Annotated in this window: 46 protein-coding genes; 18 read left to right on the top strand and 28 right to left on the bottom strand. The window is 66.9% G+C overall.

Features of this window, described 5'->3' with window-relative positions:
* Positions 1-1046, bottom strand: a 1046-nt coding sequence (locus tag M3C25_RS06360) for an aldehyde dehydrogenase family protein (RefSeq protein ID WP_259855382.1), incomplete at its 3' end; no start/stop codon positions are given.
* A gap of 68 nt (positions 1047-1114) precedes the next feature.
* Positions 1115-1594 carry an Lrp/AsnC family transcriptional regulator gene (locus tag M3C25_RS06355; protein WP_102162096.1) on the bottom strand — a complete coding sequence of 160 codons (480 nt, stop codon included), beginning with the start codon at positions 1592-1594 and terminating at the stop codon, positions 1115-1117.
* 148 nt (positions 1595-1742) lie between these two features.
* Between M3C25_RS06355 and M3C25_RS06350 the strand changes: the two genes are divergently transcribed.
* The 3 genes from M3C25_RS06350 to M3C25_RS06340 all read left to right on the top strand — a co-directional run bounded on the left by M3C25_RS06350 (position 1743) and on the right by M3C25_RS06340 (position 4326).
* Positions 1743-2939 (top strand): trans-sulfuration enzyme family protein, encoded by a 1197-nt coding sequence (locus tag M3C25_RS06350; RefSeq protein ID WP_259855381.1) that lies wholly within the window; start codon positions 1743-1745, stop codon positions 2937-2939.
* Positions 2940-3019: 80 nt separating this feature from the next.
* Positions 3020-3475, top strand: coding sequence for a hypothetical protein (locus M3C25_RS06345; RefSeq protein ID WP_259855380.1), 456 nt, complete (start codon positions 3020-3022; stop codon positions 3473-3475).
* Complete coding sequence (locus tag M3C25_RS06340) at positions 3475-4326, top strand: HTTM domain-containing protein (RefSeq protein ID WP_259794605.1); 852 nt, start codon at positions 3475-3477, stop codon at positions 4324-4326. The genes M3C25_RS06345 and M3C25_RS06340 overlap by 1 nt, the downstream gene beginning before the upstream one ends.
* A gap of 4 nt (positions 4327-4330) precedes the next feature.
* On the opposite strand, the gene M3C25_RS06335 is transcribed toward M3C25_RS06340, so the two are convergent.
* The 3 genes from M3C25_RS06335 to M3C25_RS06325 are packed head-to-tail and all read right to left on the bottom strand — an operon-like array spanning position 4331 to position 7288.
* Positions 4331-5851 (bottom strand): phytoene desaturase family protein, encoded by a 1521-nt coding sequence (locus tag M3C25_RS06335; protein WP_259855379.1) that lies wholly within the window; start codon positions 5849-5851, stop codon positions 4331-4333.
* 4 nt (positions 5852-5855) lie between these two features.
* Positions 5856-6254: a sterol carrier family protein gene (locus M3C25_RS06330; protein ID WP_259855378.1), complete on the bottom strand. Its 399-nt coding sequence runs from the start codon at positions 6252-6254 to the stop codon at positions 5856-5858.
* Entirely contained in the window at positions 6251-7288 is a 1038-nt protein-coding gene (locus M3C25_RS06325) for an asparaginase (protein ID WP_259855377.1), read from the bottom strand. Before M3C25_RS06325 ends, M3C25_RS06330 begins: the two co-directional genes overlap by 4 nt.
* 57 nt (positions 7289-7345) lie before the next feature.
* Between M3C25_RS06325 and purD the strand changes: the two genes are divergently transcribed.
* Together purD and M3C25_RS06315 are read left to right on the top strand one after the other, a co-directional pair.
* Complete coding sequence (gene purD, locus M3C25_RS06320; protein WP_259855376.1) at positions 7346-8635, top strand: phosphoribosylamine--glycine ligase; 1290 nt, start codon at positions 7346-7348, stop codon at positions 8633-8635.
* 24 nt (positions 8636-8659) lie between these two features.
* Positions 8660-9565, top strand: a complete 906-nt coding sequence (locus M3C25_RS06315; RefSeq protein ID WP_259855375.1) for a phosphoribosylaminoimidazolesuccinocarboxamide synthase — start codon at positions 8660-8662, stop codon at positions 9563-9565.
* Positions 9566-9605: 40 nt separating this feature from the next.
* On the opposite strand, the gene M3C25_RS06310 is transcribed toward M3C25_RS06315, so the two are convergent.
* Entirely contained in the window at positions 9606-10661 is a 1056-nt protein-coding gene (locus M3C25_RS06310; RefSeq protein ID WP_259855374.1) for a hypothetical protein, read from the bottom strand.
* Between the two features lie 181 nt (positions 10662-10842).
* On the opposite strand from M3C25_RS06310, the gene purS reads away from it, so the two are divergent.
* The 7 genes from purS to M3C25_RS06275 all read left to right on the top strand — a co-directional run bounded on the left by purS (position 10843) and on the right by M3C25_RS06275 (position 14585).
* Positions 10843-11118 carry a phosphoribosylformylglycinamidine synthase subunit PurS gene (purS, locus tag M3C25_RS06305; protein WP_259855384.1) on the top strand — a complete coding sequence of 92 codons (276 nt, stop codon included), beginning with the start codon at positions 10843-10845 and terminating at the stop codon, positions 11116-11118.
* Positions 11119-11153: 35 nt separating this feature from the next.
* The gene (purQ, locus tag M3C25_RS06300; RefSeq protein ID WP_102162161.1) at positions 11154-11894 is read left to right on the top strand and encodes a phosphoribosylformylglycinamidine synthase subunit PurQ; all 741 of its coding nucleotides are present in this window, start codon (positions 11154-11156) and stop codon (positions 11892-11894) included.
* A gap of 57 nt (positions 11895-11951) precedes the next feature.
* Entirely contained in the window at positions 11952-12944 is a 993-nt protein-coding gene (locus tag M3C25_RS06295) for a DUF6882 domain-containing protein (RefSeq protein ID WP_102162104.1), read from the top strand.
* A gap of 162 nt (positions 12945-13106) precedes the next feature.
* Entirely contained in the window at positions 13107-13799 is a 693-nt protein-coding gene (locus M3C25_RS06290; protein WP_146004356.1) for a hypothetical protein, read from the top strand.
* Between the two features lie 55 nt (positions 13800-13854).
* A complete protein-coding gene (locus tag M3C25_RS06285) occupies positions 13855-14058 on the top strand; it encodes a hypothetical protein (protein ID WP_102162106.1) in 204 nt (67 codons plus the stop codon).
* A 147-nt stretch (positions 14059-14205) separates the two neighbouring features.
* The gene (locus M3C25_RS06280; protein WP_102162107.1) at positions 14206-14391 is read left to right on the top strand and encodes a hypothetical protein; all 186 of its coding nucleotides are present in this window, start codon (positions 14206-14208) and stop codon (positions 14389-14391) included.
* The gene (locus M3C25_RS06275) at positions 14388-14585 is read left to right on the top strand and encodes a hypothetical protein (protein ID WP_102162108.1); all 198 of its coding nucleotides are present in this window, start codon (positions 14388-14390) and stop codon (positions 14583-14585) included. The genes M3C25_RS06280 and M3C25_RS06275 overlap by 4 nt, the downstream gene beginning before the upstream one ends.
* Positions 14586-14623: 38 nt before the next feature.
* Here M3C25_RS06275 and trhO read toward each other — a convergent pair whose 3' ends face one another.
* Together trhO and M3C25_RS06265 are read right to left on the bottom strand one after the other, a co-directional pair.
* Entirely contained in the window at positions 14624-15559 is a 936-nt protein-coding gene (gene trhO, locus M3C25_RS06270) for an oxygen-dependent tRNA uridine(34) hydroxylase TrhO (RefSeq protein WP_259855373.1), read from the bottom strand.
* Positions 15560-15580: 21 nt separating this feature from the next.
* Entirely contained in the window at positions 15581-16795 is a 1215-nt protein-coding gene (locus M3C25_RS06265) for a Fic family protein (protein WP_259855372.1), read from the bottom strand.
* A gap of 291 nt (positions 16796-17086) precedes the next feature.
* Here M3C25_RS06265 and purL point away from each other — a divergent pair, with 291 nt between their 5' ends.
* Entirely contained in the window at positions 17087-19390 is a 2304-nt protein-coding gene (gene purL, locus M3C25_RS06260) for a phosphoribosylformylglycinamidine synthase subunit PurL (RefSeq protein WP_102162111.1), read from the top strand.
* A 118-nt stretch (positions 19391-19508) separates the two neighbouring features.
* Here purL and M3C25_RS06255 read toward each other — a convergent pair whose 3' ends face one another.
* The 3 genes from M3C25_RS06255 to M3C25_RS06245 all read right to left on the bottom strand — a co-directional run bounded on the left by M3C25_RS06255 (position 19509) and on the right by M3C25_RS06245 (position 24858).
* Positions 19509-20717, bottom strand: coding sequence for an NAD(P)/FAD-dependent oxidoreductase (locus M3C25_RS06255; RefSeq protein ID WP_259855371.1), 1209 nt, complete (start codon positions 20715-20717; stop codon positions 19509-19511).
* Positions 20718-20823: 106 nt separating this feature from the next.
* Positions 20824-22638, bottom strand: a complete 1815-nt coding sequence (locus M3C25_RS06250) for a BCCT family transporter (RefSeq protein ID WP_259855370.1) — start codon at positions 22636-22638, stop codon at positions 20824-20826.
* Positions 22639-22722: 84 nt separating this feature from the next.
* Entirely contained in the window at positions 22723-24858 is a 2136-nt protein-coding gene (locus tag M3C25_RS06245; RefSeq protein WP_259855369.1) for a S9 family peptidase, read from the bottom strand.
* Positions 24859-25046: 188 nt separating this feature from the next.
* On the opposite strand from M3C25_RS06245, the gene M3C25_RS06240 reads away from it, so the two are divergent.
* Both M3C25_RS06240 and M3C25_RS06235 read left to right on the top strand, forming a co-directional pair.
* On the top strand, positions 25047-27233 hold the full coding sequence (locus M3C25_RS06240) for an MMPL family transporter (protein WP_259855368.1): 2187 nt from the start codon (positions 25047-25049) through the stop codon (positions 27231-27233).
* Positions 27233-27658 carry a pyrimidine dimer DNA glycosylase/endonuclease V gene (locus M3C25_RS06235; protein ID WP_259855367.1) on the top strand — a complete coding sequence of 142 codons (426 nt, stop codon included), beginning with the start codon at positions 27233-27235 and terminating at the stop codon, positions 27656-27658. The genes M3C25_RS06240 and M3C25_RS06235 overlap by 1 nt, the downstream gene beginning before the upstream one ends.
* A gap of 1 nt (position 27659) precedes the next feature.
* Here the strand turns inward: M3C25_RS06235 and M3C25_RS06230 are convergent, their stop codons facing one another.
* From M3C25_RS06230 to M3C25_RS06220, 3 genes are all read right to left on the bottom strand, one after another.
* A complete protein-coding gene (locus M3C25_RS06230; RefSeq protein ID WP_102162115.1) occupies positions 27660-28451 on the bottom strand; it encodes an ABC transporter ATP-binding protein in 792 nt (263 codons plus the stop codon).
* 2 nt (positions 28452-28453) lie between these two features.
* Positions 28454-29407, bottom strand: coding sequence for an ABC transporter permease (locus M3C25_RS06225; RefSeq protein WP_259855366.1), 954 nt, complete (start codon positions 29405-29407; stop codon positions 28454-28456).
* 120 nt (positions 29408-29527) lie between these two features.
* Positions 29528-30526 (bottom strand): ABC transporter substrate-binding protein, encoded by a 999-nt coding sequence (locus M3C25_RS06220; protein WP_259855365.1) that lies wholly within the window; start codon positions 30524-30526, stop codon positions 29528-29530.
* Between the two features lie 279 nt (positions 30527-30805).
* Between M3C25_RS06220 and M3C25_RS06215 the strand changes: the two genes are divergently transcribed.
* On the top strand, positions 30806-32002 hold the full coding sequence (locus M3C25_RS06215; RefSeq protein WP_259855364.1) for a cobalamin-independent methionine synthase II family protein: 1197 nt from the start codon (positions 30806-30808) through the stop codon (positions 32000-32002).
* Here M3C25_RS06215 and M3C25_RS06210 read toward each other — a convergent pair whose 3' ends face one another.
* From M3C25_RS06210 to M3C25_RS06175, 8 genes are all read right to left on the bottom strand, one after another.
* Positions 32003-33289, bottom strand: coding sequence for an adenylosuccinate synthase (locus M3C25_RS06210; protein ID WP_259855363.1), 1287 nt, complete (start codon positions 33287-33289; stop codon positions 32003-32005).
* Positions 33290-33371: 82 nt separating this feature from the next.
* On the bottom strand, positions 33372-33839 hold the full coding sequence (locus M3C25_RS06205; RefSeq protein ID WP_102162120.1) for a DUF3151 domain-containing protein: 468 nt from the start codon (positions 33837-33839) through the stop codon (positions 33372-33374).
* Between the two features lie 22 nt (positions 33840-33861).
* On the bottom strand, positions 33862-34695 hold the full coding sequence (locus M3C25_RS06200) for a hypothetical protein (RefSeq protein WP_259855362.1): 834 nt from the start codon (positions 34693-34695) through the stop codon (positions 33862-33864).
* On the bottom strand, positions 34692-35699 hold the full coding sequence (locus M3C25_RS06195) for a glycosyltransferase family 2 protein (protein ID WP_259855383.1): 1008 nt from the start codon (positions 35697-35699) through the stop codon (positions 34692-34694). Before M3C25_RS06195 ends, M3C25_RS06200 begins: the two co-directional genes overlap by 4 nt.
* A 62-nt stretch (positions 35700-35761) precedes the next feature.
* Positions 35762-36541 (bottom strand): ABC transporter ATP-binding protein, encoded by a 780-nt coding sequence (locus M3C25_RS06190; RefSeq protein ID WP_259855361.1) that lies wholly within the window; start codon positions 36539-36541, stop codon positions 35762-35764.
* A complete protein-coding gene (locus M3C25_RS06185) occupies positions 36525-37373 on the bottom strand; it encodes an ABC transporter permease (protein WP_102162123.1) in 849 nt (282 codons plus the stop codon). The genes M3C25_RS06190 and M3C25_RS06185 overlap by 17 nt, the downstream gene beginning before the upstream one ends.
* 93 nt (positions 37374-37466) lie before the next feature.
* Positions 37467-38645 carry an FAD-dependent oxidoreductase gene (locus M3C25_RS06180; protein ID WP_259855360.1) on the bottom strand — a complete coding sequence of 393 codons (1179 nt, stop codon included), beginning with the start codon at positions 38643-38645 and terminating at the stop codon, positions 37467-37469.
* Between the two features lie 144 nt (positions 38646-38789).
* Entirely contained in the window at positions 38790-40367 is a 1578-nt protein-coding gene (locus M3C25_RS06175; RefSeq protein WP_259855359.1) for an HNH endonuclease signature motif containing protein, read from the bottom strand.
* A 244-nt stretch (positions 40368-40611) separates the two neighbouring features.
* Between M3C25_RS06175 and M3C25_RS06170 the strand changes: the two genes are divergently transcribed.
* Positions 40612-42243: an IS1634 family transposase gene (locus tag M3C25_RS06170; protein WP_259855358.1), complete on the top strand. Its 1632-nt coding sequence runs from the start codon at positions 40612-40614 to the stop codon at positions 42241-42243.
* 326 nt (positions 42244-42569) lie between these two features.
* Here the strand turns inward: M3C25_RS06170 and M3C25_RS06165 are convergent, their stop codons facing one another.
* The 4 genes from M3C25_RS06165 to M3C25_RS06150 all read right to left on the bottom strand — a co-directional run bounded on the left by M3C25_RS06165 (position 42570) and on the right by M3C25_RS06150 (position 48357).
* On the bottom strand, positions 42570-44408 hold the full coding sequence (locus tag M3C25_RS06165) for a dipeptide ABC transporter ATP-binding protein (RefSeq protein ID WP_259855357.1): 1839 nt from the start codon (positions 44406-44408) through the stop codon (positions 42570-42572).
* Positions 44405-45487 carry an ABC transporter permease gene (locus M3C25_RS06160; RefSeq protein ID WP_259855356.1) on the bottom strand — a complete coding sequence of 361 codons (1083 nt, stop codon included), beginning with the start codon at positions 45485-45487 and terminating at the stop codon, positions 44405-44407. The genes M3C25_RS06165 and M3C25_RS06160 overlap by 4 nt, the downstream gene beginning before the upstream one ends.
* Positions 45487-46578 (bottom strand): ABC transporter permease, encoded by a 1092-nt coding sequence (locus tag M3C25_RS06155; RefSeq protein WP_259855355.1) that lies wholly within the window; start codon positions 46576-46578, stop codon positions 45487-45489. Before M3C25_RS06155 ends, M3C25_RS06160 begins: the two co-directional genes overlap by 1 nt.
* A gap of 141 nt (positions 46579-46719) precedes the next feature.
* A complete protein-coding gene (locus M3C25_RS06150; protein WP_259855354.1) occupies positions 46720-48357 on the bottom strand; it encodes an ABC transporter substrate-binding protein in 1638 nt (545 codons plus the stop codon).
* Positions 48358-48727: 370 nt separating this feature from the next.
* Here M3C25_RS06150 and M3C25_RS06145 point away from each other — a divergent pair, with 370 nt between their 5' ends.
* Entirely contained in the window at positions 48728-50290 is a 1563-nt protein-coding gene (locus M3C25_RS06145; RefSeq protein ID WP_259855353.1) for an alanine/glycine:cation symporter family protein, read from the top strand.
* Positions 50291-50429: 139 nt separating this feature from the next.
* On the opposite strand, the gene M3C25_RS06140 is transcribed toward M3C25_RS06145, so the two are convergent.
* The gene (locus M3C25_RS06140; protein ID WP_259799251.1) at positions 50430-50672 is read right to left on the bottom strand and encodes a hypothetical protein; all 243 of its coding nucleotides are present in this window, start codon (positions 50670-50672) and stop codon (positions 50430-50432) included.
* Positions 50673-50707: 35 nt separating this feature from the next.
* Positions 50708-51739, bottom strand: coding sequence for an LCP family protein (locus M3C25_RS06135; protein ID WP_259799253.1), 1032 nt, complete (start codon positions 51737-51739; stop codon positions 50708-50710).
* Positions 51740-51934 lie beyond the last annotated feature (195 nt).

Here is a 51934-nt window from a genome sequence, read left to right as displayed (position 1 = left end):
CCGCCGGTGAGGATCTCACCGGAGTCGAGGCGCTCGAGGAACCCGGTCACCCGCTCGAACTGCTTGCGGGAGACGAGCGGACCGAGCATCGGATCGTCGAGTCCGGGCCCGATCGTCACCTCGCGCATCGCAGCGCTCATCTTCTCCAGCACTTCGTCGCGCACGTCGGTGTGGACGAGCAGCCGGGAGCCGGCCGAGCAGGTCTGGCCGGCGTTCTGGATGATCGAGCGGACCAGGGAGGGCACGGCTGCGTCGATGTCGGCATCGGCGAAGACGATGTTGGCCGACTTACCGCCGAGCTCGAGGACGGTCGGGATGACCCGGTCGGCTGCCGCCCGGGCGATGATCGAGCCGGTGCCGGTCGAGCCGACGAAACCGAGGTGGGCGACCTCGGGGTGCTGGGCGAGTGCCGCGCCGGCTTCCCGACCGAGTCCGGTGACGACGTTGAAGGCGCCGGTGGGGAAGCCTGCCTGGTCGAGGATCTCGGCTAAGCGCAGGGTGGTGCGCGGGGTTTCGTCTGCCGGTTTGGCCACCGCGCAGTTGCCGGTGGCCAGCGAGGTGGCCGCCGCCCGGCCGACGAGCTGGAGGGGGTAGTTCCAAGCGACGATGTGGCCGGTGACGCCGTAGGGTTCGCGGCGGGTATAGACGTGCATGTCCTCACCGAGCGGGATGGTGTGACCGTAGTAGGCCTCGATGGTGTGGCCGTAGAACTCGAAGTAGCGGGCGCACACGTCGACATCGGCATAGGCCTGGGTCAGCGGCTTGCCGGTGTCTTCGCTTTCGAGCCGGGCGAGGTTCTCACGGTCTGCGCGGATGAGTTCGGCTGCTGCCACGAGCAGGCGGGCGCGCTCCTCCGGCTTGGTCCGGCCCCAGGACTGCTGGGCTCTGCCGGCGGCGATGACGGCCTGGTCGACTTCGTCGAAGCCGCCCCGGGCGATCTGCCCGATCGTCTCGTTGGTCGCCGGGTCGATGTTGTCGTAGGTCGTCACCGAGGGCACGTGACGGCCGCCGATGAAGGACGTGATCTGCGCAGGAGTTGAGGCCATGTCCTGAGCCTAAGCCCCCGCACCCGAGGTGTCAGCCCGCCGGCCGCATCCCGGACGCCTGACCTTTCTCAGTCGGCTTCGAGGGCGGTGGCCCAGCCGGTGCCCGGCAGGTTCTCGAACACGAGGTTCGTCTGGGTGCGGGTGATGGCCGGGTGGCTGGCGAGGTTGTCGACGACGAAGTCGCGCAGGGCATCGGCATCGGTGGCGACGACGTGGATGATGAAGTCGTCGCTGCCGGCCATGTGGAAGACCGAGAGCACCCCCGGCCAGGTGGGGGCATCGCGGCGCAGCGCGGCGATCGCAGTGCGGTCGAGGTGACCGATCTGGCAGGAGACCATCGCCTCCAGCGGCAGGCCGATGCGGTCCTTGTCGACGGTGATGCCGAATTTCGCGATCACCCCGGTGGACACGAGCCGGCGGATGCGCAGCGCCACAGTCGATTCGGCCACGCGCAGCCGGCGGGCCAGCGTCCGCCCGGAGGCGCGCGCGTCGGCATCGAGCAGGCGCAGCAGCTGCCGGTCGATGGCGTCGAGTGCGACATCGGCCACAGTGCACCCCCTTTCCACATCGCAGTGTCTGCGGCAGACTGCGATACAGTGCCCATTGTGCCGCAGTTCCTGCAGGATTATCCGCTCATCCTGCAATTATCTGCAGCAGATGCGCAGGTTCACGTCGAAGAGGAGTTGAATGCAGGCCATGAGCCACATCACGCCCGGCGAATCCGCCGCCCACGACACCCACCCTGACACCCTGGCCGTACACGGCATGACCGCGCGCGCCATGAGCGAGGGCACGCACGTTCCGACGATCGATCTGTCGACGACCTACCCGCTGCCCGAGGTGGAGTCCGGCGGAGATTCCTATGAGCTGCTCGCCGGCGGCGGCCGCGCCAAGGATGGTGCGACCTCGCTCGTCTACCAGCGGCTGTGGTCGCCGAACGCTTCGGACTTCGAGGAGGGCCTGGCCGCACTCGAAGGCGCGGAGTCCGCTGTCAGTTTCGCCACCGGGATGGCTGCGATCTGTGCGGTGCTCCAGCAGCGGGTGGCTGCTGGCAAGCCGCACATCGTGGCGATCCGCCCGCTCTACGGTGGGACCGACCATGTGCTGGCCACCGGGTTCCTCGGCACCCGCGTCACCTGGGCGACCCCCGACACGGTGACTGAGTCGATCGAGTCCGACACCGGTCTCGTCATCATGGAGACCCCGGCGAACCCGACGCTCGAACTCGTCGACATCGCAGCTGTTGTCGCGGCCGCCGGTGACGTACCGGTCATGGTCGACAACACATTCGCCACCCCGGTCCTCCAGCAGCCGCTGGCGCACGGGGCTGCGTATGCGGTGCATTCGGCAACGAAGTACCTCGGCGGCCACGGGGATGCGATGGGCGGCATCGTCGCCTGCTCCGAAGACCGCGCCCGCGAGCTGCGCGGCGTCCGCTCGCTCACCGGCGGGCTGCTGCACCCGATGGGCGCCTATATGCTCGCCCGCGGTCTGCGCACGCTGCCGGTCCGCATCCGCCAGCAGCAGGACAATGCGCAGGCTGTTGCCGAGGCACTCGACGGCCATGAGGCGATCGCCCGGGTGTTCTTCCCCGGCCTCGAGGGCCAGGATCCGGCCGGGCTCATCGGCTCGCAGATGTCGGGTCCCGGTGCGATGCTCGCCCTTGACATGGCCGGCGGCTACCAGGCCGCTGCCGCGTTCGCTGAGCGCACCCGCCTGGCAGTGCACGCCGTCTCACTCGGCGGCGTCGACACCCTCATCCAGCACCCGGCCTCGCTGACCCACCGCCCGGTCGCCCCCGACGCCCGCCCGGCCGCCGGTGTCGTGCGCGTGTCGATCGGGCTGGAGGATCCGCGCGACATCATCGCCGACTTCACCCAGGCTCTCAGCTGAGGGACAACTCCCGACAGCACCTCAGCGGCCGCGCCTTTTCGGTGCGGCCGCTGCGCATGTCGGCGGTAGAATGACAGTTTATGAAGACCGGTTCTCCCCTCGGTCCTTGGGCCATCGGCTGGCGCATCATCGCGCCCGTGGCGGCACTTGCCGTGCTCACCACCGGCCAGTTCCTCAAGACGAACGACTATTTTCCCCTCGGCTCACTGTCGCAGTACTCAACGGCCCGCGACCTCAACGGCCAGGTCAAGACCGCCTATCTGCTCGCCCGGTTCCCCGGCAGCGATGAGGACGTCAACCTGAGCCTCAACCTCCGGGTCGTCGGCATCGAGCGCGGTGATGTCGAGTCCCAGCTCGGCAACATCATCGCCGACCCGGCGATGCTGCAGACGATCGCTGACGGCTACGCGCGCCTGCACCCGGGTGAGCCGCAGCCGACCCATCTGACGCTGTGCCGGTCGATCACGCAGCTGAAGAACGGTGTGGAGACCGGCGAACCGGAGCACATCGTGCTCGCCGAATGGCAGGCGCGCTGATGCACCGCTTCACCGACTGGTTCCTGCCCGCCGTCCCCGCTGCGCGCCTGGCGGTCTTCCGCGTCATCATCTACGCGTTCGTGCTCATCGACGTGTTCCTCATGTCCAACGACGTCGTCAACCACGGCTACAAGCCCGACTTCTACCAGCCGACACTCCTGCCCCGCCTGCTCGGCCTGCCGCCGGTGTCCGTCTGGGGTGCGCACACCCTGCAGGTGCTGCTCGTCGTCTTCTGCGTCCTCGGCGCGATCGGCATCGCCCAGCGCATCACCACCGTCGGCGTCGCCGTGTGTTTCTGGTTGTGGATGATGTACTCACAGGGCTACGGCTATGTCGCCCACGACCACATGGCGCTCATGTTCGCCGTGCTCCTCATCCCCACCGCCGGCGTCATCGCCTTCTCCGACTTCCGCCCCGACCGGCGCGCCGGCTGGGTGCTGCGGATCGTGCAGATCTGTGTGGTGCTCACGTACTTCTATTCGGTGCTCATGAAGTGGATCGCCTCAGGCTCACTCATCCGCTGGGCCAACGGCGCGGTGTTCGTGTGGGCGATCATGCGCCGCGGATCGGTCTTCATCCGCTGGACGCTCGAATACCCCGGCCTGCTCATCGCCGCGCAGTGGGCGCTGCTCATCGTTGAGATCCTCACCCCGGTCGCCCTGTTCGTCAAGGGCCGGATCCTCTACGCGATCGTCATCTTCTTCTGCCTCTTCCACCTCGCGACCTACCTGTCACTCGGCATCCACTTCCTGCCGACCGTCGTGTGCTGGGCGGCGTTCCTGCCGCTCGAACGCCTGCTGCCGGCCTATCGCCGGCACACCGCGCCCGAGGCGGAGGTCGCCTCAGCCTGAGGACTCACCTTCCGGGTGCGAGACTCGGCACCGGCAGCCCGAACACATGTCTCAATGCCCGCTGGGCTGCGAACCAGCCGTTCATGCCGTGCACGCCCGGACCCGGCGGGGTGGCCGCCGAGCACAGGTAAACGCCGGGGATGCCGAGTGAGTACGGATCCCAGGTCAGCCGGGGCCGGGCGACCATCCGGTACAGCGACACGGTGCCTGCGGCGATGTCGCCGCCTGCGTAGTTCTCGTTGTGCTCGGACATCTCTGATGCCGGCACGCAGGCGGAGTCGACGATGACATCGCGGAAGCCTGGGGCGAACCGCTCGATCTGGGCGGTGATGTGCTCGGTGACATCGACCGGGCAACCGGCCGGCACATGCGCGTACGTCCACAGTGGCCGCAGACCCGCCACCTCCCGGGAGGGATCAGCGACCGTCGGGTCGGAGACGAGCACGACGGGACGCTCGGGCAGCCGGCCGGAGGTGACCTCCGCCTCGGCGGCGGCCATCTGCTCCCTGGTCCCGCCCAGGTGCAGGGTTCCCGCGGCGGTCAACTCAGGATCGCGCCACGGCACCGGCCCGGAGAGCACGAAGTCGACCTTCGCGGCGGCATCCCCGTGCCCGAAGCGCGTGAGCCCCGCCCGGGCCGTCGCCGGCAGGCTGGCGTCCCAGATGCGGGCGGCGGTACCAGCTGAGGTGTCGAGCAGATAGCTGCGGGCAGGCGGCAGGTCAGCCGCGGTCTCGATGAGCACGCCCGTGCGGATCGTCCCGCCGTGGGCTGCCAGGTCGGCGGCGAGCGCGTCGGTGATGGCCTGGGAGCCGCCGACGGGGATCGGCCAGCCGGCCCCGTGCGCGAGTGTCGCCAGCAGCATCGCTGCGGCTGCAGTCGCCGGGGAGGGCAGGGTGCCGATCGCATGCGAGGCGACACCGGCGAACAGGGCCCGGGCGGGCTCAGTGCGCAGCGGCAGATTCCAGGCCGGTGTCCCCTGCTGGAACAGCCGGGCCATGAACTGCGTCGAACGCGCGAGGGCGGCCGGGCTGCGCAGGGCAGCCGGCAGGGACCGCTTGTCACCGAGGGAGAGCCACACGATCTCCTCGATGTGATCGGCGAACGGTTCGAAGAACCGCTTCCACGCCGGCCCATCGGCACCGAGGCCCGCGGCGGTCCTATCGAGGTCGCGCCAGGCGAGCGCGGCCGGCTCGTCATCAAGCGGCTGGGCGTAGGAGAGCTCCGGCACCGCAAGCTCAACACCACGGGAAGCAAGGTCGAAATCAAGGAGGAACGGGCTCGCGAGCGCCATCGGGTGGACGGCCGAGCACACGTCGTGCAGCAGCGCTGAGGCGCCGGGCCGGTCGGCGGCGAGCCCGAGGTTGAGGGTGCGCGCTCCCCCACCGACAGTCTCCTGCGCCTCTAGGACCTCGACGGCCAGCCCGGCGCGGGCGAGGGTGACGGCGGCGGCCAGTCCGTTGGGTCCGGAGCCGACGATGACGGCATCGAGTGCCGGGCTCCGCCGCAGCGCCGGTGGCTGATGCATCGGCTCAGCTGCCGGCGAGTTCGGCGGGAGTGAACAGGGGCAGCTGCTGACTCAGATCGGCCCGCGTGCCCGAGGCGATCGCCGGGTCGGCGGCCTGTGCGTCGGTGAAGCTCAGTTCGCCGATCGCCAGTCGCAACCACGTCTCCGGGTCGGTTTCGATGACATTGGGCGGGGTGCCGCGGGTGTGCTTGGGCCCTGCGATGCACTGGGTGACGTCGAAGGGCGGGATGCGCACTTCGACGGTGCCGCCCTCATGCCGGGCGGCGAGCTCTTCGAGTGTGTAGCGCACGGCCATCGCCAGGGTGGCCCGTTCGACCTTCTCTGCACCTGTGCGGCGGGCCTGTTCCCAGCGCGCGAGTGCGGCCCTGCCTTCGGTCTGGTCGATTCTGCGGCGAATGCTCATGACTGTTCCCTCCCGTGCATCGCATCGTACAGCCCGGCCCCGGCACGCACCTGACCGACCACAGCTGGGGCACCGTATTCGTCGATGCCGCCGGTGATCTGTGGGGCGAGATCGCTGATGACCGGCAGCGCGGCCTCTGCGTCGACCGCCCCAGCGTGGGCAAGCAGCTCGAGCGCGACCATCGAGGTGATCCGGTTCGACCCGTCGAGGCACTTGACCGCGGCAGCCCAGCCGTCGCGGGTGCCCATCACCATGACGCCTTCGGCGCCGAACTTCGCGAGCACCCCGAGGCGTTCGATCGCCACCGCGTTCGGCCGGCCGTGACCGTCGATCGCCCACGGGTGCTCGACGACCGCTTCGGTCAGCAGCCGGGCCGGTTCGCTCACACCCGCTGCGATCTGCCCGATGCCGCGGGCCAGGCGGGTGAGCGGCATCGCGTGCACCGGTGCCCCGCAGCCGTCGACGCCGACGAAGTCCGAAGACGCCCCGCAGTAGCGTTCGACTGCAGCGGCGACTGCCTGCTGGACCGGGTTGTCAGGATCGAGGTAGGTGGCGGTGTCCCAGCCGTTGTGGGCGCAGGCGGCCAGAAACGCGGCATGCTTGCCGGAGCAGTTGTAGAACAGCCGGGAGGTCTGCTTGCCCTCAGCCCGCGTGAGGTAGCGGTAGTCGGGGTCGGCCGGTGCGACGGCCGGGCACTGAAGTGCGGTCTCGTCGAGACCGGCATCGGCGAGCATCTCCTCGACGACCTTCACATGCCCTTCCTCGGACCGGTGGGAGGCGGTGGCGAGCACGGCGGCCTCCCCGGCGAGCGCCACCCCGGTCTCCATGACGGCGACTGCCTGCAGCGGTTTGAGGCACGAACGGGTGAGCACCGGCACCTCGGGAGCCCCGGCCTGCGCATACACGCCGCCGTCGGGGTCGAGGACGACAGCGGAGCCGATGTGGCGGGATTCGATGAACCCGCTGCGCTCGATGACGGCGAGCTCAGCGGCCTGGGCGGCGGTGCTGGTGGCAGGGTCGGCAGAAGCACTCATGCCCCCACTCTAAAGCCTGCCTGCCCGGCTGCGACCCGGCATACTAAGCTGAGGAGCATGAAGGTTCTCGTGCTGGGCTCAGGCGCCCGCGAACATGCCATCGTCGCCGGTCTGATCCGCGATCCGCAGGTTGATGCCGTCATCGCCGCCCCCGGCAACCCGGGCATCTCACTCATGTGCGAAACCCGCCCCGTCGAGGCCACCGATCCGGCCGCCGTCACGGCGCTCGCCCAAGAGCTCGACGCCGACCTCGTCGTCATCGGCCCCGAGGCCCCGCTCGTCGCCGGTGTCGCCGATGCGCTGCGCGAGGCTTCCTTCCCGGTCTTCGGTCCCAGCGGTGAGGCCGCCGTGCTGGAGGGTTCGAAGGCGTTCGCCAAGGAGATCATGGCCGCAGCCGGTGTGCCCACCGCCGAGGCGGTCGCCGCCACCGACGAAGACGAAGCCGCTGCTGCCCTCGACCGGTTCGGCGCCCCCTACGTCGTCAAGGCCGACGGACTGGCCGCCGGCAAGGGCGTTGTCGTCACCGACGACCGCGATGCGGCACTGACCCACGCCCGCTCGTGTCTGTCGGTTGCCGACCGGGTCGTCATCGAGGACTACCTCGACGGCCCCGAGGTGTCCCTGTTCGTGCTCTGCGACGGCGCCACCGCTGTCCCGCTCGAACCGGCCCAGGACTTCAAGCGGATCGGCGACGGCGACACCGGCCCGAACACCGGCGGGATGGGCGCCTACTCCCCGCTGCCGTGGGCCCCGCCCGAGCTCGTCGACGAGATCGTCACGACCGTCGCCCAGCCGGTCGTCGACGAGATGGCCCGCCGCGGCACCCCGTTCTCCGGACTCCTGTACTGCGGGCTGGCGCTCACCGCCAAGGGGCTCAAGGTTGTGGAGTTCAATGTGCGCTTCGGCGACCCGGAGACCCAATCGGTCCTCGCCCGCCTGGAGACCCCGCTCAGCACCGCACTCATGGCCGCCGCCACCGGCACGCTCGCCGAGCTGCCGGCCCTGCAGTGGTCGTCGGACGCCTCGGTCACCGTCGTCATGGCCGCTGCCGGCTACCCCGCGGCACCGGTCACCGGCACCCCGATCACCGGCCTGAGAGAAGCGGCCGCCCAGGATGGGGTGATGGTCCTGCACGCGGGCACCACCGCCTCGGGCACGGCAGACCAGCTGGCCACCAGCGGCGGGCGGGTGCTCTCCGTCGTCGCCAACGCACCCACGCTGGCTGAGGCCCGCGAACGCGCCTACGCCGCGACCGCGCTCATCAGCTGGGAGGGTGAACAGCACCGGTCCGACATCGCCGCCGCCGCGGCCGCCGGCCAGATCACGATCCCGTCCACCACTGACTAGCACCACCGACTCAGGAGGTCCGCCATGAGCACCGAGGCACCGCAGAGCCTGCCGGGCTGGCAGCACGTGTACTCCGGCAAGGTCCGCGACATGTATGTGCCCGCCGACGGGCCGGCCGAGCTGACAGGCGCCGAACGCGTGCTGCTCGTGGCCAGCGACAGGATCTCCGCCTACGACTTCGTGCTCGACACCCCGATCCCGGACAAGGGCGCGGTGCTGACCGGGCTGAGCCTGTGGTGGTTCGACCAGCTCGCCGAGGTGATCGGCAACCACGTCACCTCCACCGACGTGCCCGAGGCGGTGGCCGGGCGGGCGATGGTGTGCCGGCCGCTGGAGATGTTTCCCGTCGAGTGCGTCGCCCGCGGGTACCTGACCGGTTCGGGCCGGGCGGATTATGAGCGCACCGGTTCAGTGTGCGGGGTCTCGCTGCCTGCTGGGCTGCGCGAGGCCGACAAGCTGACACCGGCGATCTTCACCCCCGCCACCAAGGCCGAGCTGGGTGAGCACGATGAGAACATCAGCTTCGACAAGACCGTCGAACTGCTCGGTGAGGACGACGCCGAGCTTCTGCGCGATATCACCTTGCGCATCTACACCCGGGCTGAGGAGATCGCCCGCGACCGCAGGATCATCCTGGCTGATACGAAGTTCGAGTTCGGCCGCGATTCCGACGGCCGGGTGCTGCTGGCCGACGAGGTGCTGACCCCGGACTCCTCCCGGTTCTGGGACGCTGAGGCGTACGTGCCAGGGCAGGCGCAGGCGAGCTTCGACAAGCAGTTCGTGCGCGACTGGCTGACCAGCCCGGATTCCGGCTGGGACAAGGACTCCGGCCAGCAGCCGCCGGCCCTGCCCGCTGAGATCGTCGCCAAGACCCGGCAGCGCTACATCGAGGCCTTCGAGCGCATCACAGGCCAGGAGTTCCCCGGCTGACCCTCCGCAGCCTCGCCGGGACCTTCGCACCGGGCGCGGCTCATTCCGGGGTGCGCATCCATTCGCGCTGGCCGTGGGTGAGCATCCGCAGATTCGTATCGGAGTCGAAGGTCGCGCCCAGCGCGCCGGCGAACAGCCCGAGTGCCGCTGACAGCCAGGCGAGTTCGACGTAGTCGTCCCAGGTGGCCTGTGAGCCGAGCACGTCGGACATGAACTGTATGTCGATGACGACGAGCGAGGACAGCAGGATGAGGATGAAGAGGATCGCGTAGAGCAGCGCAACCCCGACGAGCAGGGTGACGACGGTCGAGAGGTTGTACAGCACGGTGACTGCGGCGAGGGTCTCGCGTCTGGGCTTGTCCCACAGCCGGTGTCCGAAGATCAGCCAGCCGACCACGAGGACGATCGACAGCAGCCCGATGAACAGCAGCCGGGCCGTCGACAGGTAGTCGGCCATCTGCCAGATCGACTGATAGAAGATGCCGAAGGCGCCGGTGGCCGCAGCAGCGGCGAGCGCGCCGGAGAGCTTCGGCACGGCGTTCCACGGCTCATTGGACATGATCATACCCAGCGCCATCCGCGGGCCGCCGGTGATGGTGTGGGCGTGGAGCAGGTAGACCTGCTCCTCAGCCTCGTAGCGCCAGGAGTTCCACCGATAGTCCGGCCCCGTGTCACGCGCCTGGCTCCCGCCGAGCATATGGACGACCGTGCTCGTAAGCGTCGTGATGAGCCGCCGGCGACGCGCCCACGCACCGAAGGCCGGCAGGGACACGACGCCGATCGAAGGGCCGGTGAATACCTCGGCGACGAGCGGATGCCCGCGGGTGTGGCGGGGGATCTCGGTGAGGAAGATCGTCGCATGCGCCGGTTCGGTGCGTTCGGCGAGCTCTTCGGCGACGTCCATGTCGAGTTCGTACTCCGGTGTCAGCCGCAGCGCTGCCGCACGCACATCGACACGCACCTGCGTGCCGAGCACGTCGCTGAGCCGGGCTGCGAGGTCCTCCCGGATCGCCTCGGCGCGCCGGGCCGGACCGCCTGGATCGGCGAGCAGCAGGACACGGTCGAAGCTCGTCGGCAGCGCTGGTGCATCGGCCATCGGCGCATTCCACCCTTCGGGTCGGCAGGGGGGCGAGCGTGGAGCATGCGGTTCGGCGGCGCATCGGCCGCCGGGTGGCCAGGCTACCAGAGGCTGCCCGGGCTGGTCGCGCTGTTAGGATGAGACTGCTGAACAGACGGCTGCCGGTCAGCCGCGCACATCGCATAAGGAGAACGTGGACATGGCACGTGTCGTCGTCGAGGTCATGCCGAAGCCGGAGATCCTCGATCCGCAGGGCAAGGCGATCAGCTCGGGCCTGACCCGGCTGGGATTCGACGGGTTCACCGATGTCCGTCAGGGCAAGCGCTTCGAGCTCACCGTCGAGGGCGAGGTGACCGATGCGGTGCTGACCGAGGTGTGCGATGCGGCTGAGAAGCTGCTGTCGAATCCCGTCATCGAGAACGTCGTCGCCGTGCGCGCCGAGGAGGACCCCGGCACCGAGGCAGGTGCCCGGTGACCGACCGCAGCGCCTACACTGCCGGCGGCCCGCTCATCGGCGCCCCCACCTCGTCTGCGGCGACCCCCGGCGCTGCCGGCGCCCGGGTCGGCGTCGTCACCTTCCCCGGCACCCTCGACGACCGGGATGCTGCACGCGCCGTCACCCTGGCCGGGGCGGAGGCGGTGCGCCTGTGGCATGCCGATGAGTCCCTGTCCGGGGTCGATGCGGTGATCCTGCCCGGCGGGTTCTCCTACGGCGACTACCTGCGCTGCGGTGCGATCGCCCGCTTCGCCCCGATCATGGATGCCGTCATCGCAGCAGCCGAGGGCGGGATGCCGGTGCTCGGCATCTGCAACGGCTTCCAGGTGCTGTGCGAGGCCCATCTGCTGCCCGGCGCGCTCGTGCGCAACGACTCCCAGCAGTTCGTGTGCCGGGACCAGAAGCTGCGCATCGAGAACGCTGAGACCGCCTGGACCTCGGATTTCACCGCAGGTCAGGAGATCGTCATCCCGCTCAAGAACGGCGAAGGCGGCTATATGGCTGATGACGCCGCACTTGACATGCTCGAAGGTGAGGGCCGGGTTGTGGCCCGCTACCTGGAGGTCAACCCGAACGGCTCACGCAACGACATCGCCGGCATCACCGATGCGAGCGGCCGGATCGTCGGACTCATGCCGCACCCCGAACACGCCGTCGAAGCCGGCTATGGCCCGGACACCGCCGCCGGCATGCGCACCGGCCTTGACGGCCAGGGCTTCTTCACCTCGGTCATCTCCGCACTCGTCAACGCCTGAGGTCGCCCTGCGGCGGTCTGCCTGCCGAGCCGGCACCGGAACGCTAGAGTTGTGAGCATGACTGAAACGCTGCAGGATCTCGTCAACCGTGCCGTGTTCCTCTCCGCCGAGATGCAGGCCGCCTTCGGCCGCCGGATCGCCGATGCCGACTGGGAAGTCGACTTCGCCGCCGACCCGCCGACGCTGCGCTTCACCGGCGAGCAGCCGCTGGAGGTGCGCGCCCACATGCTCGGCAGCGAATCGCAGCAGACCTCGACCTGGCATTGGGGCTGGGACAACATCAACGACTTCCCCGCTCCTGTCGTCGACCTCTCGCATGCGGTGCGCCGACACGGTGCCGCGCATGAGCTGGGCGAACTCACCACCGAAGAGATCGACCTGAGTGAGGAGCTGGCGCTGCGGCTGACGCTGGCGGCGAAGACGATCACCGGCCTGTGGGCGCACTACCCGGTCGATGCCGGCGGCGGTTCGGTCGTGTGGCTGCTCGTCGAGCATCCGGAGCTCACGCTCGGTCAGCCTGCGATCCGCGATCTCGTCCGCTCACTGGCCCAGGGCCTGACCGAGACCGAGGTGACCGATCACCGGGCGGCGCTCATCGCCTACGCCGAGCAGCGCGGCTTCCCGCTGGTCGAGCTGCCCGCGGACGGCCTGCGCCTGCTGGCAGCCGACGGCAGCGCCGATGTCACCTTCGACGAGCAGAACCGCATCACCAACTGCGCTCTGCATCAGCCGCTCGAGGGCGAGGCCGCCGAGCAGTTCGCCGGCCGCAGTTCGACACCCGCCACCACGCCCGCCCCTGCGGTCGAGGAACCGGTTCCCGCCCCGGCACCGGAGCCCGCGCCCGAGGCGGGCGAGCCCGAACCTGCCCCGGCACCTGCCGAACCGGTCGCCGAACCCGAACCGGCACCGGAACCTGCAACGGCGCCCGAACCGGCACCGGAACCTGTCGCCCCGACTCCGGCAGCCGAAGAGCCTGCTCCCGCACCCGAGCCGGAGAAGAAGGAGAAGCCGAAGAAGAAGAGCTTCTTCAAGAAGCTCTTCGGCGGTTAACGACGACTATTGAACGAACGTCGTAATGCAATAGTCCAATATTCATGAGTTTCACCTGAGTGAACGGTCTCAGAACTCTTGAAAATGATGCATGAAACCTCATCGCCTGTGGCGTCGAATTCGCATTGGCGTAAGCATGGCCACACCAACCGAGTAGCCCACATGCGAGAGGACAATGACATGCATATGATAAAAAAGCCGGCCGGTGCACTCTTCACGGCCGCTGCTCTGGTGGCATCGCTGACGAGCACCCTGCCGGCATACGCAGATACCCAGGTGAAGCAGAACGCTGATGTGAGCACGGTCAGCCAGACTCCATCGGCAGATGGGCCGGACAACGATTCGAAAGTCACGTCTGCCGAGGGTTTGAGCGACGAGCTCATCGACAAATACGACCCGTATGTCAGCCAGAACGACAAAGGCACCTACTCACTCTCCCTTCCCACAGGAAAGACATTTCCCGAATCAGAGGTGGAACTTGTAGAGAAGGCGATTGAGAAGACAAATTCCGAGGTCGAAAAGATCTCGTCTTCGGCTGAAGCCACACAGGCCGACGATGGCAATCTCGTCGTTCAGAAATCCCATGGAGGATTCAAATCCCATTGGTGGGGATTCGAGGTGTGGCTCGACAACTACGCAGTGGGAAAGGTCCAGAAGATGCTCGCCGCAGGCGCTGGGGTCAGTGGTCTGGCCGCAGCGATCATGTCGTGGACCGGCGTCGGCGGCGGCGTTGCCGGAGTGATCGCCGGAGCATTCGCCGCAGCCGGTGGAATCGCCGAGCTGTGCAACTGGTCCGACAAGGGAATCTCCATCAAGCGGCCGCACGTCGGTCCGGTCGTCTGCTGGCCGCGGTGAACGACGATCCGTCTGCGCCCACTGACGTGGGCCCAAGCACTGAAGGACGACACACATGAAAATCGGATACGCACTGTCCATTGTCCTGTCAGTCCTCGGTCTCGCGGTGCTGTTCGGTGACGGCTTCGGACTCACCGAGCACTCCTTTGAGGCCGCCCTGGGGCTGATAGTGGTCTCCCTGATGCTCACCTTCTGGCAGCGTTCACGCGATCGGCGTGATCCCCAGCGGCATCCCCGCCCCGGAGATCAGGCGGCCTGAGGCCAGTACGCGCCGCCATCGCGACTAGCCTCGCGTCCGCCGGGCTGACCGCGATGGCGGCGCTGCCGCAACCCGATTCCTGTTGTGCTCGGCGAGCCGACGATGACATGGTGAATGCCTGACCCCTGCAGCTGAGAGGAGATGCTGATGAGACATCTGGGATACCTGGCCGCCGTCGCCGCGGCAGTCCTCGGCCTTGTCGTGCTGTTCACCGGCGGCTTCGGACTCACAGAGCACTCCGTTGAAGCCGCTGTGGGACTCATCGTGCTCTCCCTGGCGATCACTCTCTGGCAGCGCTCACGCGATCAGCGGACAGCAGGACGACGACCATGAGCTCCCGACGCAAGGCCAGCCCCGGCACACTCATGACAGCCGGCCTGCTCGTCATGGTCGGCCTGCTGCTGGTGCGCGAATTCGTTCCCGAGGGCCCGATCGCCATCGCCGCGCTCGTCATCGGGCTCGTCGCCCTCCTCATCATCATCCCTGCCTACCTGCGGGCACTGCTGAGCAAACGACGCGAGCGCTGACGAGACCGGCTGCTGATCCCGGGGTCAGCGCGGTTGACTCAAGCCCGCCCCTTTGCCGGAACTGATGGCGCTGGGACCGGCGCCACCGCCTCGGCAGCGGCGCACGCACCGCAGTACGGGTGCCGGCCGGCATCGGTGCAGTCCTGGCAGCGCAGGAACTGCTTCCGGCAGGACTCATCAGCGCAGTTGACGAACAGCGGGGTCGGCTCATCGCACTCCCGGCAGCGGCCCAGCGACTCGGCCCCGGAGCCGAACTCCATGTGCATGCGTTTGTCGAAGACGTACAGCGAACCGTCCCACAGCCCGGAGTTGCCGAAGGTCTCGCCGTAGCGGACGATCCCGCCGTCGAGCTGGTAGACCTCTTCGAAGCCGCGGTTCTTCATGAGTACCGAGAGGATCTCACAGCGGATCCCGCCGGTGCAGTAGGTGACGATCGGCTTGTCTTTGAACTCGTCGTAAGCGCCGGATTCGATCTCGGCGATGAAGTCACGGGTGGTGTCCGTGTTCGGGATGACGGCGTTCTTGAACCGGCCGATCTCGGCTTCCATCGCATTGCGGCCGTCGAAGAAGACGACATCGTCTCCGCGTTCATTCATAAGCTTGTGCAGCTGGCCGGGCCCCAGGCGCACGCCCCCGCCCTGCACACCGTCCTCGGTGACCGTGACCTCGTCAGGATTGCCGAAGGTCACCAGCTCCGGGCGGACCTTGACGCTCAGGCGCGGGAAGTCATCGCCGGTGCCGGTCGACCATTTGATGTCGGCCGTGCGGAAGGGCGCGTAGCTCTTCGTCGTGCGCACGTACTGCTTGACGTCGTGGATCTCCCCGCCGACGGTGGCGTTGATGCCGTCAGCGGAGATGATGATGCGGCCCTTGAGGTTGTGGCGCTCGCACAGCGCATGCTGCCACAGACGCACCGCCTCAGGGTCGGGAAGCGGGGTGAAGACGTAGAACAGGACGATCTTGGATACGGACATAGCCACATTCTAATTCGCAGCTCAGTACGGCGGCGGCGAGGCCGGAGCCGGGCGGACCGGCACGGAGACCTGCGTATCGAAGCGCGTGCTCGCCATTCTGCGCTCAGCGTGCGCGACGATGTCAAGCAGGTCCCGGGCGATATGCCCACGGATGCCTCTGCCGACAGCCAGACTGTCAGTGATCCCAGCCGCGCTGAGCTGCTGCAGGGCTCTGCGCACCGATGGCACCGAGGCACCCGTCAGCTGCTCGGCGATGCGCTGGGTGAGGATCGGAGTGCGGGGCAGCAGCTCGAGGAGCTTCCACACGACAGCATCGCTGCGTGGGCGCCGGTCCAGCTGTGAATCGAGCGCCTCATGGTAGTCGTCGAGCACACTCTGCACCTCCTGCATGAACCGCTCCGCTTGGCTCACGGCGGCATCGGCTGCGGTGATGAAGAAGTCCAGCCACGTGTTCACTCCTGCGCTGATCTCGAGCTCGGCGGGAGGCTCGGCGCCGGTCATCGAAGCACCCGGCGGAGTCGCCCGGTAAGCTGTCAGGCCGTCGATGTACTGCTGCTGCCATGTCATGAGCACCTGGCTGATGGGCAGCACAGCTCCAGAGGTCAGTCCCCGCCGCGTGAGCACCGTGTGGATGAGGGCGCGTCCGATCCGTCCATTGCCGTCTGCGAAGGGGTGCAGCGTTTCGAACTGTGCGTGAGCCAGTCCCGCTTGGATGAGACCGCCTGTGGCTGCCCCGTTGATGAACGCCATGAGATCCTCCAGCCCCTGCGGCAAGACCTCTGGCTTCGGCGGGATGAACTCGGCCTCGCCCGGGTGGACCGCCGATCCTCCCAGCCAGTTCTGACTCTCACGCAGCCCCAGCTGACTGAAGCCGGGCAGCAGCTGTCGCTGCAGCTCTTCGAGATCGCTCCACGTCACTGCTTCAGCACTGCCGAGAGTGTCGACAGCCGCCACGACTGCAGCGATGTTGCCTGCCACCTCGGCCGCCTGATGACCAAAGCCGCTGAGAGCGTCCTGCGAGCTGAGTTCGGCGAGCACCACGTTCTTCACCGAGGGACTGACTCCCTCGATGCGGGAGCTGGCGACGGCTTCGCTGCGGATGAGGAATCGGGCGATTCCCTCGAACGCCCCGGCTGCCTCCGAGTCGCCGATGGCACGAATCCGTCGTTCGACGTGCGCTGCCTGGACTGCGAGTTCCGCGTCGATCCGCCAGTCTGCACCGGATGTCAGGGACATCGGCACGAAGGTCCAGTAGCTGCCCGCCCATCTCTCGCGACGAGACCGCGCCGCTGCCGACGGGGTCCATGTGTCTGCGTCCCAGCGCATCATCGCGTCAGCCTTTCATTCCTCGCCCTCGGATAGAAACTTTAGACTCTATCCTTTCATTCGCCATAGGTCTATTGAAAGCTTTCTACCTATCCTTTCACCCACCCGCCGACCCCTCTCATGCCAACCTGGCCACTGCCTCGGGCGCGGTTTGAAGATAGGATGTCGAGTGGGATTTCACGAAAGGACCACACGAGGCGTATGTCTGACAAGCACGTCAAGGAGACCGTCGAGTTCGCAGCAGCGAACCCCGACGTCGAGCAGCCCTACGCGGAGCTGGGACTCAAGGCCAATGAGTATGAGCAGATCCGCGAGATCCTCGGGCGCCGGCCTACCTCCGCGGAGCTGGCGATGTACTCCGTCATGTGGTCCGAGCACTGCTCGTACAAGTCCTCGAAGGTCCACCTGCGCAAGTTCGGCGAGCACGTCACCGATGAGATGCGTGAGCATCTGCTCGTCGGCATGGGTGAGAATGCCGGCGTCGTCGACATCGGCGAGGGCTGGGCGGTGACCTTCAAGGTCGAGTCCCACAACTCGCCCTCCTACGTCGAGCCCTACCAGGGGGCGGCCACCGGAGTCGGCGGCATCGTGCGCGACATCATCTCGATGGGCGCCCGCCCGGTCGCAGTGCTCGACCAGCTGCGCTTCGGTGAGATCTCCCACCCTGACACCGCCCGCGTCGTCCACGGCGTCGTCGCCGGCATCGGCGGCTACGGCAACTGCCTCGGCCTGCCCAACATCGGCGGTGAGACCTGGTTCGACCCCTCCTATCAGGGCAACCCGCTCGTCAACGCGCTGGCTGTGGGCGTCATGAAGCATGAGGACATCCGCCTGGCCAATGCCTCGGGCGTGGGCAACAAGGTCGTGCTCTTCGGCGCCCGCACCGGAGGCGACGGCATCGGCGGCGCTTCGATCCTCGCCTCGGAGTCGTTCGACGACACGAAGCCCTCGAAGCGCCCGGCTGTGCAGGTCGGCGACCCGTTCGCCGAGAAGGTCCTCATCGAATGCTGCCTGGAGCTGTTCGCCGCAGGTGTCGTCGAGGGCATCCAGGACCTGGGTGCCGCCGGCATCTCGTGTGCGACCTCGGAGCTGGCCTCCAACGGTGAGGGCGGCATGCACGTCAAGCTCGACGATGTGCTGCTGCGCGACCCGTCGCTGACGCCGGAGGAGATCCTCATGTCGGAGTCGCAGGAGCGGATGATGGCCGTGGTGACCCCGGAGAAGCTCGACGAGTTCCTCGCGATCACCGGCAAGTGGGAGGTCGAGTCGTCTGTGCTCGGCGAGGTCACCGACACCGGCCGGCTCGTCATCGAATGGCACGGCGATGTCATCGTCGACGTGCCCCCGCGCTCGGTCGCCCACGACGGGCCCGTCTACGAGCGCCCCTTCACCGAACCGTCCTGGCAGGCCGAGACCCGCGCCAACACCGTCGAGGCCGCCGGACTGGCGAAGCCGCAGTCCGATGAGGAGCTGCGCGCCACACTGCTTGAGCTGCTCGGCTCCCCGAACCTGTGTTCGAAGGACTGGATCACCGGCCAGTTCGACCGCTACGTGCAGGGCAACACGGCGCTGGCCTACCCCGATGATGCCGGCGTCATCCGCATCGACGAGGAGTCCGGCCTGGGTGTGGCGATCGCCACCGATGCCAACGGCCGCTACTGCTTCCTTGAGCCGTCCGAGGGTGCGAAGCTCGCCCTCGCCGAGGCGTACCGCAACGTCGCCACCTCCGGCGCCCGGCCGATGGCCGTCAGCGACTGCCTCAACTTCGGCTCCCCTGAGGACCCGGAGATCATGTGGCAGTTCGCCGAGGCGATCGACGGCCTCGCCCACGCCTGCGAGGATCTTGCTGTGCCGGTCACCGGCGGCAACGTCTCGCTGTACAACCAGACCGGACAGACCGCGATCTACCCGACCCCGGTCGTTGGTGTGCTCGGCGTCTTCGACGATGTCTCCCGCCGCAGCCCCTCGGGCTGGCGGGATGCCGGCCAGACGATCTACCTGCTCGGTGAGACCGCAGCTGAGCTCGACGGCTCAGTGTGGGCCGATGTGGTGCACGGCCACCTCGGCGGTGTGCCGCCGAAGTACCGGCCGGAAGCCGAGCGCGAGCTGGCCGACATCCTCATCAACGCCTCCCGCGACGGCATGATCGATGCCGCCCACGACCTGTCCGAAGGCGGGCTGGCTCAGGCGCTGGCCGAGGCGGTTCTGCGGTTCGGCACCGGCGCGCGGGTGTGGCTGGATGAGGTGTGCGACCGCGATGGCATCGACCTGTTCACGGCGCTGTTCTCCGAGTCGACGGCGCGTGCGATCGTCGCGGTGCCGCGCTCCGAGGAGGTGCGGTTCACCGATATGTGCACCGCTAGGAAGTTCCCGTTCGCCCGCATCGGCGTGACCGACACCGGCGAGGACGGCAACGCCACCCTCGAACTCGTCGACCACTTCACGATCCCCGTGGCCGAGCTGCGCGAGACCCACGAGGCGACGCTGCTGAAGCACTTCGGGTGAGCGTGACGCCAGACTGCCGCCTGGCGAGCAGACCGGATTCACCGCCGTCGTCACCGACGGCACCGCCACGGTCGGCTGACGCATCCACCGTTTTTGTGCTGCGTTGAGGGCAACCTCCTCAGGCCATGCCCTTGACGATCGCATTCCAGTACAGCGCCGGCAGCCCGTGGCGTTTGAGCACCCACATGTCGGTGCGCTCCTTCGTCGTGTCGATGAACGGAAACGACGGCGTCGGGCGCATCGTGTAGTCGAACTCGGCGAGGATCGTCTTGCCGCGCGCAGTCGTCAGCGGGCACGAGGCGTAGCCCCCGTAGGACTCCGCCAGCGGCTCGTCTTTGAGGGTGGCCAGCAGGTTCGCCACAAGCACCGGGGCCTGCTTGCGGATCGCGGCACCGGTCTTCGAGTTCGGCGTCGATCCGGCATCGCCGAGGGCGAAGATGTCCGGGTAGCGCACATGCTGCAGCGTGTGCTTGTCAACGTCGATCCAGCCCTTTGAGTCGTCACCGGCCAGCGGGGAGTTCTTGAGCCAGTCCGGCGCTGACTGCGGCGGCACCACATGAGCCATGTCGAAGCTGATCTCCTGGCTCGTGCCGGCGGCGTTGTCGCGGATCGTCGCAGTGCCGGCCGCGGCATCGAGGCTCGTCATCTCCGAGTTGAAGCGCACGTCGATGCCGTAGCGCTTGACGACCTTCTCCAGCTCGTCGGAGAACTCCTTGACACCGAACATCGCCGGCGTCGGCAGCACGAGCACCGGCCGGATGCCGTCCAGCACGCCACGGCGCTGCCAGTGGTCACACGCCAGATAGGCGATCTTCTGCGGGGCACCGGCGCATTTGATCGGGCCAGACGGCATGGTGAACAGCGCCGTTCCCGAGGTGGTGGCCTGGATGAGCTGCCAGGTCTTGGGGGCGAGCTCGGGCAGGTAGTTCGTCGAGACGTTCGGGCTCTGCAGCGCCTCGCGCATGCCCGGCACCTCGTCGAAGTCGAGTTGGATGCCCGGGCAGACGACGAGCCGGTCGTAGGCGATCTGCAGTCCCGAGGACACCCTCACCCGGTGGGCTTCCGGATTGACCTCGGTGGCGGAGTCCTTGATCCACGACACACCTGCCGGCATGACGTCGGCCTGGGCACGGCGCAGCTCGCGAGCGGGAGCGCATCCGCCTCCCACGAGGGTCAGCAGGGGCTGGTAGATGTGCTGTTCGCGCGGTTCGATGACCGCGATGTCGGTCTTGCCGGCTTTGCGCAGCCGGGCGGCGACGCTGAGCCCGGCGTTGCCCCCTCCGATGATGACGATGGCGTGGTGCAGCGGATGCGCGCTCGTGGTCATAGCGACAGTCTCCTCAGGTGATCGGCATCGATCTACTGCAAATGTACAGACAAGATCGGGCTGAGGTCCAGATCTGAGTGCCCGCGGCGTCGCCGGGGCCGAAGCGTCATTCCTGGTGCGAGCCCGACCTGTCGGAATACCGTCCGCTCTCGCGCGGCGGCAGACGCTTCGAGCCCGTCCGTGAGGACAGGGTGCCATCGGAGCGGCGGAACCACCGGCGCTGCGGTTCGTACGGGTCGATGACGTCGGGGGCGTCGCCCTCCGCCTCGGGCAGCACGACAGCGTCCTTCGAGTCGTACTCATCATCGCGCAGCCGACGGACGTACTCCTCCGGCGGTAGGACCTTCTTCCACTGCTTCGTGCGCATCGGCGGCAGCACACCGGCGTCTTCGCGCAGGGCCCGCAGCAGCAGGTACATCTCGAAGTAGCCGAAGATGAAGAACGGCAGGCCGACGAGGATGATCGTCGACTGCAGCGCCTCGAGCCCCCCGGAACCGGAGAACACGAGGAGGGTCGCGGTCACCAGCCCGATCGCCAGGGCCCAGAAGATCCGCTGGCCGAGCGGGTTGTAGTCCTCATGCCCGTTCGTCATCGTGTCGGTCACCAGTGCGGCGGAGTCCATCGAGGTGACGAAGAAGACGACGACCACGAGGATCGCGACGACGGAGACGGCGAAGGCCAGCGGGTAGTGCTCGAGGAAGGCGAACAGCGCACCCGGGATGTCGCCGTCGTCGACGACCCGCTTGACGAGTCCGCCGTCACCGGACTGCTGGCCGATGCCCTCGATGGCAAACGAGCCCCAGCCGAAGATCCCGAACCAGATGACCGAGAAGGTCGCCGGCACCGCGAGCACGCCGGTGACGAACTGGCGGATGGTGCGGCCGCGGGAGATGCGGGCGATGAAGATGCCGACGAACGGCGACCAGGTGATCGTCCAGGCCCAGTAGAACACCGTCCACGTCGACTGCCAGCCGGATTCGGCAATGGTGTCGTTCCAGAAGGCGAGTTCAGGCAGGGTGACGATGTAGGAGCCGAAGGATTCGATGGTGCCCTTGATCATGTACAGCGTCGGGCCGGTGACGAGGACGAAGAGCAGCAGTCCGACGGCGATGACGATGTTGGCGTTCGACAGCACCTTGATGCCCTTCTCCAGTCCCAGCGACACCGAGGTCAGGGCGATGAGGGTGACGACGCCGATGATGATGAGCTGCCAGCCGGCGTTCTCCGGCACTCCGAAGAGCTGGGAGAGCCCGCCGTTGATCTGCAGGGTGCCCAGACCGATCGAAACAGCCACACCGAAGACGGTGCCGACGATCGCGACGATGTCGATGGTCTTGCCGATCGGGCCGTGGATCTTCTCGCCGAGCATCGGCTGGAAGATCGAGGACACCCGAGCGGGCAGGTTGCGCTTGTGGATGAAGTAGGCGAAGCACAGGCTCGGCAGCGCGAAGATCGTCCACGTGTGGAACGTGAAGTGATACAGCGTGAAGTTCATCGCATCCCGGGCCGCCTCCGCGGTACCGGCCTCGATGCCGAGGCCGGCGCGCGGCGGGCTGCCGAGGTGGCTGATCGGCTCGGCGACACCCCAGAACATGAGGATCGTGCCGATGCCGGCGGCGAACAGCATCGCAAACCATGCCCGGCCCGAATGCTCGGGCTCTTCATCGTCGCGGCCGAGCTTGACCCGCCCATAGCGGGAGAAGGCGATGTAGATGAGGAAGATGAGGAACAGCGTCACGCCGAGGATGTAGAACCAGCCGAGCGTGTCGAGCAGCCACGCCGAGGCCGCGGACACCGCGGCATCGAGCTGCTCGGTGAAGACGATGGTGCCGAGCACGAACAGCAGGATGACGCCGGCCGAGGCGAAGAAGATCACCGGCGAAGTGCGCAGGTGCAGCATGTCGTGGAGTTTTCGCAGCATCGTTCGCAGTCTCCTTTCGGCACGAACCACGCAGCGATGACTTCTGGTTCCACGCGATCCGCAGCGGGATCAGTTTCTTCGACTCTAGCGGCTCACATCGCTCCTGCCCAGGACATCGAGCATCCATGCGTAGTCGAATGCGCCTTCCTTCCACGCGTCATAGCGCCCGGATGCCCCGCCGTGACCGGCCGACATCTCCGTCTTCAGCAGCGCATCCGCACCGACCTCGCGCAGCCGGGCAACCCACTTGGCCGGTTCGACGTAGAGCACCCGGGTGTCGTTGAGCGAGGTGATCGCGAGGATCTTCGGGTAGTCCTGTTCGGTGACGTTCTCGTACGGAGAGTAGGAGCGCATGTACTCATACACCTGCTCGTCGTGCAGCGGATCGCCCCATTCCTCCCATTCGATGACGGTCAGCGGCAGCTCCGGCATGAGGATCGAGGTGAGCGCGTCGACGAACGGCACATGCGCACTGATCCCGGCGAACCGGTCCGGTGCCATGTTCGCCACCGCGCCCATGAGCAGCCCGCCGGCCGACCCGCCGGTGGCCACCAGCTTCTCCGGGCTCGTCACCCCGGTGCCGATGAGGTGGTCGGCTGCGGCGATGAAGTCGGTGAAGGTGTTGCGCTTGGCGGTCGTCTTGCCCTCGTCGTACCAGTGCCGGCCCATCTCTCCGCCGCCGCGCACATGGGCGATCGCGAAGACGACGCCGCGGTCGAGCAGCGAGAGCCGTTTGACGCTGAAACCGGGGTCCATGCTCAGCTCATAGGATCCGTAGCCGTAGAGCACCATCGGGGCCGGGCCGGCATCTCGGCTACCGGTCTTCCACACAAGCGAGACCGGCACCTCGGTCCCGTCCTCAGCTCGGGCCCACATGAGCTCCTGCTCGTAGGCGCCCAGGTCGACGCCGCCGAGCACCGGCTGGCGTTTGAGCACGGTCCGCTGCCCGGTGTCCATGTCGTAGGCGAACACGGTCCCCGGCGTCACCATCGACGTGTAGGTCAGCCGCAGCCGCGGCTGCGCGAACTCCGGGTTCGCGCCGGTGCCGAGTGTGCCGACGGGTTCGTCGACGGCGATCTCCGCAAGCGTCCCGTAGGGCTCCGCTTCCGAGGCGGTGATCGCCACGGTGCCCACACGGGCGAATCCGCCGTGCCGGTAGGAGATGACGAGGTGGCCTGCGAACGCGTCGACGTCTTCGATCCGGTAACCGGTCATGTCCCCGTCGAGCACCGGCCGGCCGGGACCTGCCGGGTCGGCGGCGGGCACGTCGACGATGTCGAAGTCGGCGCGGTCGCGGTTGTGGGTGATGATGAACCGGTCCTCACCGGCGACGATCGCGTGCTCGACGCTGTATTCGACGCCCTGCTGGCGCTGCCACACCGGCTGCGGTTCGGCGGTCGGCTCCTCGGCTGGCAGCACCCACCAGCCTTCGGTCGTCTTCGACCCGGTGACGATGCACACGTACTTCTGCGAACGAGTGAGCCCGACGCCCACGAAGAACCGCTCGTCGGGTTCGTGGAACACCTGTGGGTCGGCCTCCGCCCCGGTCCCGAGGCGGTGGCGCCACACCGTGTCGGGCCGCCAGGCGTCATCGCAGGTGGTGTAGAAGACGTATTCGCCGGTGCCGTCGAAGGTCGCCCCGGCGAAGGTGTTCTCGATGACCTCCGGCAGATCCTCGCCTGCCTCCAGGTCGCGGATGCGCAGCGTGTAGCGCTCATCGCCGGTCAGGTCGGCCGCCCACGCGAGCTTCGTGCCATCGGGGGAGATGCTGAAGGAACCGAGGGAGAAGAACTCGCTGCCGGCAGCCTCAGCGTTGGAGTCGAAGATGACCTCCTCGCCTGCCAGCTGCTGGCCGTCGGCCACCTCGGGCGGGGTCCAGTCGTCTGGGCCGCTGATCGGGGCGCGGCAGGAGATCCCGTAGTCCTTGCCCTCCTCGGTGCGGGTGAAGTACCACCAGCTGCCGCGCCGGACCGGCACGGACATGTCGGTTTCCTTCGTGCGTGTGCGGATCTCGGTGAAGATCGTCTCGCGCAGGCCCTCCAGGTGTGCTGTGCGGGCGGCGGTGTAGGCGTTCTCCGCCTCCAGGTGGGCGGTCACCTGCGGGGAGTCCTTGTCCCGCATCCATTCGTAGTCGTCGGTGAAGGTGTGGCCGTGGTGGGCGCGTTCGGTGGGGATGCGCTGGGCGATCGGCGCCTGTGCGTCACGTGGTGCAGTCGTCATACCCTCAAGCCTACGGCCTGCCGCGCAGTCAGCACCCTCGCCCTTTGCATCGAGACGCTGTGCACGGAGACGGCCACGGCCACCGCCGTGGTGAGGCCGATGCTCACGCTGGTCTCTGCTCCTCGTCGTCCTCGGACACCGCAACCACAGCGGCTCTTGTCGCTGTGCCCCACTGATACTCTGAACGCATGAATAGCCAGCCGCGCCTGCTGACAGCCTCTCGTCCCGAGGAGCAGAAGGTGCGCGGCCGCGGCTGGGTATGGCTGCTCGTGCTCGCCCTCATCGCCGGCTGGCTGGCGCTCTCAGGTCTCGGCGGCCCGTACTTCGGCAAGATCTCCGAGGTCGCCACGAACGACCAGTCGACGTTCCTGCCCGCCTCGGCGGAGTCGACTGAGGTGACCGACCGGCTCGGCGAGTTCCGGACCGGGGAGGGTGCTCCGGCGATCATCATCGCCACCCGCGACGGCGGGCTCGAACCCGATGACCAGTCCTGGGCTGAGGACTTCGCCGCCGACGCCGAATCGGCTGCTGTCGATGACCTCTCCCCGCCGATTCCCTCCAGTGACGGCGAAGCCCTCCAGCTCATCGTCCCGGTCTCCGAGGACGACACCGAGGCGGGAGTCGATCAGCTGCGTCAGCTCGCCTCTGACACCGCCCCCGATGGCCTCGCGGTCTTCGTCACCGGCCCGGCCGGGTTCTCCGCAGATCTGGCAGAGGCGTTCTCCGGCATCGACGGGATGCTGCTCATCGTCACCTTCGCCGCGGTGTTCGTCATCCTCATCATCGTCTACCGCTCCCCCATCATCCCCGTCTTCGTGCTGCTGACGGCGCTGGCGGCGCTCGCCTCGTCGATCGTCGTCGTCTATCTGCTCGCCGACGCCGGGTTCATCACTGTCAACGGGCAGGTGCAGGGCATCCTCTTCATCCTCGTCGTCGGCGCGACGACGGACTACTGCCTGCTCTTCGTCGCCCGGTTCCGCGATGAGCTCTCTGCCGCTCCCGAGGCGCCGGGCCCGGAGCGCAGGCGCACGGTGTGGCGTGCGTGGAAGGGCACGATCGAGCCGATCCTCGCCTCCGGGGGAACGGTCATCGCCGGTCTGCTGTGTCTGCTCGTCTCCGACCTCGCCTCCACGCAGGCGCTCGGCCCGGTCGCGGCGATCGGCATCGCGATGGGCCTGGCTGCTGCGCTGACGTTCCTGCCGGCGCTGCTGTTCGCCGTCGGTCCGGTGGTGTTCTGGCCGTTCATCCCCGGCCGCGGGAAGCGCCGGGACACCAAGGAGAACCACGGCCTGTGGTCGCGCATCGCCGCTGCGGTCACCGCACGCCCGCGCATCACCTGGATCACCGTCACCCTGCTGCTGGCTGTGCCGCTGCTGGGCATCACCCAGCTCAAGGCCGATGGCGTGCCGCAGAGCGAGTTCGTGCTCGGCGCCTCTCAGGCCCGCGACGGCCAGGATGCCCTCGGTCAGCACTTCCCGTCCGGTTCCGGCAGCCCCGCCTATGTGCTGCTGGACGAAGACGATGTCGATGATGCCGTCGACGCCCTCGACCCGATCTCCGGGATCGACGCCCTCGCCCTGTCCGCTGACTCGCCCACCGGGCTCATTCCGCTCGGCGACGCCGCTGACGACGCCGGCCTGCAGAGCGGTCCGCCCGGTGAGCCGATCGTCTCCGACGGCGATGTGCTCATCAACGCGACGCTGGCCGATCCGCCGGACTCCCAGGAGGCTGAGGACACCGTCGTGGAGATGCGCCAGGCGCTGGCCGATGCCCGTCTGCTCACGGCTGTCGGCGGTGAGCCGGCGGTCGCCCTCGACTCGAATGAGGCGGCCAAGCACGACCGGGCGCTGGCGATGCCGCTCATCCTCATCGTCGTCACGATCGTGCTCGTGCTGCTGCTGCGCTCACTGCTGGCCCCGCTGCTGCTGATGTTCACCACGGTGCTGAGCTTCGGCACCGCGATGGGCGTCTCCGCGCTCGTGTTCAACCATGTCCTCGGCTTTCCGGGCGCGGATCCGACGGTGCCGCTGTTCGCGTTCGTGTTCCTCGTCGCGCTCGGCATCGACTACAACATCTTCCTCATGTCCCGGGTCCGTGAGGAGTCGATGGCCGCCCGTGACACCCGCACCGGGGTGGTGCGCGGACTCGTCACCACCGGCGGGGTCATCACCTCAGCAGGCATCGTGCTCGCCGCAACGTTCGCAGCGCTTGCGGTGCTGCCGATCATGTTCCTTGTCCAACTGGCGTTCATCGTCGCCTTCGGTGTGCTGCTCGATGCGATCGTCGTGCGCTCACTGCTCGTCCCCGGCCTGTTCTGCGATCTGGGCCGGGCGACGTGGTGGCCGTGGATGCGCTCGTTCACCCCGGGGTCCTGATGCGGCTGTGGTCGCTGCATCCGGCGCACCTCGACCGGCAGGGCCTGATCGCCTGCTGGCGTGAGGCGCTGCTGGCCCAGAAGGTGTTCGCAGGCCTCACCACGGGCTACCGCAGCCACCCGCAGCTGATCCGCTTCCGCGCAGCCGACGGCCCGCTGGCTGCGATCGGCGCGTACCTGTCCGGCTTAGCCGAGGAGGCCGATGCCCGCGGCTACCGGTTCGACCGCACGAAGATCCACGATGGCTCCGGTCACGCCCAGCTGCCGGTCACGACCGGACAGCTCGACTTCGAGGCGCAGCATCTCGCTGCCAAACTCGCGCTCCGGTCGCCTGCCGATGCCGCCCGGCTTGCCAACGCACACCTGGGCACCCATCCGCTGTTCCGCCTCGGGCCCGGCCCGATCGAAGACTGGGAGCGGCCCTGACTCAGGTCAGCAGCGCGCGGTCGTCGAGCTGGGCGCCCTTGACCTTGGCGAATTCGCCGAGCAGGTCCTTGACCGTCAGCTTCTCCTTGGTGGCGGCGTCGGCTTCGTAGATGATGTCGCCTTCGTGCATCATGATGATCCGGTTGCCCAGGGCGAGCGCCTGCTCCATGTTGTGGGTGACCATGAGCGTGGTGAGGTTGCCCTGGGCGACGATCCGCTCGGTCAGCTTCGTCACCAGCTCCGCCCGCGAGGGGTCGAGTGCGGCGGTGTGCTCGTCGAGCAGCAGGATGCGCGGTTCGGTGAAGCCGGCCATGAGCAGCGACAGCGCCTGCCGCTGACCACCTGACAGCAGCCCGACTTTCGCCTTCAGCCGCTTCTCGAGCCCGAGGTCGAGGCTGGTGAGCTCTTCGGCGAAAGCCTCCCGGCGGGCTTTGGTCAGTCCCCGCCCCAGCCCGCGGCGGCGTCCCCGGTTGAGGGCCAGTGAGAGGTTCTGCTCGATGGTGAGGTCGGGTGCGGTGCCGGCCATCGGGTCCTGGAACACCCGGCCGACATAGCGGGCGCGGGAGTACTCCTTCATCCTGTTGACCTTGACGTTGTCGATGGTGATGGTCCCGGCATCGACCGGCAGCCGCCCGGAGATGGTGTTGAGCAGCGTCGACTTGCCTGCCCCGTTGGAGCCGATGACGGTGACGAAGTCACCTTCGTCCAAGTGCAGGGACAGGCCCTGCAGGGCCCGGCGCTCGTTGACCGTGCCGGGGAAGAAGGTCTTGGAGATGTTCTCGATGCTCAGCATGCTCAGCTCCCCTCTGCTGCGGTGACGGGTGTCTTGACCGGTGCCGGCTGTGTGTCCGGCGCCAACTGGCCCGGTGCGCGGTTGCCGCGCCCGCGCAGGGATGGGATCTTCTTGAGCAGACCCCAGCGCGGCAGCAGCAGGGCTGCGACGACGAGGATCGCGGTGACGGCCTTCATGTCGTTGGGGTTGAGGCCGTAGCGCATCGCATAGAAGATGATGAGCCGGTAGATGACCGAGCCGAGGATCGCCGCGAAGCTGGCGATCACGATCGTGCGTGAGCCCAGCAGCGCCTGGCCGACGATGACCGAGGCGAGTCCGACGAGGATGAGGCCCACACCCATCGCGATGTCGGCGAAGCCCTGGTATTGGGCGATGATCGCACCGCAGGCGGCGACGAGCCCGTTGGACAGGGCAAGGGTGAGGATCGTCGTGTTGTCGGTGTTGACGCCGAGGGAGCGGATCATCTCCTTGTTGTTGCCGGTCGCCTGGATCGCCAGGCCCAGGTTCGTGGTGAGGAACCAGTCGACGACGAATTTGAGCACCAGTACGGCGAGCAGGAAGGCCGCCACCGACATCCAGGTGCCCATGATCCGCTCCTCTTTGAGCGGCGTCATGATCGTCGTCTCTCTCAAAAGCGGCAGGTTCGCCTTGCCCATGATCCTGAGGTTGACCGACCATAGGGCGATCATCGTGAGGATGCCGGCGAGCAGCCCGTCGATTCCGCCCTTGGTGTGCAGCAGCCCGGTGATGACGCCGGCGAGCACGCCGGCCCCGCCGGCGGCGACAGTGGCGACGACCGGGTTGACCCCGGCGATGATGAGAGCCGCTGCGGTGGCCGCCCCGGTGGTGAAGCTGCCGTCGACGGTGAGGTCAGGGAAGTTGAGGACTTTGAACGTCAGGTACACCCCGAGCGCCATGACGCCGTAGATGATGCCGAGTTCGAGTGCGCCGATCATAATGTGGTGAGATTCTCCGAGTCGTGAGGCGGACTGCAGCGAACGGGAGTGTCCGAGGGGAAGCACCGTTCGCCGCAGCCCGCGCTGTCAGCCTACGCGCCTGTCAGCGCATCGGCACGGTCATTCGACGACGGTGTCAGCCGAGTCGATGAATTCCTGGTCCATCTCAACGCCCATCCGCTTGGCAGCTTCGGGGTTGATGACCAGCTGGTACTCCGACTGCTGCTCGACAGCCATCTCCGCGGGATCCTCGCCGTCCTTGAGGATCTTGAGCGCCATGTCAGCAGTCTGCTTGCCGAGGGCCTCGTAGTCGATGCCGTAGGTCGCTGCCGCGCCCTCTTCGACCTGGCCGGCCTCGGAGCCGATGAGCAGTGCCTCGTTCTTCTCTGCGGCCTGGACCATCGTCGAGATCGCTGAGACGACGGTGTTGTCGGTCGGGACGTAGTAGGCATCGACGTCGCCGAGCGAGTCGGCGGCCTGCGCAACCTCTCCGGAGTTCGAGACGGTGGCTTCCTTGATCTCGATGCCCTGCTCCTCGGCGGCTTCCTTGGCCATCTGGACCTGGACCTCAGAGTTGACCTCGCCGGAGCTGTAGACGATGCCGACGGACTTGGCATCCGGGTTGATCTTCTTGACCAGCTCGAGCTGTTCGGCGACCGGGTTGAGGTCGGTGGTGCCGGTGACGTTGCCGCCGGGCTTCTCCAGGCTGTCGACGAGCTGCGCTTCGACCGGGTCGGTGACCGCGGTGAAGACGATGGGCTTATCCGAGATCGCCTGGGCTGCGGCCTGTGCGGTCGGGGTGGCGATCGCCAGTACGAGGTCGAGGTCCTGGGAGGCGAAGTTCTGGGCGATCGACGTTGCGTTGGACTGGTCGCCCTGGGCGTTCTGCTCGTCGTACTCGACGTCGACGCCGGCGTCCTCCATGCCCTTCTTGAAGCCCTCTGCTGCGGCGTCAAGCGCTGGGTGCTGGACGATCTGGGTGATGCCGACTGAGTAGGACTCCTGGCTGTCGCCGCCGCCCTCTCCTCCTTCGCCGCCGCCGCTGCCGCCTCCGCAGGCTGCCAGTGCCAGTGCCGCCGATGCTGCCGTGAAGCCCACGGCCATGCGCTTGATCCGCATGTTCTCCTCCTCTGCGAGAGGGCCGCACACCCCTCTGTGCGCGGCCGCTCAACGAGCTCAACCTATCCCAGGTGAGCATGACCTGTTAACTATCTCACAGGGGCCTGACACCTTTGCAGACAGACGGCCTTGAAGGCTCATTCGTTACGGACATTTGACTCAGCACGCCTGTTCGGGCCGGACAGCGCAGCACATGCGTCGCCATATGACGTTCGGCGCATAGGACACGCTGCGCGTGTGTTCGACTCTGAGAGACCACACTGTCTGAAAGGAGCTTCAATGACTACGATCCGCACGAGCCACGCCGGTTCTCTGCCCCGCACCGAGGCGCTCATCGCCGCCAATCGAGCCCGACGCGATGAGGACACCGGGGCCGAGGCATTCGACGAGCTGCTGACGGAGAATGTCGTCGATGTCGTGGCCCGGCAGCGCGCCCTGGGCATCACCGAACCCAACGACGGCGAGTACGGTCATGCGATGGCCGCCGATTTCGACTATGGGGCGTGGTGGCATTACTCGTTCGCCCGCACCGGGGGCCTGGCACTGTCGGAACACGGGCTGTGGGAGCAGCCGGCGGTGCGTTCCGAGCCGGGTCAGGTGCGGCTGACGAGCTTCGGGGACCGGCGTGACCGGCAGCTCTTCCCCGGTGTCTACGCGGATCCCGCCGGTGGCGCTGATACCGGTGAGCAGCCGGACTTCCCGAAGGTCACCGGCCCGATCAGCTACACCGGCCACGAGCAGGTCGCTCGCGATATCCGCAATGTCACCACAGGCCTTGAGCAGGCCGGCTATGAGATCTCGCGCGGGTTCCTCAACTCGATCTCTCCAGGCTCGGCTTCCCGGATCGCCAATGAGCACTATGAGACGGAGGAGGAGCTCATCTGGGCGTTCGCCGATGTGCTGCGCGAGGAGTACCTCGCGATCACCGAGGCCGGCCTCATCGTGCAGATCGATGACCCGTCGATCGCGGAGAACTTCGACCAGATCAACCCGGAGCCCAGCTATGAGGACTACCGGGCGTTCACACAGATCCGTGTCGAGGCGCTCAACTATGCGCTGCGCGGCATCGACCCGCAGCAGGTCCGCTTCCACACATGTTGGGGTTCATGGCATGGTCCGCATGTCACCGATCTGCCGTTCGCCGAGATCGTCGACCTGGTGCTTTCGGTCAATGCTGCTGGGATCACCTTCGAGGCCGCCAATGTCCGCCATGAGCATGAGTGGCGGATCTGGGAGGACACGAAGCTGCCGGACGGCAAGTACATCATCCCCGGCATCGTCTCCCATGCCACGAACGTCGTCGAGCACCCTGAGCTGGTCGCCGACCGGATCGAGCGCTTCGCCCGGCTCGTCGGCCCGGAGAACGTCGTCGCCTCAACGGACTGCGGGCTCGGCGGGCGGGTGCACCCGGAGATCGCAGTCGCCAAGCTCGAGGCACTGGCACGGGGAGCCGAGATCGCCGGCTCGCGGCTGTGATCAGTCGAGCAGTTCGTGGCGGACGATCGACTGCTCACGGTCGGGTCCGACGCCGATGACGGAGATCCGGCAGCCGGAGAGTCGCTCGAGGGCGAGCACGTAGTTCTGCGCGTTCTCGGGCAGCTCTTCGAAGCTGCGGGCCACCGAGATGTCCTCCTCCCAGCCGGGGAATGTCTCGAAGATCGGCTTGGCGTGGTGGAAGTCGGACTGGCTGGCTGGCATCTCGTCGTGGCGCACCCCGTCGATCTCGTAGGCCACGCACACCGGGATCTCCTCGATGCCGGTGAGCACGTCGAGTTTGGTGAGCACGTAGTCGGTGAAGCCGTTGACGCGGGCAGCGTAGCGGGCGATGACCGCGTCGTACCAGCCGCAGCGGCGCGGCCGGCCGGTGTTGACACCGTATTCGCCGCCGGTCTTCTGCAGGCGCACGCCCATCTCGTCGAACAGCTCGGTCGGGAACGGCCCGGCGCCCACACGGGTGGTGTAGGCCTTGACGATGCCGATGACGCGGGTGATGCGGGTCGGGCCGATGCCGGCGCCGATCACTGCACCGCCGGCGCTCGGGTTCGATGAGGTGACGAACGGGTAGGTGCCGTGGTCGACGTCGAGCATCGTCGCCTGGCCGCCCTCCATCACGACGACCTCACCGGCGTCAAGCGCCTCACACAGCAGCAGCGACGTGTCGCACACCATCGGCCGCAGCCGTTCGGCGTACTGCAGGAAGTACTCGACGGTCTCCTCGACCTCAACGGCGCGGCGGTTGTAGACCTTGAGCAGCAGTTCGTTCTTCTGCCGCAACGCGCCTTCGACCTTCTGCCGGAGGATCGATTCGTCGAACAGGTCCTGGATGCGGATGCCGATGCGCGAGACCTTGTCGGCATAGGCCGGGCCGATGCCGCGGCCGGTGGTGCCGATGGCGCGCTTGCCGAGGAACCGCTCGGTGACCTTGTCCATCGTCTGGTGGTAGGGGGCGACGACGTGGGCGTTGGCGGAGATCCGCAGCGCCGAGGTGTCGGCTCCGCGGGATTCGAGCATCTCGATCTCCTCGAACAGGGCTTCGAGGTTGACGACCACGCCGTTGCCGATCACCGGGGTGACGTTGGGTGAGAGGATGCCGGCCGGCAGCAGCTTGAGTTCGTACTTCTCCCCGCCGACGACGACGGTGTGGCCGGCGTTGTTGCCGCCGTTGGGCTTGACGACATAGTCGACGCGGGTGCCGAGGATGTCGGTGGTCTTGCCTTTACCTTCGTCGCCCCACTGGGCGCCGACGACAACGAGTGCTGGCATCGAGGAGTTCTCCTTGCTTGACTGCCGTTACTCAGCCAGTCTACGCGAGCCCCTGGTCACACCGGACGGGCAGGACCCGTCGTCACAGACTGTCGGAGGAGGCGATGAGGTCGGCTGCTGCGGGGTCGGATTCGCGCAGGAACCGCTCGATGCGCTGTGCTTCCTCACCTTCGCCGATGGTCGCTGCGGCCCTACCGAGTGCGTAGAGGGCGCGGAGGAATCCGCGGTTCATCTCGTGGGAGTACGGGATCGGCCCGGCGCCTCGCCAGCCGGCCTGGCGCAGGGCGTCGAGGCCGCGGTGGTATCCGACGCGGGCGTAGGCGTAGGAGTCGACGGTGCGGCCCTCGTCGTAGGCCTCATCGGCGAGGACCGCCCAGGCGAGGCAGCTGGCCGGCAGGTCGCTGACGACGTCGGCGGCCTCCTCACCGGCTCTCATCCGCTCCCGTGCTTCGGCGTCGGGGTGGTCGGCGGGCAGGAAGGTCGGCTGCGGGCCGATCTGGTCAGCGGACAGGTTGCCGATGTGCGAGGGGTTTCCAAGCGGCTGGTTCATCACGTCTCCTGGGGTGGTCGCTTCAGTCGGTCTTGACGGCTGAGGGCTGGATGGTGAACGGGTTGTCGGCAAGCGCGCCGTAGGCTCCGGCCGAGGCGAGTTCGCCGAGCTGCTTCTCGGTGGCGACACCGGTCACCCACGTCTGCACGTCGCTGCTGAACCATTCGTCGAGGTTCTCGGCATCGGCCGCAACGGCGGCCATCGGCGCCTCGACGGCATCCGGGCCCTGAGCCTCACCGTCGAACAGCGCGGTCAGTCCCGCATCACCGGCCTGTTTGAGAACAGCGGGGTCGTCGCTGCGGACGATGATCCCGTCGGTGCGGCCAGTCTCCTCGGCGGTGGCGATGACGTCGCTGATGGTGTCGGCGTCGACGGCGGGCATGAGGACGGTTGCGCTGCCGAAGTCCTCCAGCGCCTTCGCCCACGTCAGCGTCGTGCCGGTGCGTTCGGAGCCCGGTGCGGGGGCGATTGCCGCCTCGGCGAACGTCGCGTCGTCGGTCTCATCGACCGGCCTGTCGAGTCCGAGTGCGTGAGGCTCAGCGTCGGGGTCGGCGAGCACGAGGGTTCCGTCGGCGGTGCGGGCGAGGTCGACGGCCGGCAGGTAACCGAACTTCACGTCCTCGGCCAGCGCCTCCTTCGAGTTGGCCGGGTAGAGCGCCGAACCGCCCTGCAGGGCGGCGACGACGGGGCTGTTGAGGCTTGCGACGGTCAGTGACTTCGCAGGGCTGAGCATGTTGAAGGTCACAAGGCCGAGCACGGCGATGGCGGCGATGCCAAGCGCAATGAACACCATCGGCGAGTTCTTGCGCTCAGGCGGTTCGGGCACCGGTGTCCATCCTTCGGGGGTCTTCGTCATGCGCGACTCCGATCGACGGTCTGCTTGGCTCCGGTGATGGTGCCGCGCAGGAACCCGGCGCCCCAGCTCACATGCATCGTCGGCACGATCGCGGCGAACCACGCCCGCTCACCGGGCGCGCAGTCCCGGGCAGCGGCGGCCACCGCGAGGATCCCTGCCGCATAGGCCGCCACGGGAGCGAAGCTCGCCCGCCCGAGCACGCGGAGAGGTGCGGGAGCCTGTCGCAGGGCGCCCGATGCCTCGGCGACGGCACTGGCGGCAGCGGCTGCGGTGCCGAGGACGAGCAGCGGGGGGGCGAAGTAGCGCGGGGAGTTCTTCGCGCCGTAGCGGCGGACGATCTCGGCGCGCCACGTGCCGGTGGCGTAGAACTGCTGAACCACTTTGCGGTATTCGGCGCGCGGCCAGTAGGTCACCTGCAGGCGCGGGTCGAAGCGGACCCGGCCGCCGGCTTCGCGGATGCGCAGGTTGAGCTCCCAGTCCTGGCCGCGGCGCAGGGTGACGTCGAAGCCGCCGAGGCGGTCGAAGACTTCACGGCGGTAGATGCCGAGGTAGGCGGATTCGGCGTCCTGGGCTTCGTCGCCGGCGTGGTAGGCCGGCCCGCCGAGGCCGATGCGCGACATGTAGGCGCGGGCGACGGCCCTCTGCAGGGCGGTGCGGCCGCGGGCGACCATGAGCCCGCCGCAGTTGGCGGCACCGGTTTCGCGCAGCACAGCGATGCCGGTGGCGGTGTAGTCGGCGGTGAGCTCGGAGTGGGCGTCGACGCGGATGATGACCGGGTGGCGGGTGGCGGCGACGGCGAGGTTGAGGCTCGTCGGGGTGTCGCCGGCGGGGTTGTGCACGAGGCGGATCCGCTGGTCGGCGGCGGCGAGGTGCTCGGCGATTCCGGTCGTGTCGTCAGTCGAAGGGCCGAGGGCGAGCACGACCTCCTTGGGGCCGGGGTAGTCCTGGGCGAGGATCGTGTCGACGGCTGCGGCCAGGTGCTCGGCTTCGTTGAGCACCGGCATGATGAAGGACACGCCCGGCTCGGCCGGCAGGGCTGGCAGTGTCGCGGGGGCGAGGTCTGCTCTCACTTGTGCTGCTCGTACTCCTTCACGACGGCGTCGGTGTCCCCATCGGCGAGCAGCTCGCCCTTCTCGATCCAGATGGTGCGGTTGCAGGTGTCGCGGATCGAGCGCATCGAGTGGGAGACGAGGAAGACCGTGCCGGCCTTCTCTCGGATGCCGCGGATCCGGGCCTCGGAGCGCTTCTGGAAGTCGCGGTCGCCGACGGACAGGGCTTCGTCGACGATGAGGATCTCGTGCTCTTTGGCGGTGGCGATGCCGAACTTCAGGCGCGCGGACATACCGGATGAGTAGGTGCGCATCGGCATGTCGATGAAGTCGCCGAGGCCGGTGAATTCGACGATCTCGTCGTACTTCGACTCGATCTCTGCACGGGTCATGCCCATTGCGAGGCCGCCGAGGATGATGTTGCGCGAACCGGACAGGTCGCTCATGAGTGCGGCACCGACGCCGAGGAGGTTCGGCCGTGACTTCGCGTAGACGGCTCCCTTGGTGGGCGGGGTGAGTCCGGTGATGGTGCGCATGAGCGTCGACTTGCCCGAACCGTTGGTGCCGATGATCCCGATCGACTCGTTGGCGTAGGCGGTGAAGGATACGCCCTTGAGGGCGTGGACGGTGCGCAGCTCACGGCCGCGCTGCAGCAGGCCCTTAGCCGAACCGGGGGTCAAGCGCTTGCCGGTGGCCAAGGTCTTGAAGTCGACGTAGAGGTCGTCGACGATGACGACCGGCTGGCCGTCTTCAGGACGGCGGTCGTCGGAGGTGCGGTGCTCAATCGTCTCGGCCATATCGCTCCTCAGCTTTCCAGAAGAAGACGACACCGATGCACAGAATGACAACGGCCCAGATGGCGTGCTTCCACCAGAAGTCAACGGGGATCTCGTACTCCGGCAGCAGGATGCCGCGGGCGATGGCGAGCACCTCGTAGAGCGGATGCCAGTCATAGACCGCAGCGACAGTCGGGTACTTGTCGAGGACCGTCGCCGGGTCGAAGAAGACACCGGAAGTGTAGAAGATCATGCGGGAGATGTAGGGCACGAGCTGGCTGAGGTCGCGCAGGTGGACGGTCAGGCGGGCGAAGATGAGGGCCACGCCCTGGTTGAAGACCCAGAAGATGAGCACGAGGGGGATGAGCAGGAACCAGGTGAACTCCGGCCTGGCACCCCACAGCATCGTCAGAATGATCATGAGTGCCAGGGTCGGCACGAAGTTGAGCAGGTTCTGCAGCACGGTCGAGACCGGCAGGACGAGACGCGGGAACGGCAGGGACTGCACGAGCGCTGAGTTCGAGATGATCGACTTGGCGCCGCCGTTCATCGAGGAGTTGAAGAACTCCAGCAGGAAGACGCCGATGATGACGTAGGGGACGAATCCCTCTGGCCGCATGGACCCGAGCACGAGGCCGAAGACGAGGCCGTAGATGAGCGCGGAGAAGATCGGCCGCAGCAGCACCCACAGCATTCCCAGACGGTTGCGCTCGTTCTCGCTTTGGATACGGAACTTCGCGAGGCTGAAGATGAAGTCGCGCCGCCGCCATACCTCTTTCAGGTAGTGGGTCAGCGGCGGGCGAGCACCAACTCTTTCGAGTGAGTACTTCGCCGCCATCTCAGGCATGCTCATGGTGCGCAGAACGCCCTTCGTCGGTTACAGGATCAGTGCGGAACAGAGACATTGTAATCAGCCCCGCTCTTAGCAGTGTACGAGGCCGGGCGCCTAGCTGCGCAGTCGGCGCACCCAGGCACGCAGATCGAGCAGGCCGTCTGCTGCGTCGGCTGGTGTCGGCCGGTCGGCTGCGGGCAGGGCGAGGAGTTTGCGTGCGGCGTTGTGCGCCGGCGGCTGATTGAGGGTCTCGGCCCCGCAGAGCGCTCCGTCGTGGAAGTGCAGCACCTGGAAGCGTCCGGACTGTTGGTCACCGCTGACGATCGCCGTGTCCGTGCCGGTCACTCGGCCTGCGGCGAAGACGCGTTCGGGGCCTTGGAAGCTCCAATGCCACGGCACGTCGTCCCATTCTGCATCGGTGCTCCCGGCCGCGACCTGCTCCCCCAGCCATGTCCCCTGGGAGGCGGCGGCTGCCTCGGATTCCATCGGCCCGGCATCGGCCAATGGGCCACTGGCAAGGTGGGCAATATCACCGATGGCCCATGCGTTCTCGACGGGTTTCCCGTCGATGGTGAGCCGGAGGCTGCGGTCGACGAGGAGGTGTCCGCTGCCGTCGCGGTCCCATTCCTCAGGCAGGGTGGTCGTGAGGGGCGCGCCGCCGATGGCTGCGATCCAGACATCGTGGGCGGTGTAGTCGCTAGGGTCTGCGTCGAGGAGGAAGTTGACGCCGGCTTCGGCATGCCGGTTCATGAGTGCGCGGCCGATCGCCTCGTGGTGCCGGCCGATGAGCGGGCGGTCTCCGCGCAGGTACACGGTGACGCGGTGGCCGGCGTCGGCGGCGCTGCGGGCTGCTTCGAGCGCGAGGTAGCCGGATCCGAGGACGCCGATGTCTGCGTTGTCGCCTGTTGCCGCACGGATGGCCTCAGCGTCGTCAGCGTTGCGGATGGTGTGGACCGGCCCGCCTGGGAGCTCGGTCTGCGGGCGTCGTGCCCGCATGCCTGCGGCCACGACGAGAGCGTCGCAGTCGATGCGCTGGCCGTCGGCCAGATGCAGTCCCCGGCCGTCTGCCTCCACCCGAGTCACTTCTCCTTCGACCAGGCGGATGCCGTCTGGTCGAAGGAGTGGCACATGGTCGAGCTCGTCGGCGAAGAGGGTCTTCGACAGGGGCGGGAGTTCGCTGGGAACTGGGCGCGGGTCAATGAGGATGACGTCCGCGGCTCCACCGGCACCCACGTAGGCGCGGGCGCATTCGGTTCCGGCCAGGCCGGCGCCGATGATGGCAAGAGTTTCCATGCGGTTCATCGTCTCATGTAGGCAGCAGGGCCGGACACTATGTGGTTGTCAAACATCGTTCTGTCACTGCGGTGGTGCTGCAGGCAGCGCTGGTAGAGAAACGACTGAGAATCGTTTCGGGTAAGTCGGTGGCGGCGGTGTGGTCTAGTCAGTGGTGAGGTTGAGCAGCTGTTGGGCGTGTGCCTGCCCGATGGGATTTGTCGGTGGCCTTGCTTGGAGTTGGTGTCCGCCGGGCAGTGTCCAGGTCAGCATCCCAGTGTCGGGACTGCGGGTGACTCTGAGTCTGTCTTCGGTTTTCATCTGGTGATGCTCCCGGCATAACGGGTGGAGGTTCCCCATGGTGGTCGGTCCGCCTCGTCCAGGGTCTTCATGATTGAACGGTTCGATGTGATCGAGCTCTGCTTTCACAGCTGACCGGTCGCAACCAGGGAGTGTGCAGAACTGCCACTTCTCAACCAGCGCGATCCGCATGCGTTCGGGGATCGTGTAGGTCTCAGCAGCGTGGTCGAGGACGGTCCCGTCGGTGGGATCGGTCAGGATCCGGTAGACCGTCGAATGACCAGTCCCGGTGAGCTGGCGGGCGGTCTCAGGTGAGATCGGGTGACCATTGACCATCCCCGGAACCGAATCCGCATCGCCTTCGTCGGTGTTCTTGTCGAGGAGGGCCAGTGCCGGGACGGTGATAGTAATGCGGGCTTGACGTTTGAGCCACTCAGCGTCGACTGGGCACCGGACACCTGTTTCGGCGAGAGTCTCGGCGATCTTCTCAGCGGTCGCGTCGACGTCAATACCGGCTGGATTGGCAGCCTCGACAATCGTGGAGTCACTGTCGGTGGGCTGTGTGGTCAGCGTGCCTGCAGGTTGGGAGCCGGTGAGGAAGTCGAACATCAGCTCACCCATCCCCCGGTCGTCCACGATCTCGCGTCCTTCGGGCACCCCAAGTGGTGCGCCGAGGCCCTTGATGACGCTGCGGGCCATGCCAGCCAACCGCGCTTCTAAGAGCGCGATCTGGTGGGAGGGGCCGCGCGCGATGAGGATCCCCAGCCCGTGCGGCTCGTAGTAGGTCTCGACAGTGCGGCGATCCCGGACTTCTTTCGCGCGTTCCTCGCGCGTAACGAGTGTGGCGATCAGTTGCGTGACTGCTCGTTTGAACGCCGTCATATCCGAGACTCTGATCCGCACAAGTCCTGCATCGAAGTCCGCCAGATGTTCAGGCTCTATGGTCGTGGCGCGCCGGGCGCCGTGGAGGTAGCGGTCGTAGCCGATGACCCCTGCCCGGGCTTGGGCCGTGAACTCTGGCAGCCCGACGAGTCCCGCTGCAGCGACCTGCACGCGTGAACGGACCTGCTTGACAGTCGTGTCGAGTGCGTCTGCCATGTGCATCAGCGACGTCGATGCCGTGCGTTCGACCAGCCAGGCGTAGGCGTTCCGGCGCTGCTCGGCTTCGTTCTTGAAGTCAGTGCCGTCACGGTCCGGGCGGCCGAGCGCACGCGGGTCAGCCGCGAGCTCACGGACCGCATCGACCTGCAGGGAGACATCCTCTGGTGAATCAGAAGCCGTCCGGGCAAGGAAGGCGTCGAAGAGGAATCCAAGCCCAGTCATGCGGCGGTTATCAATGTCCCGGTTGGTTGATCTCAGCCGGTAGAGACAGTCAGCGAAATCAGACGTGTCGACCACCGCGTCGTTGCGGTGGGTCGTGATGACCTGTTCTTCGACGAGCATCGCGGCCACCTCCCTTGTGATCTACCGCGATCTTTCTGGCTTCAAGTCTAAGCGTGTTCGATATGCTGAAACAATAGTTTCGACTGTGTTCACATGTAACTCACATAAACATATGCCTGCTTCGACTCTGACCTGACTTGGCTCACGGTTGTCTTGCTTTCGGTGCTTTGGTTCCGTGACCTGGAGCTTTGCTTGTGATTTCGTGCTTTTTCACGCACTAACGGGGGTCGTTTAGAGTCGTGGGATGGTGTTCATTCGGCGGGTCCGCACGAAGTCCGGGGCGACTGCGGTGCAGGTGGCTGAGTATTGGCGCGGTCGGCAGCGCATCATCAAGCACATCGGGTCGGCGCATACCGAGGCCGAGCTCGGGGTTCTGCTGGCCCAGGCCAGGGGCTGGATCGATGACGGGCAGCAGACGCTTGATATCGACATCGGGTTTGCAGAGATGCCCACTCAGTCGCTGGTTGAGGAAAACGGTGGGCAAGCCGCGCTGCTTGACCCTGAGCCACCTTTTGCTGGGCGTGCTCCTGCCGGACGAGTGGCGGCGACCCCGGCCGGGATCTTGCGGGACGTGCTGACCGCGGCATATCGGCAGTTGGGATTCGACCGGGTCGACGACGCGGTGTTCTGCGACTTGGTGGTGGCCCGGATCGTGGAGCCGACGTCGAAGCGCGACGCGCCTCGGGTGCTGCGCGACCTCGGGTTCGACGCTGTCAGCTACGCCACGATTAAGCGGAGCCTGGGCAGGATCCAGGAACAGGACTATCGGGATCAGATCGCGAAGGCCTGCTTCGCCTACAGCGCCGCCACCACGGGGCTGTCGCTGCTGCTGTATGACGTCACCACCTTGTATTTCGAGGCGGAGAAGGAAGACTCCTACCGCAAGGTCGGGTACTCGAAGGAGCGCCGGGTCGATCCGCAGATCGTCATCGGGCTGCTCGTCGACCGGACCGGGTTTCCCCTGGAGATTCGCTCGTTCGAAGGGAACAAGGCCGAGACGCACACGATGATCCCGGTGATCAAGGCTTTCCAGGACCGCCACAACGTGGCCGATATGGTAGTGGTCGCCGATGCCGGGATGCTGTCGGCGAAGAACCTGCAAGACCTCGACGACGCCGGCTTGCGGTTCATCGTCGGGTCGCGGCAGACGAAGGCACCGCAGGACCTGGCGAAGTACTTCCACTGGCACGGCACCCACCACGAGGACGGGCTGACCGTCGACACCATCACGATGCGGCGGTCGGCACCCGATCCGGACCAGGTGCCGCGCCGGGCCGAGCCGGTGTGGGACCCCGAAACAGACACCGACAAATGGCGGGCCGTCTGGCAGTACCGGCGCAAGAGAGCGCTGCGGGACCGAGCAACGCTCAATCAGCAGCGCAACCGAGCGATCGCGATCATCGACGGGGAACGGGCACCGAAGAAGGCCAGGTTCGTGCGGGAGAAAGGCGGGAAGAAAGAACTCGACGAAGCCTCCTACGCACGAGCTATACAGCTCGTCGGTTGGAAGGGATACTCATCCAACATCCCGGCCAGCATCATGCCGGCGGCAGAGGTGGTGTCGTCCTACCACGACCTGTGGCACGTCGAGCAATCGTTCCGCATGTCCAAGACCGACCTGGCTGCCCGGCCGATCTTCCACCGAGTCCGCGAATCGATCGAAGCGCACCTGACCATCGTGTTCGCCGCCCTGGCGGTATCGCGCTACGTCCAGACCCGCACCGGGCTGGCGATCGGCAACGTCGTCAAGCGCCTACGGCCGCTGCGGTCGGCGACGATCGAGATCAACGGCACCCAGCAGACCTTCCCGCCCCACATCCCCGCCCAAGAAAAAGCCATCATCGACGCGATCATGAACGGCAAACTCACGCACTAACAAAATGAGCCAAGTCAGGTGCTGAAACAATAGTTTCGACTGTGTTCACATGTAACTCACATAAACATATGCCTGCTTCGACTCTGAACTCAGTCTGGCACGAGGCACGGACAACGCTCCCCACGAGCGCTTCCGCCGCCTCGGGCCCGGCCACCACAACCTCGGGCCCGGCGCCCCGCGACAAGCCCACCCACAACACGGAACCGGCCCCGTCGAAAACGACGGAGCCGGTCACGTTCAGCAAGTGGCCAGGCCAGGCAGCCGGGCCAGGCAGCCAGACCAGGCGGGCCCCACGAGCCAGCCAGGCCCCAGGCCCTGCCCTTCTCCTACACGCGAGCGCGGATCTCGCGGGCGAGTTCGCGGCGCTTGGCCTGCTCGACGGGGTCGGGCACGGGCAGCGAGGCGATGAGCTTGCGGGTGTAGTCGTGCTGCGGGCTGCCGAGCACCTGCGCGCCGGTGCCCTCTTCGAGCAGGCGGCCGTGGAAGAGCACGCCGATGCGGTCGGAGAGCATGTCGACGACGGCGAGGTCGTGGCTGATGAACAGCGCGGCGTAGTGGAACCGCTCCTGCAGCTCGGCGAAGAGCTCGAGCACACGCGCCTGGACGGACACGTCGAGGGCGCTGGTGGGCTCGTCGGCGATGAGCAGCTCGGGATTGAGCGCGATGCCGCGGGCAAGCGAGGCACGCTGGCGCTGACCGCCGGAGAGCTCGTGCGGGTAGCGCTGGGCGTAGGCCTCGGGCAGCTGAACGGCTTCGAGCAGCTCGCGGGTGCGCTGGCGGCGGTCGTGAGCGGACATGTCCGGCTGGTGCACGGCGATCGGCTCGGCGACGCACTCGCCGATGCTCAGGTGCGGGTTGAAGGACGCCGCCGGGTCCTGGAAGACGAATCCGATGCGCTTGCGCAGCGGCTTGAACTTCCGCTCCTTGAACCCGACCATCTCATGGCCGAACACGGTGAGCGAGCCGCCGGTAGCCTTCGTCAGTCCGGCGATCGCGCGCCCGATGGTCGTCTTGCCGGAGCCGGACTCGCCGACCATGCCGAACACCTCACCGGGCCGGATCTCGAAGCTGACCCCGTCGACGGCGGTGAAGTCGGGCTTGCCGATGCCGCCGGGGTAGACGATCTCCAGGTTTCGGGCCACGACGATCGGTGCGGCGTCCGGGCGGGTGCGCCCCGCCTCGGCGCCGGTGGCCGCCTCCGAGGCGGCATCCGTCCCAGCAGCACCCGAGCTCGAGGTGGTGGTCACCCGGGCAGACCCCGCTCCCGAGGCGCCGGTCGCCTCGCCGGCCCCAGCCTCGGCATCCAGCCCGCCGGCTTCGCGCTCGGACACCGAGGTCAGGCGCGGCACGGCGGCGAGCAGGTTGCGGGTGTACTCCTCGCGCGGATCGGCGAACAGCGTCTGCACATCGGCGGTCTCGACGAGGTCGCCGCGGTACATGACGGCGACCCGGTCGGCGAGGTCGGCGACAACGCCCATGTTGTGGGTGATGAGCACGATCGCGGTGTCCATCTCGTCGCGCAGGTCGCGCAGCAGGTCGAGGATCTCGGCCTGCACGGTGACGTCGAGGGCGGTGGTGGGCTCGTCGGCGATGATGAGCTTCGCGCCCAGCGCGAGCGCCATCGCGATGACGATGCGCTGCTTCTGTCCGCCGGAGAACTGGTGCGGGTAGTAGTCGCAGCGTTCGGACGCGTTGGGAATGCCGACCTTCTCCATCGCCTCGACGACGCGGGTGCGCAGCTCTTTGCGGCTCATTTTGGGATTGTGCACGCGCAGGCCCTCGGCGATCTGCCAGCCGACGGTGAACACCGGGTTGAGGGCGGTCGAGGGCTCCTGGAACACCATCGAGGCGGATCTGCCGCGCAGTTCGCGCAGCTGTTCGCGGCTGGCGGTCACGACGTTGTCGCCGGAGACGATGATCGCCCCGCCGACGGTCGCGGTCTCGGGCAGCAGGCGCAGGATCGACTTGGCGGTCACGGTCTTGCCGGAGCCGGATTCGCCGACGATCGCGAGCACTTCGCCGGGCGCGACGGCAAGTGAGAGGTCGTTGACGGCGTGCACGTCGCCGCCGTCGGTGGCGAAGGTGATGTCGAGGTCCTCGATGCGCAGCAGCGGCTCGCGCCCCGCGCCCGAGGCGGTGCTCGTCTTGCGGGTCTCGTCTGTCATGTGTTCTCCACCTTCTTCGCGCGGGCTTTCTTCCTGCGCACGCGCAGCCGGGGGTCGTTGAGGTCGTTGATGGACTCGCCGACGAGCGTGATGCCCAGCACCGTCATGACGATGGCGGCGCCGGGGAACACAGAGGTCCACCAGATGCCGGAGGTGACGTCGGCCAGTGCCTTGTTCAGGTCGTATCCCCACTCGGAGGCCGAGGTCGGCTCGATGCCGAAGCCGAGGAAGCCGAGGGCTGCCAGGGTGAGGATCGCTTCGGAGGCGTTGAGCGTGAAGATGAGCGGCAGGTTGCGGGTGGCGTTGCGGTAGATGTGGCGGGCCACGATCCGCGTCTTCGACACGCCGATGACCTGGGCGGCCTCGACGAAGGGCTCGGCCTTCAGCCGCACAGTCTCGGCGCGCACCACCCGGAAGTACTGCGGGATGAATACGACGGTGATCGAGATCGCTGCGGCGAGCACACCGCCGATGACGTTGGACTGCCCGCCGGAGATGACGATCGTCATGACGATCGCCAGCAGCAGGGTCGGGAAGGCGTAGATGGCATCGGCGACGACGACGAGGATGCGGTCGAGCCAGCCGCCGATGTAGCCGGAGATGAGCCCGAGGATGACGCCGAGGAAGATCGACATGAGCACGGCGACGACGATGACGAACACGGCCGTACGCGCGCCCCAGATGACGCGGGAGAGCACGTCGAATCCACCGACGGTGGTGCCCCATGGGTGCTTGGAGCTCGGCGGCTGCTGGGCGCCGAAGCGCCCGGCCTCATCGGCGAGCTGATTGAACCCGTAGGGGGCCAGCAGCGGGGCGAGCAGGGCGGTCAGCAGCACGATCGCGCACATGACGAGGCCTGCGATGAGCATGCCGCGCTGCAGCCCGACGGACTGCTTAAGGTGGCTGATGACCGGCACCCGCGAAGTCCAATGCCGCTGCGAGCCGCCGGTCTGGCCGGTCCCCGCGCCCGAGGCGCCGGTCTGGCCGGTCCCTGCGCCCGAGGCGCCGGCTGCGCGGGCACCGGTGGCGGCGTGTGCGCTGCCGGTGCTGTCGTTCGTGCGATCGGTTGGCTGGGTCATCAGTACCTCACTCGCGGGTCGATGAGGGCGGCGATGATGTCGACGATGAAGTTCGTCACCGCGACGATGACGGCGAGCATCACGACGATGCCCTGTACGGCGACGAAGTCGCGGGCGGTGAGATAGTGGGCGAGCTGGAAGCCCAGTCCCTTCCATTCGAACGTCGTCTCCGTCAGCACCGCACCGGCGAGCATGAGCGCGATCTGCATGCCCATGACGGTGATGATCGGGATGAGGGCCGGCCGGTAGGCGTGGCGAGTCACGAGCCGGAACTCGGAGACGCCTCGGGAGCGGCCGGATTCGATGTACTGCTGGCCGAGTGTGCCGATGAGGTTGGTGCGCACGAGGCGGAGGAAGGTGCCGCCGGTGAGCAGGCCGAGTGCGATCGCCGGCAGCACGGCGTGGCTCATGACGTCGGTGAAGGCGGCCATGTCGCCGATGCGCAGCGCGTCGATGAAGTAGATGCGGGTGGGTGCGACCACGCCGCCCATGACGAGTTCAGTCGAGGAGCTTGCACGGCCGGCGATCGGCAGGATCGGGAAGAGCACGCCGAAGATGAGCTTGAGGATGAGGCCGGCGAAGAACACCGGGGTGGCGTAGCCGAGGATCGCAAGCACGCGCAGGGTGGCATCGGGCCAGGTGTCGCGGAAGCGAGCGGCGATCATGCCCAGCGGGATGCCGAGCAGCAGTGCGACGATGAGCGCGAAGAACACGAGCTCCAGCGTCGCCGCCCCGTAGGTCATGAGGATCGAGGTGACCGGGCGGTTGTCCGACAGGGTGGTGCCGAAGTCGCCGCGCAGCATGTTTCCGAGGTATTCGAAGTACTGCACGAGGATCGGCCGGTCGTAACCGGCCGCGGCGACGCGCTCGGCCAGCTGCGCCTTCGTCAGGCGCCCGCCGAGGGCGGCCGTGATCGGGTCGCCGGTGATGCGCATGAGGAAGAAGACGAGGGTGGTGAGGATCCACACGGTCGGGATGATGAGCAGGAACCGGATGAGGATGTATCTCCCCAGGCCGGATCCGGAGCTGCGTTTGGCCGTCTTCGCCGCTGGATCCTCAGCGAGATCGGGCACCTGGACGCTTGCGGTCATGGGTTCACATTTCGTGGGTTGGGATCTGGGTGGTTCTGGTCTCCGCCGCCGAGGCGTCTCTCGCCTCCCGGCAGACCGGAGCCGAGGCGGGGGGTCTGGTGGGATCCCCGCCTCGGCTGCGGTGCGCGGTTCAGTCGGGCGTCACTTCTCCAGCAGCGCCAGGCGGAACTGGAAGGACGGGTCGAGGGTGTCGTCGACGCCCTTGACGTCCGTGCCGGAGACGGCGATCTGGTTGCCCTGCAGCAGCGGCAGGGTCGGCAGCTCCTCGCCGACGATGTCCTGCGCCTTGCCGAGCTCCTCAGCGCGCTTGCCCTCGTCGGCCTCGGAGCCCTGCTCCTTGAGCAGCGTGTTGAGCTCGTCGTTGGTGTAGTGGTTGGCGAGGAATGACGGGTTCTCCTCGGTGTTGTAGAAGAACGGCACGAGGTAGTTATCGCCGTCGGCGTAGTCGGGGAACCAGCCGAGCTGGTACAGCGGGTAGACGTCGGCGGTGCGGTCCTCGGCGTACTTGACCCATTCGGTGGACTGCAGGTCGACGGTGAACAGGTCAGTCGACTCCAGCTGGTCCTTGATGAGCGCGTACTCGTCACCAGACGACGGGCCGTAGTGGTCGGGGTTGTACTGCAGCTTCAGCTCGACCGGGGTCTCAACACCGGCGTCCTCGAGGCGCTTCTTTGCCTTCTCAACATCAGCGCCGCCGTTGCCGTCGCCGTACATCTCCTTGAGCGATTCCTTCGCCGCCGGCAGTTCGGTGGGCATGTGCGAGTACAGCGGGGTGTAGGTGCCCTTGTAGACCTGGTCGGCCACGGCCTCACGGTCGATCGAGTCGGCCATCGCCTGGCGGACGGCCAGTGCCTTGTCCTCGTCGGCCTCATCGGTCTTGGCACCATAGGGCATGGTGTCGAGGTTGAAGACGATGTAGCGGATCTCACCGCCGGGGCCCTGGTGGACCTCGACGCTGTCGCTGCCTTCGAGGTCTTCGATGTCGGTGGCCGACAGCGAGCGCCAGGCTACGTCGATCTGGCCCTTCTCGACGTCGAGCTTCATGTTGTTGGCGTCCGAGTAGTAGCGCATCTGCACGTTGGACGTCTTGGCCTCGCCGAGCGAGCCCTGGTATTCGGGGTTGGCTTCGTAGGCGACGAGCTCGTTGAACTGGTACGAGCCGATCTTGTACGGGCCGCCGAAGGCGTCGCCGGAGACGATGTCGTCGTCTTTGGTGATCTCGTCGGCGGAGAAGGTGTCCTCATCGACGATCGGGCCGGCCGGCCCGGCGAGCACCTGCGGGAAGATCTGGTCGTTCTCCTTGTTCAGCTTGAACTGGACCGTCAGGTCATCCGGAGTCTCAACGGATTCGAGGCTGCCGAGCAGCGAGGACGGGCCGTTGGGATCGGCGATGCCCAGCTGGCGGTCGAAGGAGAACTTCACATCCGAGGACGTCAGCTCGTTGCCGTTGGAGAACTTCAGGCCCTCCTTGAGCTTGACCTCGAAGGTCTTCGGATCAGTGAAATCGGCCGATTCGGCGATGTCGTTCTCGATCTCGGCGGTGCCGGGCTTGTAGCTCAGCAGGAAGGGGAACACCTGCTTCATGACGAAGAAGGAGCCGTTGTCGTAGGAGCCGGCCGGGTCGAGGACGGTCACCTTGTCGGTGGTGCCGATGGTGAGCGCATCACCGGACTCGCCTTCGCCACCGCCGCCGGTGGTCGAGGTGGAGCAGGCCGACAGCACCATCGCTGCCGCGCCGAGCGCTGCGCCGGTGGCCAGCAGCTTGCGTGATCGGAACATGAACGCGCCTTTCGTCATTCAGGAGTGGAGCAGACGTCATCCTAGTGCTGCAGTGTCACGAGGCGACGGCTTGAACCATGTATATCCCAGATCGCAACCGAAGTGTGACCGTGGGCACGGGACTCCCCCGCACCTGCGGACATTCGTCTGCGCACCGGATGCATACCAGGACGCGTGTCATGACGCCAGAGGGTCACGGTGATTCACAGTGAATTGACACACACCGCGGAGTGTGGCTGAATCAGTCCGTGTGATGCCGCGCACAGAGATCGTGCACGTGCTGCTCCCCCTCCCTCTCACATCCGGGATCGGAGGATCCCACTGCCTTACCCGAGGCGGTGGCTGGGCTGATTTCCTAAGGAGTCTTTTCATGTCAGACATCATCAGTCTGCTCAACGACCTCGTCTGGTCGCCAGTGCTCGTGTACCTGTGCCTGGGCGTGGGCGTGTTCTTCACGATCCGCACGAAGGCGATCCAGATCCGCCGCATCGGCGACATCTTCGTCTACATGTTCACCGGCAAGGGCTCCTCCTCGGGAGTCTCGTCCTTCCAGGCCCTGGCGGTCTCGCTGTCCGGCCGCGTGGGCACCGGCAACATCGCCGGTGTCGCCACCGCGATCGCGCTCGGCGGCCCGGGCGCGGTGTTCTGGATGTGGATGGTCGCCCTGCTCGGCGCCTCCACCTCGTTCGTCGAATCGACGCTCGGCCAGATCTACAAGGAGCGCGACCGCGACACCGGCGAGTACCGCGGCGGCCCGGCCTACTACCTGGCGAAGGCGTACGCGCACACGAAGGCCAAGGGCCTGTTCCAGCTCTACGGCGCGATCTTCGCCTGTGTCACGATCTTCGCGATGAGCTCGCTGCTGCCCGGCGTGCAGGCCAACGGCATCTCCTCGGCGATGGCCAACGCGTGGGGCCTGGAGCCATGGATCCCGGCTGTGGGCATCGTCATCGTGCTCGGGTTCATCATCATCGGCGGCATCAAGCGCATCGCGAACTTCGCCTCGATCGTCGTGCCGTTCATGGCTGTCATCTACATCATCGGCGCGATCATCGTCGTCATCATCAACGCCTCCGCCATCCCCGAGGTCATCTCGCTCATCTTCTCCTCAGCCTTCGGCGTCAACGCCGCCTTCGGTGCCGTCATCGGCGAGGCTGTGGCCTGGGGCGTCAAGCGCGGCATCTACTCCAATGAGGCCGGTCAGGGCACCGGCCCGCACGCCGCTGCCGCCTCGGAGGTCTCCCACCCGGCCAAGCAGGGCCTGGTGCAGGCCGGTGCGGTCTACATCGACACGCTGCTGGTGTGCTCGGCAACGGCGTTCATGATCCTGTCGACCGGCATGTACCGCGTCTACGAGGGTGAGGACGGCGGCCCGCTCGTCGGCGACGGCGGACGTCTGCCCGAGGGCGTCGAGGCAGGCCCCGGCTATGTGCAGAACAGCTTCGACACGATTGTGCCGGGCCTGGGCGCGAGCTTCATCGCAGTCTCGCTGGCGTTCTTCGCCTTCACCACGATCGTGGCCTACTACTACATGGCCGAGACGAACCTGTCCTACCTGCTGCGCAACTCGCGCAACGTGCTGCTGCGCAGCGTCCTCATGCGCCTGCTGCAGCTGGCGATCCTCGTGGCCGTCGTCATCGGTGCCGTCGGCGGTGCCGGCGATGCCTGGACCCTCGGCGACATCGGTGTGGGTCTCATGGCGTGGCTCAATATCATCGGCATCCTCATCATCCAGGGTCCGGCGTTCAAGATCCTCAAGGACTTCGAGGCCCAGCGCAGGGCCGGCAAGGATCCGGTCTACATTCCGGAGACGTGCCCGATCCCGGGCGCCGAGCACTGGGAGTCGGGTCTGCACATCGAGGCGCACGAGGAGGCCACCGGCCAGAAGATCGACCGGCGCACCGGCGATCTCCTCGACCTCCCGCGGCCCTGAGCTGCTGGCCTGACCGGCAGGGCACCTGACCGGCGAGTCACCTGACCGGCGAGTCACCTGACCGGCAGATCACTGACTGAACCGGCCCTGGCCGATGGAAAACCCATCGCCCAGGGCCGTAGTCACATCTGAAAAGCCCTCAGCCGTGCACGAACTCGATCGTCGTCGCGGTGCTCGGAGCGATGTCGATGACCAGGCGTCCGTCCTCGGCGTTCTTCACACCGCTGCCGGAGTCGGCGAATTCGGCGAGCTCCCGGTACCCGGTCTCGCTCTGCGCGGCGTTCGACGGCGCATGGATCTGGGCGGCCCGCTCGGCGGTGAAGCCCTCTCTGCCGTTGGTGCAGCCTGAAACGAGGAGCGTGAAAGCAAGAGCCGACGCCACACCGGTTCTGACGAACTGTGGCCGAACTGAGGTTGTCACAGGTGCTGCTGGTCGGCGTTCTCGGCGTAGTCCTTCACCGTGTCGTCCTTGAAGGCCTTGCGGACATTCTCGAGTTCCTTCTCGTCGACCTTCACATACGACTGGCCGTCAGCTGAGCGGCCGGCACCCGCGATCGGAGCGGTGAAGAAGTCGATGTCATCGCTGCGAACATCGCGCATCGCCAACGCGTATCGAGAGATCGCCGAGGAATGCAGTCCCGAATCCAGGTACATGTAGGGCGAAAAGTCCCGGACCATGCCGGTCACCTTGTTCGGGTTCGACAGAGTATCGGCGTCGACGATCTTGCCGAACAGAGAGGACATGAACTCCTGCTGGTTGCGGGCACGCTGTAAATCTCCGTCAGCGAACTGCTTGCGTGCCCGCACGAAAGCCAGCGCTGCTTCACCGTCGAGGTGGTTCGTCCCCTCCGTAAAGCTATGACCGCCGCTCGAGAATGCCTGCGAGGATTCGACATCGACGCCGCCCACCGAGTCGGTGAGCAGCTGGAAGCCCTCGAAGTCGATCATCGCCACGTGGTTGATCGGCGCCCCGATGAAGTCCTCAACAGTGCTGACCGCAAGCGGCAAGCCTCCATACGACAAGGCCGCGTTGATCTTCGCCTTGCCGTGACCTTCGATATCGACCCAGGAGTCACGCGGGATCGACATGAACTGGATGCTCGAACGATCCTCCGGGACGTGGGCAACCATGATGGTGTCAGAGCGGAGTCCGCGCGAGTTCGAGAAGGCCACCTGGTCCATGGGCTCATCTGCGCCGAGCACAAGAATGTTCATCGCACCGCCGTCGACCGGCGGCGGTGTCTTGTCACCGAAAACATGCTCGTCAGGGATCGTGTTCGAGTTCTTGTCAAAGGTCCGGCCAAGGTACCACGCATATCCGCCGACCGTTGCAACGAGTACAAGAACAAGGATGAGGAATCCGAAGAGAATCTTCCTGCCGGTTCGGCGAGTCTTGCGCCGCGGCCCCTGGCGACGCTCCGAGGCATCCTCAAATATGTCGTCGGGCATTACATGCGTCATTGGTTGTCCTACTCGTTCCACAGGTATCGGGAGCTGCTGACCCCTGAGGCGTCGATGGCGGTCGCCTGACTTCTGACGGCATACAGTCTTCAGAGTCTTTCCGCACAATGATAGAGCGTGACTGCTGAAGGTTTGGTTGACTTCGCGACTGGATAGATTCCAGGAAGGTGAGAGGTCGTGCCA

The sequence above is a fragment of the Brevibacterium luteolum genome (genome assembly GCF_025147615.1).
GTDB classification, from domain to species: Bacteria; Actinomycetota; Actinomycetes; order Actinomycetales; family Brevibacteriaceae; genus Brevibacterium; species Brevibacterium luteolum.
Note: the sequence above shows the minus strand (reverse complement) of the source record. Positions and strands in the feature narration are given on the sequence as shown.

Excerpts from the sequence above, each read along its gene's own strand:
- M3C25_RS06245 (WP_259855369.1), bottom strand. The coding sequence starts at position 24,858 with ATGACGACTGCACCACGTGACGCACAGGCGCCGATCGCCCAGCGCATC.
- M3C25_RS06205 (WP_102162120.1), bottom strand. The coding sequence starts at position 33,839 with ATGAACCAGCCGCTTGGAAACCCCTCGCACATCGGCAACCTGTCCGCT.
- purS (WP_259855384.1), top strand. The coding sequence starts at position 10,843 with ATGGCACGTGTCGTCGTCGAGGTCATGCCGAAGCCGGAGATCCTCGAT.
- M3C25_RS06285 (WP_102162106.1), top strand. The coding sequence starts at position 13,855 with ATGAAAATCGGATACGCACTGTCCATTGTCCTGTCAGTCCTCGGTCTC.
- M3C25_RS06325 (WP_259855377.1), bottom strand. The coding sequence starts at position 7,288 with ATGAGTGCTTCTGCCGACCCTGCCACCAGCACCGCCGCCCAGGCCGCT.
- M3C25_RS06265 (WP_259855372.1), bottom strand. The coding sequence starts at position 16,795 with ATGTCCCTGACATCCGGTGCAGACTGGCGGATCGACGCGGAACTCGCA.
- M3C25_RS06290 (WP_146004356.1), top strand. The coding sequence starts at position 13,107 with ATGCGAGAGGACAATGACATGCATATGATAAAAAAGCCGGCCGGTGCA.
- purL (WP_102162111.1), top strand. The coding sequence starts at position 17,087 with ATGTCTGACAAGCACGTCAAGGAGACCGTCGAGTTCGCAGCAGCGAAC.
- purD (WP_259855376.1), top strand. The coding sequence starts at position 7,346 with ATGAAGGTTCTCGTGCTGGGCTCAGGCGCCCGCGAACATGCCATCGTC.
- M3C25_RS06220 (WP_259855365.1), bottom strand. The coding sequence starts at position 30,526 with ATGCGGATCAAGCGCATGGCCGTGGGCTTCACGGCAGCATCGGCGGCA.
- M3C25_RS06195 (WP_259855383.1), bottom strand. The coding sequence starts at position 35,699 with ATGCCGGTGCTCAACGAAGCCGAGCACCTGGCCGCAGCCGTCGACACG.
- M3C25_RS06175 (WP_259855359.1), bottom strand. The coding sequence starts at position 40,367 with ATGCTCGTCGAAGAACAGGTCATCACGACCCACCGCAACGACGCGGTG.
- M3C25_RS06165 (WP_259855357.1), bottom strand. The coding sequence starts at position 44,408 with ATGACAGACGAGACCCGCAAGACGAGCACCGCCTCGGGCGCGGGGCGC.
- M3C25_RS06190 (WP_259855361.1), bottom strand. The coding sequence starts at position 36,541 with ATGGCCGAGACGATTGAGCACCGCACCTCCGACGACCGCCGTCCTGAA.
- M3C25_RS06330 (WP_259855378.1), bottom strand. The coding sequence starts at position 6,254 with ATGAGCATTCGCCGCAGAATCGACCAGACCGAAGGCAGGGCCGCACTC.
- M3C25_RS06225 (WP_259855366.1), bottom strand. The coding sequence starts at position 29,407 with ATGATCGGCGCACTCGAACTCGGCATCATCTACGGCGTCATGGCGCTC.
- M3C25_RS06230 (WP_102162115.1), bottom strand. The coding sequence starts at position 28,451 with ATGCTGAGCATCGAGAACATCTCCAAGACCTTCTTCCCCGGCACGGTC.
- M3C25_RS06215 (WP_259855364.1), top strand. The coding sequence starts at position 30,806 with ATGACTACGATCCGCACGAGCCACGCCGGTTCTCTGCCCCGCACCGAG.
- M3C25_RS06340 (WP_259794605.1), top strand. The coding sequence starts at position 3,475 with ATGCACCGCTTCACCGACTGGTTCCTGCCCGCCGTCCCCGCTGCGCGC.
- M3C25_RS06155 (WP_259855355.1), bottom strand. The coding sequence starts at position 46,578 with ATGACCGCAAGCGTCCAGGTGCCCGATCTCGCTGAGGATCCAGCGGCG.
- M3C25_RS06315 (WP_259855375.1), top strand. The coding sequence starts at position 8,660 with ATGAGCACCGAGGCACCGCAGAGCCTGCCGGGCTGGCAGCACGTGTAC.
- M3C25_RS06350 (WP_259855381.1), top strand. The coding sequence starts at position 1,743 with ATGAGCCACATCACGCCCGGCGAATCCGCCGCCCACGACACCCACCCT.
- M3C25_RS06275 (WP_102162108.1), top strand. The coding sequence starts at position 14,388 with ATGAGCTCCCGACGCAAGGCCAGCCCCGGCACACTCATGACAGCCGGC.
- M3C25_RS06310 (WP_259855374.1), bottom strand. The coding sequence starts at position 10,661 with ATGGCCGATGCACCAGCGCTGCCGACGAGCTTCGACCGTGTCCTGCTG.
- M3C25_RS06210 (WP_259855363.1), bottom strand. The coding sequence starts at position 33,289 with ATGCCAGCACTCGTTGTCGTCGGCGCCCAGTGGGGCGACGAAGGTAAA.
- trhO (WP_259855373.1), bottom strand. The coding sequence starts at position 15,559 with ATGTCCGTATCCAAGATCGTCCTGTTCTACGTCTTCACCCCGCTTCCC.
- M3C25_RS06255 (WP_259855371.1), bottom strand. The coding sequence starts at position 20,717 with ATGACCACGAGCGCGCATCCGCTGCACCACGCCATCGTCATCATCGGA.
- M3C25_RS06160 (WP_259855356.1), bottom strand. The coding sequence starts at position 45,487 with ATGACCCAGCCAACCGATCGCACGAACGACAGCACCGGCAGCGCACAC.
- M3C25_RS06295 (WP_102162104.1), top strand. The coding sequence starts at position 11,952 with ATGACTGAAACGCTGCAGGATCTCGTCAACCGTGCCGTGTTCCTCTCC.
- M3C25_RS06235 (WP_259855367.1), top strand. The coding sequence starts at position 27,233 with ATGCGGCTGTGGTCGCTGCATCCGGCGCACCTCGACCGGCAGGGCCTG.
- M3C25_RS06280 (WP_102162107.1), top strand. The coding sequence starts at position 14,206 with ATGAGACATCTGGGATACCTGGCCGCCGTCGCCGCGGCAGTCCTCGGC.
- M3C25_RS06145 (WP_259855353.1), top strand. The coding sequence starts at position 48,728 with ATGTCAGACATCATCAGTCTGCTCAACGACCTCGTCTGGTCGCCAGTG.
- M3C25_RS06200 (WP_259855362.1), bottom strand. The coding sequence starts at position 34,695 with ATGACGAAGACCCCCGAAGGATGGACACCGGTGCCCGAACCGCCTGAG.
- M3C25_RS06170 (WP_259855358.1), top strand. The coding sequence starts at position 40,612 with ATGGTGTTCATTCGGCGGGTCCGCACGAAGTCCGGGGCGACTGCGGTG.
- M3C25_RS06335 (WP_259855379.1), bottom strand. The coding sequence starts at position 5,851 with ATGCATCAGCCACCGGCGCTGCGGCGGAGCCCGGCACTCGATGCCGTC.
- M3C25_RS06180 (WP_259855360.1), bottom strand. The coding sequence starts at position 38,645 with ATGGAAACTCTTGCCATCATCGGCGCCGGCCTGGCCGGAACCGAATGC.
- M3C25_RS06345 (WP_259855380.1), top strand. The coding sequence starts at position 3,020 with ATGAAGACCGGTTCTCCCCTCGGTCCTTGGGCCATCGGCTGGCGCATC.
- M3C25_RS06135 (WP_259799253.1), bottom strand. The coding sequence starts at position 51,739 with ATGCCCGACGACATATTTGAGGATGCCTCGGAGCGTCGCCAGGGGCCG.
- M3C25_RS06150 (WP_259855354.1), bottom strand. The coding sequence starts at position 48,357 with ATGTTCCGATCACGCAAGCTGCTGGCCACCGGCGCAGCGCTCGGCGCG.
- M3C25_RS06240 (WP_259855368.1), top strand. The coding sequence starts at position 25,047 with ATGAATAGCCAGCCGCGCCTGCTGACAGCCTCTCGTCCCGAGGAGCAG.
- M3C25_RS06185 (WP_102162123.1), bottom strand. The coding sequence starts at position 37,373 with ATGAGCATGCCTGAGATGGCGGCGAAGTACTCACTCGAAAGAGTTGGT.
- M3C25_RS06250 (WP_259855370.1), bottom strand. The coding sequence starts at position 22,638 with ATGCTGCGAAAACTCCACGACATGCTGCACCTGCGCACTTCGCCGGTG.